Raw genomic sequence first — 56,658 nt, forward strand, 5'->3', positions numbered from 1 at the left:
AGTGGTTGATCCCTTCGGCCTCGTGCGCCTGGCACCACGCCTCGGCCGCCGCGAAGTCCGGGGTGGCCAGGAATTCCAGCATCAGGTCCAGGTCGTTCTCCCAGCCCATGCCCGCGACCGAGGAGATGAAGCAGATGGCCGAGCCGTTGGGCAGTTGGTCCTTTTCCAGCAGGCGGTCGATCAGGTGGCGGTGGCCGATGAAGTTGATCTTCATCAGGTCGATCGTTCCGTCGGCGACGCCGGCGGCGGAGAACACCGCGTGGATGGGGCCGTCGACCTGCTCGAGGGCGGAATCGATGGACGCGGGGTCGCGCAGGTCTACCTGGACGGACTGGGCGACCTTGTAGTCCACCGGCGCGTAGTCCATCACGATCACTTCGGCGCCCAGTTCGGCCGCTGACTTGGCCGCGGCGGCGCCCATGCCAGTCGCGCCGCCGACCACCAGAGCGCGCTTGCCGTCGTAGCGCAACCGATCGACAATGGTCATGGAAATCCCCTTCTCGGATAATGCCAACGCGGTTCTAACTGCTCAACTGTATGGGTAACAGTTATTTGGTTCAATACCGGGGCGGGTTATTGCGGTTTACTTGCCGCGCACGGCGACGCCGCGCAGCACGGTGTCGCGGGCGTGCACCAGTCCCGCGCGTTTGCCGACGTCTCGGAGGATGTTCTCCGGTATCCACTGCAGGCCGACCACGCAGCGTGCCAACATCGCGGTGGACGGCGCGTCGACGCCGATCTCCCCGGACCGGATCCCCTCGGAAAGCAGCGTTTTCATTTGCCGCAGCCGCGTGGCGTACAGCCAGCCCGGGTTGGGCGTGTCCGGGGGCGATTGACGCATCCAGGCGAGCTGGATCCTGAACTCGTCGGAAAACCGGTCGAGCGCGTTGACGTTGACCCAACTCAGCGCGTCCAGCTTTTCGATCGGGGTGGCATCCGAGCGCAGGACGTTCACCCAGCCCGCCTCCACCTTCTTGCCGAAGGACTCCATGATCGAGGCGAGCAGCTCGTCCTTGGATCCGATCACCCGGTACACGGTCCCGGTGCCAAGCCCGGCGGCCGACGCGATGTCCCTGATGGTGGTGACCTCATAACCCCTGCGTCCGAATTCCGTTCGCGCCACCGCACGCACGAGTGCCGCCTTGTCGCTGGGGTCGGCGTCGCTGTCGTCGGACCAGGTGGCGATGACGTCGTCGGCGGCGGCGAAGGCCTTCGAGCGGTCCAGCGCGGCGTCGGCCGGGGAGCGAGTTGCCAACCCCTGCAGGATAATTCGGCACAGCAGGCCGGCCACCTGATCCCCGGGAGATTTGTGGCGCATGACGTCGAGGCCGACCTGCAACATGGTTTGGCAGATGCGGTCGGCCAGCGTGGGCAGGTCGATGTCGGGTTTGATGTAGCCGCTCCAGCGGCCGGCGCGCAGCGTTTGCAGCATCGCCTCCTGAATCGCGACGGGCCGCTGCTGCGTCAGCTTGATCAGCTCAGGATCCGTGCTCGGCCCCTCGTAGAAGGACATCTGCAGGGCGGCGCGGTGTTCGACGGCGCAGTTGGCGATCGCCGCTCCGAGCTCGATGATCTGTTCGGCGACCGGACGGGAGTCCGGTTCGTCCAGCTTCGCCTGCGCGGACCGGCCGATCCGTTCCAGATCGTCTTGATAGCGCCGGATCAGCTCGACGAGGATCGACTCTTTGGACTCGAAGTGGTGATACAGGCTGCCGGGAAGAATGCCTGCGGCATCGGCGATTTCCTGTAGCGAGGTCCGCAAACCGGAGGACGCGATCAGTGATGCCGCCGTGGCAAGGATCTCGGCGCGGCGCGTCGGGGAATCGGTGGTTCCGCCGGACCGCAGTGACTCGGCTTTCGCCATGATCAGCGGTGTGGGAGCCGGGACGAGTGCGGAGTGGCGAGCATGCGCATTCGTCCTCTCGTGCCGAACCAAATCTTTGTTAGAGGCTATCAGACGGGCCCCGATGAATGCGCTGCACAAGCGGCGAAAACCCCATTCTAGAGCGCCGGGCCATCCCAGCGGTCGCGCGCGACCACGTCCTCGACCGGGCGCCGCGGGGCCGGGCGGAAGGTGCGGCCCGCGCGCAGGCGGCCCACCGGCAGCAGGCAGCCCTGAACGTAGGTTTGCGGAATCCCGAGCAACTTTCGGACTTCTTCCTCGTGGTGCAGGTGCAGGGTCGTGATGCAGGTGCCGTATCCGCGGGTGTGCAGGGCCAGCTGAAAATTCCACACCGGCGGGAAGATCGAACCGTACAGCGTTGCCAGGTGGAACGATTCGTCACCGTCGATGCGCGGCACGTAGGCCTCATAGCAGGGGATCACCAGCAGCGGCACGCGCGCCATGTTCTCCACGAGCCACTCCGTGGACGACATGACCCGGCTCTCGGGTGTTCCCGCCGACATGAGATCGGCAAGCAGCTGCCCGCCGACCCGCCGCAGGTAGGCCTCGCGATACAGCTCGGCGATCTTGGCGCGCAGCGCCGGGTCGGCGATCACCAGCCAGCGCCATGACTGCGCGTTGGACCCGTTCGCGGCCTGCAGGCCGATCCGGAGGCACTCGCGGATGTCGCCGAGATCGACGTCGGCGTCCAGGTCGAGCGACTTCCGCGCCGACGGGGTTGCGGTGAGCAGATAGTCGATCTCCATCAGTGATGGCCTCTCTTCGCAAGGCGCGCACCGATTTCGGTGAGGTACCGGTCGGGCCCGCCGAGAAACGCGCTCCAGCCCAGCAAGCGCTTGAGATAGAGGTGAGCGTCGTGTTCCCAGGTGTAGCCGATCCCGCCGAACACCTGGATGGCGGTGTCGGCCACGGTCGCCAGCCGCCCGGCGAACGCCTTGGCCCGCAGCGCGGCAAGATGCCGCTCGCCGTCGTCGGCGCCGGGGTGCGCGTCGCTGGCCCACAGGGCGTGGATCACCCCGCTGCGGGCCAGCTCGACGGTCTCGTACATGTCGACGCACAGGTGCTGGATCGCCTGGAACGAGCCGATCGGTTGACCGAATTGCGTTCGGGCTTTTGCGTATCCGACGGCGAGGTCCATGACTGCGCGCGCGGCGCCGAGGGCGTCGGCGGCGGACGCGATCAGCACGTCGTCGATCACCGCGGCGATCTGGTGCGCAGACACCGGGGCCAGGCGCCGGGCGGGGGCGGCGTCGAACGAGACGCGAAACTGCTTGCGGGTCGGGTCGATGCCGGGCTGAGCCGCAATTGACACCCCGGGCGAGCCGTTTCGCACCGCGAAAAGCCCGGTGTCGCCGGCAGCGTCGGCGAGCACGAGCAGCTCGTCGGCGGCGGCGGCATCGGGTACGCCGGTGGCCTCGCCGCGGAGGGCCACACCGTCGTCGCGGCGGCTGGCGGTGACGGACGCGTTGCCGAGGTCCAGGAAGCAGACGGCGGTGATCGTGGTGCCGTCCGCGATACCGCGCAGCAGTTCTGCGGCGGTGTCGTTGGCGCCCAACAGGTTCAGCGCCCGTGGGGCGGCCACCGCGGTCGACAACCACGGTCCCGGATGCAGTGCGGCCCCCAGCTCTTCGGCGACGATGCCGGCCTCGACCATCGTCATGCCGGAGCCGCCGCAGTCCTCCGGCACCAGCAGACCGGTGACGCCGAGACCGGCCAGGCCGCGCCACACCGACTCATCGGTGCCGGTCGGGTCGTCGAGTAGCGGGCGCACGTGGTCGGAGACGGAGGCCTTTTCGGCGAGGAAGTGCCGCGTGGTGTCGCGCAGCGCTGCCTGCTCGTCGCTGAGTTCGAGGTTCATTTTCGCGGCAGCCCCAGTACCCGTTGGGCGGTGATGTTCTTGTTGATCTGGCTGGTGCCGCCCGCGATGGTCAGCGCGCGCGACGTCAGGCGGTAGTCCGCCCACGGGGCACCGGCGTCGCGGCTGCCCAGTGCGTCATAGGCCAGGGCGGCCAGGTCCTGTCCGATCTCGCCCCACACGGTCTTGGCGAGGCTGGCGGACCCCAATGCTGTTTTTTCCGAACCGCCGTGCATCGTGGCCGAGATCGATCGTTGACACAGGACTTCGAGATACTTGATGCGGACGGCGATTTCGCCGAGGCGCCGCAGGGTGACAGGGTCGTCCAGCGCGCCGGTGTCCGCCGCGGCGAGATCGTCCACCAGCTCTTCGAGCCGCACCTGCATCTCGGCGTACAACCGGGCGGCCCCGGCACGCTCGTGGCTGAGCGTGGTGGTGGCCACCTGCCAGCCGGCATTGAGTGGCCCGAGCAAGGCGTCCGCCGGCACCCGCACGTCGTGAAAGAACACCTCGGCGAAGTCGGCGTCGCCGTTGAGCGTGACCAGCGGGCGTGCCTCGATGCCGGGCAGGGTCATGTCGACGATCAGGCAGGAGATCCCCTTGTGCTTGGGAGCGTCGGGATCGGTGCGCACGTAGAGCTGGCACCAGTCGGCCCGATGTCCCAGCGACGTCCAGATCTTCTGGCCGTTGACGATGAAGTCGTCGCCGTCACGCACGGCGCGGGTGCGCAACGCCGCGAGGTCCGAGCCCGCCTCGGGTTCCGACATGCCCTGACACCAGATGTCGTCGGCGCGCATCATGCGCGGGAGCAGGGTGCGCTTCTGGGACTCGGTGCCGTATTGCATGATCGCCGGCGCGATGTTGTTCAGCCCAATGACGTTGAGCGGCACGGGCGCTCGGGCGCGGGTGGTTTCCTCGGTGTAGACCAGTTGCTCGAGCACCGTCGCGCCGCGCCCGCCGTACTCACGCGGCCACGACACCGCGGCCCATCCCGCGTCGGCCATCGTCGCGTTCCACACGCGCAGCTTCTCGAACGCGGCGTCGTCGCGCCCGGTGGGCCGGCGCGCGGCCACCAGCTCGTCGGTCAGGTTTTCCGCCAGCCAGCCACGCAGCTCGAGGCGGAACCGTTCCACATCCGCCGGGTATGAAAAGTCCACGTTGCCTTTTTCTTTGGCCTCTTATGCGTCCCTTGCGACCAAGCCGGACTCTACGGTTGAGCCGATGCTTGGTCAATGACGACGTCCGGCGCGCGCGACGCGGCCAGCGGGCGATCGTAGGAGGCATCGCTCGCGTCGTGGCGGGGCGTGCGCGCACCCGGGACCATCGCGATGGCTGCGTCGGTGAGCAGCGACTGCGATTCGTCGATGAACTCCACCAGACAGACCCGATCGACGATGGCCCACCGCCCGTCGCGCCGCTGCAGCCGGTCGACATAACGACCGCCGGAGACCGTCATGTGGTTTGCCGGTTCGCGGTCGGTCCCGACGAACAGGTAGTAGGTCTCGGCGTGGGCTTCGTCGCCGTCGATGTCGGCGGTGTGGTTGAGCAGATAGTGCTGGTACCGCGTCTGGCTACCGTGATAGGCCAGCGCCCAGTCGATGAAATCGTCCACCTCGCCCACGAATCCGACGTGGTCGTCGACGGCGCCGTCGTGGTAGGCCGACCGCAGCAGCCCACGATCCTGCCGGTCGATCCCGCGGGCGTAGCGCTGCATGCAGTCGTAGATCGCCGCGCGGTCGGCCAGCCACCGGACCTGTTGGCGCAATTCGTCCTCCACGATCAGCTCCCGTGCTGTTGGGGTGCGGGGAATTCGATGTCGGTCCCGCCCGGCATCGGGCTGACGCCGCGCCGCTCGCACACTTCGAGCACCTCGTCGACGATCGAGGCGGGCACGCTGAACTTCTCCGTCGACGAGATCTGCGCGAGATGTTGCTCGATGTCCTCGGCGGTGGGGCGGCCGCCGGCGTCGGCGAGCCATCCCTCGGCAAGGCCGACGAACACCCGCGCGTAGCGGCCGGCGGAGGCCGAGTAGTTGCGGTGGGTGAAGGTGCAGGCGGTGCTGGCGAGAAACGTCACCAGGGGCACGACGAGTTCGGGCCTGATGGCCTGCATGAAGCCGGATTCGGCGAGGAATTTCTCGTCGCCGACGGTTTCGGTGACCATGCGCGAGAAGCCGGTCGGCAGCACGGAATTGGCGAGGATCCCGTGCGCCTCGCCTTCGATCGCGATGACGTTCGTCAACCCCACCAGCCCGGCCTTGGCCGCGGCGTAGTGCGCCTCCATCGGCTGCCCGAAGAGCCCGGCGGACGACGAGATGAACACGAAGCGGCCGCCCCTGTTCTTCTTCATCACGCGATACGCGGGCTGGGACAGATGAAAGCCGCCGTCGAGATGCACGCGCAGCATGCGCGTCCAGTCGTCGTGCGACAGATCCTCAAAGGGCACGCTGCCGAAGATGCCGGCGTTGCTGATCACCGCGTCCAGGCGCCCGAAGGCATCCACGGCCGCGTCGACGATCGCCTGGCCGCCGGCGGGGGTGTCCACGGAATCGTACGAGGCGATCGCCCGGCCCCCCGCTGTCGTGATCTCGTCGACCACCTCGTCGGCCACGCTCGAGTCTGCGGCTTCGTGTGCAAGGCCGCGCATTCCGCCGCCCAGGTCGTTGACCACCACCGCGGCGCCGCGGCGGGCCAGGTCGAGCGCGTACAGCCGACCGAGCCCGCGGCCGGCGCCGGTGACCACCGCTACCTGGCCGGTGAAGTCAATCATGATGTGCTCCCGACTAACTCGTGTCCGCGCGCGTGACGCGATTGACTGCGCCCACGGCGGACTTTACGGTGGAACAGATATTTGGTCAACGATCGGTTCGGAGGTCGGGCGTGGCGGACGACGGGCGTGGCGACCGGGTGCACGGGCTCGGCATGCTCGCCTCGGCGCTGGCGGGGCGGGCGGTGGCCGTCGCCGAATTGCAGCCGGGTGAATCGCCGTGGACGGACGGCCAGACGATCTACGTCGACCCGGTCGCGCCAGACCGCGCGCGGCTCGCATCGGTTGCGGTGCAGGCCTCGATGATCGCGGCCGGCAGTCTGGATCCCGACGTGGTGCGGCCCCTGGTACGCCACCCGCGACTGGCCAGACGCTATCTGGCGGTGGAGGGTCATCGCGCACTGATGAGTAACGCCGACGTGCTGCCGGGCGTCCTGGCGTCGGTAGGTGATCGCGGCGTCGCCGGCCGCAGTGACTCGCCCGCCGCGTCGCTGCGCATCGCCTCCGCGCGGGGAGCCATTCAGGACCCGGCACCGGAATTCGGCGTGATCCGTGCGGGGAAGGTGGTGGCGGCCTCAAGGGTGGCCACGCAACAGAATCAGGCTGAGCCCCAACACGTTCCGCGAAGTTCGCGCAGCCAGAAGCCGGAACTCGAGGAGCTCGACGACGGTGAGGTCGACGATTCCGACGACCCGGACTTGTTCACCAGCCCGGTGGGCGGGGGCGGCTTCATCGGCAAATGGCTGAAAAAGATGCTCTCCTCGGCGCGCAAGACCGGGAGCGGCGGGGGTCCGCCCGGCGCGGACAGCCCGACGCATCGCACCAACTCCACCAAGCGCGGCGCCTACGCCGTGGCGTCGCTGGCCTCGGCCCCCGGCGACGAGGGGAACGAGCAGGACCCCGTCGCGGACGGCGTGCGGTATCCGGAATGGGATGTGGCGCGCAAGAGCTACCGGCACGCGTGGTGCACCGTGCGTGAGGTCGAGCCGACGATCAAAGCGTCCGCGACACAGGCCATCGACGACGCAATCGGTGTGCGCCGGCCACTTTCGCGGCTCGGCATGGGGTTGCACCGCCGGCACCGGCAGTCGCAAGGCGACGACATCGACATCGATGCCGCCGTCGAAGCCCGGGTCGAAGTGCGGGCCGGCGCGGTGCCCGACGAGGCGGTGTACCTGGACAGCCTGCGGCGCCGGCGTGACCTGTCGGTGCTGCTGCTGCTCGACGTGTCGGGGTCGGCGGGCGAACCGGGAACGGTCGGGCGGACGGTCCACGAGCAACAGCGCGCCGCGGTCGCCAACCTCACCGTGGCCCTGCACGACCTGGGCGACCGCGTCTCGCTCTACGCCTACTACTCGCAGGGCCGGCGGGCGGTGAGCATGGTGCCCGTGAAGCGGTTCGACGACCAGCTGAACGCCCTGGTTCTCCGGCGGCTCAACGGCCTGGAACCCGGCGCGTACTCGCGGCTCGGCGCGGCGATCCGGCACGGTTCGGCGGTCCTGGAGGGTCGCGGGGGGACGTCGCGCCGGCTGCTGGTGGTGGTGTCCGACGGCCTCGCCTACGACCACGGATACGAGCGCGCCTACGGCGCCGCGGACGCGCGCCGTGCGCTGACCGAGGCGCGCCGGCGGGGGACCGGCTGCGTGTGCCTGACCGTCGGCGCGGGGACCGACGTGCCATCGCTGCGCCGGGTGTTCGGCAGCGCTGCGCACGCGACGATCGCGCGCCCCGATCAGCTGGCCGGTGTCGTCGGACCGTTGTTCCGGTCCGCGCTGCGCTCGGCCGAGGTGCGTCGCCGGGTGTCGGTGATGTCAAGTCCCAGAACACAGTTGGTGCGACAGCGCACCGGCGCCGCTAGCCACGACACTTGAAAACAAACATCTGTTCCGGTTAGGCTGCAATCGCCGGACGATCTGAAGGGAAGCTATGGCCAACGAGTCCGGGCTTGCGTACTTCAACCGCGGTCCGTCCGAGGGGGACGAAAAGGGAGAAGTGCGGCCCTATTACCAGGCGGTCGGCAGCGAAGAGGCCGTCTTCAAGGCGGCGTACCGCCAGGGCCTCTCGCTGGTCCTCAAGGGGCCGACGGGCTGCGGAAAGACGCGATTCGTCGAGGCGATGGCCTATGACCTGGGCCGGCCGCTGATCACCGTGGCCTGTCACGACGACCTGACGACCGCGGACCTGGTCGGCCGGTATCTGCTGCGCGGTGACGAGACCGTCTGGGTGGACGGCCCGCTGACCCGGGCCGTGCGTGAGGGTGCGATCTGCTACCTCGACGAGGTGGTGGAGGCCCGGCAGGACACCACCGTGGTGCTGCACCCGCTCGCCGACCATCGGCGACAGCTGCCCATCGAGCGACTCGGCGTCACACTGGACGCCGCCCCCGGATTCGGCCTGGTGGTGTCGTACAACCCCGGGTATCAGAGCGTACTCAAGGACCTCAAGGATTCGACACGCCAGCGCATGGTCGCGATCGAATTCGACTTCCCCGCAGCCGATGTCGAACAGGGGATCGTCGCGCACGAGGCCGGCGTGGACGCCGCCACCGCGGCCGAACTGGTCCGGTTCGGTCAGGCGATTCGCCGGCTGGAGACGGGCGGGCTGCGTGAGGTCGCGTCGACGCGCGTGCTGATCGCCGCGGGCCGGTTGGTGGCGGAGGGGCTGAGCATGAAAGAGGCGGCCCGGGCCGCCATCGCGGGGCCGCTCACCGACGACGTCGCGGTGGGCAAGGCCCTGGGCGAGATGATCGACATCTACCTCTGCGCGCCCGACGGACCCGATGATTGACGCTACCTACCGCCCCCGCTAGGGTCTGAACAAATATTAGGTTTTCGGTGTTGGGGCGCGCGCGAGTTCGTCACCCGGGAGGTCAGATGTCCTACGAAAGCAGCGCTGAGCCGATCAAGGTCGGCTACCTGATGGATTTCACGCTGCCACCGGGGTTTCCCGAGGATCTGTTCGCGTCGTTCACCCAGACCTTCGACCTCATCTTCGAGGAGGCCGTCGCCCAGGGCCTGATGGACCGTCCGGTGCAGATGATCTATCGCGAGGTCGAGGGCCTGCCCAAGGGTTCGGTCAAGGCGGTGATCGATGCCTACGGGGAACTGGTCGACGAGGGCTGCCTGGTGGTCTTCGGCCCCAACATCACCGACAACTGTGTGCCGTTGCGCGAAGCGATCGAGGAGCGGTTCAAGGTGCCCGCGATCAGCGTGACCGGCACCGACGACTGGCTAGGCGAGTGGACCTTCGCGTTCCCCCAGGGATCGATGACCGACGAACCCATCTTCCTGGCCGACCTGATCGCCAAACGCGGTCTCGCCGAGGTCGGCGTGCTGGTCGAGCAGAGCCTCATCGGGGAGAGCTACCTGAAGAACCTGCGAAGTGCCTGTCGGCGCAAGGGGATTCGGATCGTGGCGGAAGTCGCGATCGCCCAGACGGCCCAGGACATCAACGCTGCGGTGCAGACGCTGCACGAGGCGAAGGCCGAGGCGATCGTGCACCTGGGATTCGGATTCGGCATCGTCTTCATCAACCCGGCGCTCGAGGCCCTTAACTGGGACCCACCCCGTTTCACCACCACCGCGTGGCAGAACGCCTGGGTGAACCCGATCATGTGGAACGCGTTCATGGGCTGGATCGGTGTCGACCAATACGACGAGGCGAACCGGATCGGCCAGGAGTTCCTCGACAGCTACGCGAGGAAGTACAACGGCAGCCGCCCGGAGTTCTGCGTGACCGTGGTGAATCGCGACGTCGCCGCGACCCTGGTGCGCGCGTTCACCGACGCGCACCCGCTCAGCCCGCGCGGGGTCAAGGAGGCGCTGGAGCGGGTGAAGATGATGCCCGCCGCCTCCGGGGCGCCGGGAACCCGGGTCTCCTTCGGCAAGTGGACGCGGCGGGCGTGGATGGGCGCCGGGTATCTGGTGGCCCGGACGCTCGACGCCGACGGCGTCAACTCGCATCTGGTTGATCGCTTCGGCGAGGAAGGCTGACGACGATGTCGACCGAGCAGACCACACCGCCTGCCGCCCAGCAGGAACCGGCCTCCCCGCCGCGAACCGGCAAGCGCGGCTGGGGCGGGTGGATCTCCGGCGCCGCGCTGGCCGCCTTCGTGCTGGTGTTCATCGCGAACTGCCGCGTGGCGCTCGACCCGCGGGTCGCTAACCCCAACGTGCAGGGGCGGCCGCGCCCGGTGAAGTTCATCTTCGGGCTGGACTACATCGCGTTCCTGCAGATCTCCACCGTGATCATGCTGATCGTGCTGCTGGTGGTGTTCATCCGGGGGTGGCGCCGCAATCCGGGCAGCCCCGCGATGCTGATGTTCTTGTGCACCACGCTGATCGTCTGGCAGGACCCGATCATGAACTGGGCGCCGTTCGCGGTGTACAACCCCGACCTCATCCATTGGCCGGAGTCGTGGCCCCTGGTGTCGTTGTCGCCGACCGTCGAGCCGTTCGTCGTATTCGGTTACGTTACTTTCTATTTCGGCCCCTACTTCCCAGCGGTCTGGATCCTGCGCAAGCTGCAGGCCAAGTACGGTCCCCAGTCGTTCGTCTCCCGGCACCCGTTGGTCAGCCTGGGCGCGTTGACCTGTGTGATCGGCTTCATCTTCGACGCGTGGCTGGAGATCCAGCTGGTCCACACCGGCATGTACATCTACTCGCAGGTGATCCCGTGGGGATCGGTGTTCACCGGCACGACATTCCAGTTCCCGCTGATCTGGGAGTCGTTCTCGGTGACCTTCGTGATGGTGCCCGCGGCGATCCTCTGCTATCGCGACGACACCGGAAAATCGGTGGCGGAGAAGCTGTCCGCGAAGGCCAGGCTGTTTCCCACGCGCCCAGTGCTCGGCACCTTCCTGGTGATGTTCGTCATCATCAACATTTCCTACTTCGCCTACGGGGGGTGGTTCGCCGTCATCAAGGCCTCCAAGGCGGCCACCGCCGTCGCCTGCCCATGGCCGTATCCGGAAGCCAAAGTGTATGACCCGCAAGGCTTCTACGAGAAGGCGGGCGCGCGCGGACCGTACTCCGTCGGCATCTGGTCGACCTGGATGAGCGGTCAACCCCACGGCCGGCCCGATGTGCAGCCCCCGCCACCGGGCGAAGGCCCGTGCGCGACACCGGCGCCGAGCAACCATGGCTGAGCGGCGCACGGTCGTCATCACCGGCGCGTCGCGCGGGTTGGGGTTCGCCTCGGCGGTGCGGTTGTATCGGGAGGGGTGGCGCGTCGTCGCGGCCATGCGCACACCCGATGAGGGAATGCCGCTGCTGCGTCGTGTCACCGGCGCCACCGAGGACGAGCGGTTGATCGGTGTGCAGCTCGACCTGACGGACAACGCGTCGATCGCCGCGGCGGCCAAGGCCATCGAAGAGGCTGTGGGTGCACCGTATGCGCTGGTGCACAACGCGGGCATCTCCGCCGCCGGAATGGTGGAGGAGACCGACATGGCGTTGTGGCAGCGCATGTTCGCCACCAGCGTCCTGGGGCCCGTCGCGCTCACCCAGGCCCTGCTGCCGAAGATGCGAGCGGCCGGTACGGGTCGAATTGTGTTGATTTCCAGCGCCGCTGGAGTGCGCGGCCAGCCCGCCACCGCACCGTACTCGGCGGCCAAGGGGGCGCTGGAGCGGTGGGGGGAATCGATGGCGTGCGAGATCGCGCCCTTCGGACTCGGGGTCACCGTGGTGGTCGCCGGCACGTATGACACCGAGATCATCACCGACGCCGGCACCACCGACGATCGCAACTTCGAAGGCCCGTACGCCCGGCTGCACAACACCATGAACAGTCGCGGTCGCTTCGCGATGAAAATGGCCCGGCCACCGGAGCGCTTCACCGACGGCCTGCTCAAGGCGCTCGAGGACCGCGCGCCGTTTCGCCGCCGCGGCATCGGCCCGGACGCGTCGATCCTGCTGGCGGCCAACAGGATCCTGCCCGCCTCGGGCATGCACCACATGTCGCGGACCGTGCTGGGCATACCGAGACAGGGGTCGATGCGGGGCGGGGCGTGGCCGCTGACGTGGGCCCAAAAGGCGATGGTGCTCGCCGCACGCGTTCTTCCGCAGCCCGTGCTGCAGCGCCTCGCGGCGCTGGCGGGGCGGCGTCAACAGGGGAGTGAGGGGAACTGATGGAGCAACTTTTCGACGACCTGGAAGACTTCGGCGCGTTCGACGACGCGGTGTCGGGCGACGTGCGTGACCCGTACACCGAATTGGCCCGGCTGCGCCGCGAGGAACCCATTCAACGCCTCGACGCGTCGGGCATGCCGCATGAGGAATCCAAGCCCGTCTTCATCGTCTACCGCCACGAGGAAGCCCAGCAGATGCTGCGCGACAACGAGACGTTCTCCTCGTCGGCCGTCATCGCCGCGTTCGGCCCCGTGCTGGGGGAGCGGGTCATGCTCGGCATGGACGAGCCGGTGCACGGCCGGCTGCGATCGCTGGTGTCAAAGGCCTTCTCGCAGAAGGCCTTGGCGCGGTGGGAAGACGAACTGGTCGGGCGCGTGGGCAACAGCCTGATCGACAAGTTCGCGGCCAACGGCAAGGCCGACCTGGTCAAGGAATTCACCTTCGACTATCCCAGTCAGATCATCGCCGGCCTGCTGGGCCTGCCGCAGGAGGACTACCCGCAGTTTCAGCGCTGGTCCATCTCGCTGCTGAGCTGGATCCTGAATCCGGAACGCGGACTCGCCGCATCGGCGGCGCTGTGCGACTACTTCGCGCCGATCCTCGCGTCCCGCCGCGCCGAGCCCAAGGACGATCTGATCAGCGGGCTGGCCCAGGCGGAGATCGACGGCGAGAAACTCGAGGACGAGGAGATCTATTCGTTCCTGCGCCTGCTGCTGCCCGCTGGCGTCGAGACGACCTACCGGTCGCTCGGCAGCCTGCTGTTGGCGCTGCTGTCCGACCCCGCGCAGCTCGATGCCATCCGCGCCGACCGGTCGCTGCTGCCGCAGGCCATCGAGGAAGGCGTGCGGTGGGAACCGCCCCTGCTGACCATCACCCGGGTGGCCACCCGCGACACCGAACTCGGCGGGGTGCCGATACCGGCCGGCTCGACGGTGATGCCGATGCTGGGCGCGGCCAATCGGCAGGAAGACCGCTACCCCGAACCGGACACGTTCGACATCTTCCGCTCACCGAAGAGCCACCTGGGCTGGGGGCACGGCGTGCACGTCTGCCTCGGCATGCACCTGGCCCGGCTGGAGATGCGCACCGCCATCAACCTTTTGCTCGACCGGCTGCCGAACCTTCGGCTGGACCCCGACGCGGACGACCCCCATATCCGTGGACAGGTCTTCCGGTCGCCGACGTCGGTGCCGGTGCTGTTCGACCCGCAATAAGCGGCCCCGCGACCGGTTGCACCTTGCCAATCGGCTAGTTTCCGGTAAGGCTCTCCGTAGCCCCTCAACGACCCAGAAGAGAGTGACAGATATGACTGAGGCTGTAAAGGTCCGCTTCGAGCCGAAGATGATGATCGACGGCAAGCTCGTCGACGGGCAGGCCGGCACCTTCACCAACATCAACCCGGCGACCGAGGAGTCGCTCGGCGAGGTCGCGGACGCTTCCAAGGAGGACATGCACCGGGCGATCGACGCCGCCCGCCGCGCCTTCGACGAGACCGACTGGTCGACCAACCGCGAACTGCGCAAGCGCTGCCTGTTGCAGCTGCACGAGGCGATCGAATCGGAGAAGGAAGAACTGCGCGAGGAGCTCATCCTCGAGGTCGGCTCGCCCCGGGCCATCACGTTCGGCCCCCAGCTGGACGCCCCGCTGGAAGACGGGCTGAAGTATCCCGCCCGGTTGATCGACGAGTATGCGTGGGAGACCGACCTGGGCGACAAGGTCATCAGCCTCACCGGCACGCTGACCACCCGCAAGGTCTGGCGGGAGCCGGTGGGTGTGGTCGGTGCGATCGTGCCGTGGAACTTCCCGTTCGAAGTCACCCTCAACAAGCTCGGCCAGGCGCTGGGCACCGGCAACACGGTGGTGCTCAAGCCGGCGCCGAACACGCCGTTCAACGCCACCCGGCTCGGCCGGTTGATCGCCGAGAAGACCGACATCCCCGCCGGTGTGGTCAACGTCGTCACCGCGTCCGACCACTTCGTGGGCGAGGAACTCACGCTGTCACCGAAGGTCGACCTGATCTCCTTCACCGGTTCGACGGTCGTCGGCAAGCGGATCATGGAAAAGGGTGCCGCCACCATGAAGCGGCTGTTCCTCGAGCTCGGCGGCAAGTCGGCCACCATCGTGCTGGAGGACGCCGACTTCGGGACGGCCTGCATGGTCGGCATCGCGCCGTGCATGCACGCCGGTCAGGGTTGCGCCAACCCGACCCGGCTGCTGCTGCCGCGGTCCCGCTACGACGAGGGCGTGGAGATCCTCAAGAACATCTACGAGAACGTCACCTGCGGCGATCCGCAGGACCCCGGAACCCTTTGCGGGCCCGTGATCTCGCAGCGGCAGCTCGACCGGGTGACGGGCTACATCAAGAAGGGTGTGGAAGAAGGTGCCACCGCGCTGGTCGGCGGTCCCGACGCCCCGACCGGATTCGACAAGGGATATTTCGTCCGCCCAACGCTTTTCACCAACGTCGACAACTCCATGACGATCGCGCAGGAGGAGATCTTCGGCCCGGTGCTCTCCGTCATCCCGTTCGACGACGAGGAGGACGCGATCCGCATCGCCAACGACAGCGTGTACGGGTTGGCCGGCAACGTGTTTGCGGGCTCCCTCGAGCGTGCGCTGTCGGTGACCCGCCGCATCAAGGCCGGCTTCATGGGCGTCAACGGCGGCGCCCCGTACGGCGCCGACACCCCGTTCGGTGGCTACAAGGAAAGCGGCGTGGGACGCCAGAACGGTGTCGCCGGGTTCGACCAGTACACCGAGATCAAGTCGGTCGCCTACCCCGCCGGCTGAGGGCGGCGCGACTCGGTCGCGCCAACCAAAGCGGCTGTGACAGCGTCCATTACGTGACTGCCGAATGCGCCGGCACCCGTGCTGGCGCATTCGGCCACGCAATCGGTCACCTCGGCTCGATACGCGTGAGAAGCACCCCGGCCCTCGCCCTCCCAACCCCTTGGTTGACAATCGAGGCAAGACTCACTCGTTTTTCGAAGTCCACGTGTCAAAGGAGACAAGACCATGGCTGAAGCCGTCATCGTCGAGGCAGTGCGTTCACCGATCGGGAAGCGCAACGGCGGATTGTCCGGGGTGCACCCGGCGGATCTGTCCGCGCAGGTGCTCAACGGCCTGGTGGACAAGGCCGGCGTCGACCCCGGCATCGTCGACGACGTCATCTGGGGCTGCGTCATGCAGGCCGGGGAGCAGGCCCTCGACATCGGCCGCACCGCGCTGCTGACCGCCGGTTGGCCCGAGACCGTCCCCGGCGTGACCGTCGACCGTCAGTGCGGCTCGAGCCAGCAGTCGATCCACTTCGCGGCCGCCGGGGTGATCGCCGGACACTACGACGTCGTCGTCGCCGGCGGCGTCGAGTCGATGTCGCGCACCCCGATGGGGGCGTCGCTGGCCAACGGCGGGCGGCCGTACTCGCAGGCCTTCCTGGACCGCTACCAGGGCCAGATCCCCAACCAGGGCATCGGGGCGGAAATGATCGCCGAGAAGTGGGGCTTCGACCGCACGGCGCTCGACGAATTCTCGTTGGCCTCGCACGAAAAGGCCGCGGCCGCACAGGATTCCGGTGCCTTCGATGACCAGATCGTGGGCATCAAGGATCAGGACGGCAATGTGGTCCTCAAGGACGAGGGCATCCGCCGCGGCACGCCGATGGAGAAGATGGCCTCGCTGAAGCCGGCGTTCAAGGAAGACGGCGTGATCCACGCCGGCAACTCGTCGCAGATCTCCGACGGTTCGGCGGCGCTGCTGTTCATGTCCGCCGAGAAGGCCAAGGAGCTGGGGCTCAAGCCGATCGCCAAGGTGCACACCGCGTCGCTCGCCGGGGCCGACCCGGTGATCATGCTGACCGCCCCCATCCCGGCGACGCAGAAGGTGCTGAAGAAATCCGGCCTGTCCATCGACGACATCGGCGCCTACGAGGTCAACGAGGCGTTCGCGCCCGTCCCGCTGGCGTGGCTCAAGGACATCGGCGCCGACGAGAAGAAGCTCAACCCCAACGGCGGCGCCATCGCGCTGGGTCACCCGCTCGGCGGATCCGGCGCCCGGATCATGACCACCCTGCTGTATCACATGCGGGACAAGGGAATTCGCTACGGTCTGCAGACCATGTGCGAGGGTGGCGGCCAGGCCAACGCCACCATCGTGGAACTGTTGTGACCCAGGAGCCGGGCGCCCTGGCCGAACGCCGGGGCAACGTGATGGTGATAACCATCAACCGGCCGGAGGCCCGCAACGCGGTCAACGCCGCGGTCAGCATCGGCGTCGGGGACGCACTGGAAGCGGCGCAACACGATCCCGAGGTGCGGGCGGTGGTGCTCACCGGCGCGGGCGACAAGTCGTTCTGCGCCGGTGCCGACCTCAAGGCGATCGCCCGCCGCGAAAACCTCTATCACCCCGATCATCCCGAGTGGGGCTTCGCCGGCTACGTCCATCACTTCATCGACAAGCCCACCATCGCGGCGGTGAACGGGACCGCCCTGGGTGGCGGCACCGAACTGGCGTTGGCCAGTGACCTGGTGGTGGCCGACGAGCGGGCCCAGTTCGGGCTCCCGGAGGTCAAGCGTGGGCTGATCGCCGCCGCCGGTGGCGTGTTCCGCATCGCGCAGCAGCTGCCGCGCAAGGTGGCGATGCAGCTGCTGCTGACCGGCGAGCCGCTGAGCGCGGCCGCCGCCTGCGAGTGGGGGCTGATCAACGAGGTCGCCGCGGCGGGCTCGGTGCTGGACGCCGCGCTGGCGCTGGCCGCGCGGGTCACCGTCAACGCGCCGCTGTCGGTGCAGGCCAGCAAGCGCGTCGCCTACGGCGTCGACGACGGGGTCGTCGTCGGCGACGAGCCGGGTTGGGACCGCACCGTGCGCGAGATGCGGGTTTTGCTCAAGTCCGAGGACGCCAAGGAGGGGCCGCTGGCGTTCGCCGAGAAGCGGGAGCCGGTCTGGAAGGCGCGCTAACGACTGGCGAGCAGACGCAAAAGCACGCGAAAAGCACCCGAAATCAGCCATTTTGGGTGCTTTTGCGTCTGCTCGCGCTCATACGCGCGCCCACGCGCGTTAGTGCGCGTTAGTGCGCCAGGACGTTCACCCCGCGGCGAAATACCCCCGGTAGCAGCGTGCACGCCGGCACGACGGCGCGGCGCACCGCGGGCGGCGTGCTGGCCAGCACCAGCCCGCGGGTGAGCAGCCGGTAGTCGCGGGTGATCCGGTGCCAGGCCTTCTCGTAGGACGCTGGCGCTTCGGCGGCGATGGCCTCGACGGCCGCGGCGGCTTGCTTGAGGGCGAGACTGATGCCCTCGCCGGTCAGGGCGTCCTCGTAACCGGCGGCGTCGCCCACCAGCAGGACGCGGCCCGCGACGCGCCGCGAGACCACCTGGCGCAGCGGGCCGCAACCGCGCGGCTGCCCGCGGCTCGCGCCCTCCAACTGCCGGGCCAGCCGCGGAAACCAGGCCAGGTCGGGCCGCCCACGGGACAGGATCGCCACGCCGACCAGGTCGGGCTCGACCGGCGTCACGTACGCCTCGCCCCAGCGCGACCAGTGCACCTCGACGAAGTCGGTCCACGCCGGCACCCGGTAGTGCCAACGCACGCCGTAGCGTCGCGGCGTTCCCGCCGTCGCCGCGATGCCGACGTCGCGCCGGACCTGTGAATGCAGGCCGTCGGCCGCCACCAACCATTTCGCGCGCACCCCGGCGGCCGAGACGCCGTGCGCGTCCTGCCGGACACCGGTCACCCGCGCTCGGATCCAGTCGGTGTCTTGCTCTTTGGCGCGCGCGGCCAGCGCCGCGTGCAGCGTGGTGCGTCGCACGCCGCGCCCCGGCCCGCCGCGAAACCGCGCCTGGGCCCGCCGTCGTTCGCTCACGTAGGCGATGCCGTGGAACGGCATGCCGGCCGGGTCGACGCCCAGCGCGGTGAGCTCGGCCAGGCCGCCGGGCATCAGCCCCTCGCCGCACGCCTTGTCGATGGGGGTCTCGCGCGGCTCGGCCACGATCACCGAAAGTCCAAGGCGTCGAGCGTGTAACGCCGTGGCCAGGCCGCCGGGGCCGCCGCCGACGATCAGCAGGTCCGCGTCGTAATCGCTCATGTGTAACCCAGAGCCGAGTTCTCCACCCGCAGCCGCACCCCGAGCAGCCCGGCGTTGGCCAGCGTGAAGATGGCCGCGGTCAGCCACGCCGTGTGCACCAGCGGCAACGCCAACCCCTCAGCCACCACTGCAACATAGTTCGGATGGTGCAGCCAGCGGTAGGGACCCCGTCGCACCAGCGGGGCCTGCGGCAGCACGATCACCCGGGTGTTCCACCGCCGCCCCAGCGTCGTGATGCACCACCAGCGCAGCGCCTGGCTTCCCGCCACCACGGCCAGCATCGGCCAGCCCAGCCACGGAATGAACGGCCGGTGCAGCGCCCACGGTTCGACGAGGCAACCGACCAGCAGCCCGGTGTGGATGACCACCATCACCGGATAGTGCGATCGGCCAAACTCTTTGGCGCCCTGGGTAAACGACCATCGCGCGTTGCGGGTGGACACCACCAGCTCGGCGACGCGCTCGACCCCGACGGCCAGCACCAGCAGGTAATACATGGCTACAGTCTTTACCAGCGCTACCAGGCCAGCAGCACCAGTTCGGAGCAGAACGCCGGCCCCATCGCGATCATCAGGCCGATCGAGCCCGGCGCCGGTGGATCGGCCATGTTGGCCGCGAGCACGTCGAGCACCGAGACCGATGACAGATTGCCGTTCTCGCGCAACGACTTTCGGGTGCGGTCCAGGGCGTCCGCGGGCAGGTCCAACACGTGCTCGACGGCTTCGATCACCCGGGGGCCGCCCGGGTGGCAGACCCAGGTCGTCACGTCGCGGGGGCGCAAACCGTGGTCGGCGAGGAAATCGCGGACGTCGTCGCCCAGGTATTTCTCGGCGATGGTGGCGATGTCGGCGGACAGCACGATGCGGAATCCGTCGCCGCCGATCTTCCAGCCCATGACGTCTTCGGTGTCGGGATAGATCCGGCTGCGGGTGGCCAGCACCCGGGGGCCGGTGTGTTCGGCGCCGGTGCGTTGGGCGCCCTCGCTGATCACCACGGCCGCGCCGTCGCCGAAGAGGCTGGTGGCGACCAGGTTGGCGACGGACGTGTCGTCGCGCTGGATGGTCAGCGAGCACAGTTCGACCGCGAGCAGCGCGGCCGTGTGGTCGGGGAAGGCGCGCAGATAGTCGTGCATGCGCGCCACCCCCGCCGCGCCGGCCACGCAGCCCAGCCCGAACAGCGGGACGCGTTTGACGTCGGGCCGCAGCCCGACCCGCGTCGCCAAGCGCGCCTCCAGCGTCGGCACGGCGAGCCCGGTGACCGTCGTGGAAAACACGATGTCGAGCTCCGACGGCTTGACCTTGGCCTCGTCCAGGGCCGCCACCAGCGCCTGCTCGCCGAGGTCGAGCGCGACGTCGAGGTAGGCGTCGTTGGCCTCGGTGAAGCCGCTCAGCTCGCGGTAGTGCGGCAGCCGCAAAGCGGTGTTGCGGAACTCGACCCCGCTGCTGCCGCCGAAACGGCGGAAATCGGGGCCGGCGATGTCGGTCAGCGCGCGGATGGCCTCGTGTTGGGTGTAGCGATTGGGCGGGAATCTGACCGCCACGCCGGCGATGGACGGATATTTCACCGCGGTATCCGCGGCGCCCCCAGTGAACTTCTTCATGCCCCCGGTCACGGTGCCGGTGCCGCACCGGTTCAAATTCGTCTTTGCGTCGCGCGGGCCACGGGCCAGCTCGTCGGGCTAGGGTCGGGGTATGCGGGTTCTGGTCACCGGTGCCACCGGCTATGTGGGATCACGGCTGGTCACGGCGCTGCTGGAAAACCAGCACCAGGTGGTGGCCGCGTCGCGAAACCCGGTGCGGCTCAAGCGTTTCGGCTGGTTCGACGACATCGCCCCGGTCACCCTCGACGCCGCCGACCCGGAGTCGCTGCGAGCGGCCTTCGCCGGGTGCGACCCCATCGACGTGGTGTATTACCTGGTGCACGCCATCGGTCAGCCCGGATTTCGCGACGCGGACAAATCCGCGGCCGGCAACCTCGCGACCGCGGCCCGCGACGCGGGGGTGCGCCGCATCGTCTACCTGGGCGGCTTCGTGCCCGCCGACGAGGCGTTATCCGAGCACCTGACCAGCCGGGCCGAGGTGGCCGAGGCGCTCACCGTCGCGGGTGGCCCGGAGCTGGTGTGGCTGGGCGCGGCGATGATCATCGGCGCCGGATCGACGTCGTTCGAGATGATGCGCTACGTGGGGGACCGTTTTCCGGTCATCCCGATCCCGAGCTGGATGGACAACCCGATCGACCCGATCTCCATCCGCGACGTCCTGCACTATCTCGTCGCCGCGGCCGATCGTGACCGGGTGCCCGCGGGGGCCTACGACATCTCGGGGCCCGAGACCACCTCCTACCGGCGGCTGCTGAAGACCTACGCCCGCATCTCGGGGCGCTGGCACACCGGCTTGCCGGTCGGCAGGGTCGACACCGGGCTGGCCTCGCTGATCACCGGCGTCGCCCTGCCGGTGCCCCCGGGCCTGGCCGGGGACCTGGTCGAGTCGCTGGACCACCCGATGGTGGCGTCGGTCAGCGACCTGCGCGACCGGGTACCCGATCCGCCCGGCGGCCTGCTCGGGATCGACGACGCCATCGCGCTGGCGCTGCGCGGCCTCTCCAATCAGCGGCCGCGCCCGGTCAACGCCCTGGCCGACCCGCACGACCTCGCCAACACCGACGCCGCCTGGGCCGGTGGCGACGCGCGGCGCCTCCGCCAACTCGCCCAGCGCGTCACACCGTCCATCGCGCGGCCGACCCTGGGGCTGGTGAACAGGGTCCCCGGTCCGGTTGCCGGAGCGCTTCGCACCGGCCTCGACATTTTGATCGCCCTGACCCCGAAGGTGCGTCCCGCATGAGCCAGTCAACGGCCCCCTACCACAGCAGCGTCTTCGCCGAGTTGCGGCGCGCGATCACCAATGTTGCTGTGCCCCATCATGAATCGCCGTCCGTCGTGCGGCGGCGCCGCGTCGTCGTCGCGATCACGCTGGTGGTCGGCGCGGCGGTGCTGGGGTACTCGTTGCGGCGCCATCCGGGGGAGGCCAGCTTCTACTGGCTGACGCTGGCGCTCGCGGCGGTGTGGACCGCGGGCGCGTTGGTCTCCGGCCCGCTGCACCTGGGCGGCATCTGCTGGCGGGGCCGCAACCAGCGGCCGGTCATCACCGGGACGACCGTCGGCCTGCTCGTCGGTGGCGCGTTCGTGGTGGGTGGGCTGATCGCCCGAGAGATCCCCGCCGTCTCCGACCTGATCACCCGGGTGCTGCTCTTCGCCCATCAGGGGTCCTTCCTGCTGGTCGTGCTGATCACCGTCATCAACGGCGTCGCCGAGGAGCTGTTCTTCCGCGGCGCGCTCTACACCGCGCTGGGCCGCTATCACCCGGTGCTGATCTCCACGCTGCTCTACACCGCCGCCACCATGGCCAGCGGCAACCCCATGCTGGGATTCGCCGCGATCATCCTGGGCACGGTGTGCGCGCTGGAGCGCCGGGCCAGCGGCGGCGTGCTGGCGCCGGTGCTGACCCACGTCGGCTGGGGGCTGATCATGGTGCTGGTCCTGCCGCCGATGTTCGGGGTCTGAGTCACCCCGGCGTGACGACGTCGCGCGCCAGGCCCCGCAGCGCCGCGACGCGCAACGGCCACACCGTGAGCCGGTACATCCGGCCGAGGACGCCGCGCGGCACGAAGATCAGCCGTTGCGTGTACCGGCTGCCACGGTCGTCGTGCGGCCGCGTCGTGATCTCCAGCCAGGCCCGGCCCACTCGACTCGGCGTGGAGTGCAGCCGCAGGCCGACGCCGGGATCGCTTTCCTCGACCGTCCAGCCGTTAAGCGGTAGGCGTCGGTGCCACCGGGGGGCGGTTGCCGCGGCGCGGGCCGCCGACCATGCGTCGCCGGGGGCAGCGTCGGCGGTCGCGGTCCGCACGTCGGTGTAGACGATCTCGCCGGCCCAGTCGGGGTCGCTGGGCAACGGCTCGGCCGGCTCGGACCGCAGCGAGGACCAGCTGGCGTCGGGGAGGCCGCGGGCGGCCCGTCGCAGCGCCAACTCGACCGCGCGGCGGTATCCGGTGAGCCCGTCCGGTGGCGGGGCGATGATGTCGTCGATATCGGAATCACGGGTCACCGCATCGCATTCCAGCGACTCGACCAGCGGCCGGGCCAGGCCGGACGGGATCGGGGTCACCAGACCCACCCACAGGCTGGCGATCGCCGGGGTCAGAAACGGCAGCACGAACAGGTAGCGGTTGCCCAGCCCGGCGACCTCGGCGTAGACGCGCATCATGTCGCCGTACTCCAACACGTCGGGGCCACCGATGTCCCAGGTCCGCGACTTCGGGACCGGGGTGGTCGCCGCGGCGGCCAGGTAGTGCAGCACGTCGCGCACCGCGATCGGCTGGGTCCGGTTGTGCACCCACTTCGGTGTGGTCATCACCGGCAACCGGTCGGTGAGGTGCCGGATCATCTCGAACGACGCCGACCCCGACCCGATGACCACCCCGGCCTGCAGCACCACGGTCTCGACGCCGGAGTCGATGAGGGCCTCGCCGACGGCCTTGCGCGACGCGAGATGCGGTGAGAGATCAGCGTTTTCGGGATGCAAGCCACTGAGGTAGACGATCCGGCGCACCCCGGTGCGCCGCGCGGCCGTCACGACATTGCGGGCGGCGCGGGTCTCCTCGGCGGCGAAGTCCTTCGACGTTCCCATCGAGTGGACCAGGTAGTACACCACGTCGATCCCGTCGCAGGCGGCGATCAGCGAATCGACGTCACCGAGGTCGCCGCGCGCGACCTCCGCCCCTTGCCGCCACGGCACCTCGCTCAGCTTGTCCGGGTTGCGCGCCAAGGCCCGAACGTGATGTCCCCCGTCCAGCAGCCGGGGCACCAGGCGCCCGCCGATGTAGCCGGTCGCTCCGGTCACCAGGCACCGCACCTGTTCGGGCATCGATTCTCCGCTCGTCAGCCGTCGTTCTCCTGACGAGGGGGATTACCGCATCGGCGCGGGCTCAAGCGTCGCGCCGGGTGGGCGCGACGGCCGTCAGCGGTCGGTGAAGTTGGGCGTGCGGCGCTGTTGGAAGGCCGTGGCGCCCTCGACGAAGTCGGGGGACTTCAGCAGCACCGACTGCCCGTCGAACTCCCGCTGCAGCGCCGGATCCAGTTCGGTGAGCGTGGCCGCGTTGATCGCCAGCTTGGTCTTGGCGAAGGCGACGGCCGGCCCGCCCAACAACCGCGCGATCACCTTGTCCACCTCGGCCTCGAAGTCGTCGGCCGGATAGACCGCGCTGACCAGCCCCCAGGACAGCGCGTCGGCGGCGGTCAACCGTTCGGGCAGCAAGGCCATCTGCATGGCCCGGATCCGCCCGATCGCGGCCGCGATCAACGCCGACGCGCCGCCGTCGGGCATCAATCCGATCTTGGTGAAGGCGAGCATGAAAAACGCGCTCTCCGAAGCCAATACGACGTCACAGGCCAGGGCGATGGAAACGCCCACCCCGGCGGCGGGGCCCTGGACGACCGCGACCACCGGGTGGGGCAGCGCGGCGATCGCGCGCACCAGCCGGTTGATCTCGAGGATGATCTCGTCCGGCGGGACGCCGCCCCCGTCGGACACGTCGTCGGCGCTGATGCCCGCACCGGAGCTGAAGCCGCGTCCGGCGCCGCCGAGCCGCACCACCTTGACCTCGGGGTCGGTCGCCGCATACTCCATCGCGTCGGCGATCCCGGTGATCACCGGAATGGTCAGGGAATTCAGGCTGTCGGGCCGGTTGATGGTCACCGAGAACACGCCGCCGGACAGCGTGACGTCGAGGCCGGCGACGGGGGCGAGGGTGGCGATCGCGGATGAAGGCATGGGCTCACCATAAGTGACCGGGCTGCGCGGGCCACGGGCACGGCTGCGAAGATGTCGAACGACCGGTTGTTTGAGCACGAACGGTCGGAGTCGTCAGAGCGGACGAAAGGTCGGTGGATCATGGCTGGACCGTTGAAAGGGTTGCGAGTCGTCGAGTTGGCCGGCATCGGGCCGGGCCCACACGCCGCGATGATCCTGGGGGATCTGGGTGCCGACGTGGTGCGCATCGATCGTCCCTCCTCGGGCCCCGGGGGTGTCGCCAAGGACGCCATGATGCGCAACCGCCGCGTGGTGACCGCCGATCTGAAGTCCGACGAAGGCCGCGGTCACGTCCTCAAACTGATCGCCAAGGCCGACGTCCTGATCGAGGGCTACCGCCCGGGCGTCACCGAACGGCTCGGCCTGGGCCCCGAAGACTGCGCGAAGGTCAACGACCGCCTGGTCTACGCCCGGATGACCGGCTGGGGACAGACCGGCCCGCGTAGCCAGCAGGCCGGCCACGACATCAACTACATCTCGCTCAACGGCATCCTGCACTCCATCGGCCGGGTGAACGAACGGCCCGTCCCGCCGCTGAACCTCGTCGGTGACTTCGGCGGCGGCTCGATGTTCCTGCTGCTGGGCATCCTGTCGGCGCTGTGGGAGCGGCAGAGCTCCGGCAAGGGTCAGGTCGTCGACGCGGCGATGGTGGACGGCTCGAGCGTGCTGGTCCAGATGATGTGGCAGATGCGCTCGTCGGGCATGTGGACCGACGCGCGCGGCACCAACCTGCTCGACGGCGGCGCCCCCTACTACGACACCTACGAATGCGCCGACGGCCGCTACGTCGCGGTCGGCGCCATCGAGCCGCAGTTCTACGCCGCGATGCTCGCCGGGCTGGGGCTGGACGGCGCGGACCTGCCCGGGCAGAACGACGTCGGCCGCTGGCCGGAACTGCGGGCGGTGCTGACCGAGAAATTCGCCAGCCAGGACCGCGACCACTGGGCCAAGGTGTTCGCCGACTCCGACGCGTGCGTGACGCCGGTGCTGGCCTTCGGCGAGGTGCAGACCGAGCCGCACATCACCGAGCGGGACACCTTCTACGAGGTCGACGGCGGCCTGCAGCCGCGGCCGGCGCCAAGGTTCTCCCGCACGGCGCCCGAGACACCGCGCCCCGCGACGCCGGTGGCCGACGCCGAAGCGGTACTCAACGACTGGGTATAGTCCCAACCAACCAGTTGGCTGGAATCCAGGAAATCAGGGAAGGACTCGCATGGAGATCAAAGACGCCGTCGCCGTCGTCACCGGGGGCGCCTCAGGGCTGGGCCTGGCCACCACCAAGCGGCTGCTCGACCGCGGCGCCCAGGTGGTGGTGATCGACCTGCGTGGCGAGGACGCCGTCCGCGAGCTGGGCGAGCGCGCCCGCTTCGTCGAGGCCGACGTCACCGACGAGGCCGCCGTCGGCAAGGCCTTGGACGCCGCGGAGTCGATGGGCGCGCTGCGCATCAACGTCAACTGCGCCGGCATCGGCAACGCCATCAAGACGCTGTCCAAGGACGGCCCGTTCCCGCTGGACGGGTTCAAGAAGGTCATCGGCGTCAACCTGATCGGCACCTTCAACGTGCTGCGACTGGCCGCCGAGCGCATCGCCAAGACCGAACCCATTGGGCCCGAAACGAGCCCAGAGCGCGGCGTCATCATCAACACCGCCTCCGTCGCGGCGTTCGAGGGCCAGATCGGCCAGGCCGCCTACTCGGCATCCAAGGGCGGCGTGGTCGGCATGACGCTGCCGATCGCCCGCGACCTCTCGCGCGAGCTCATCCGCGTGGTGACCATCGCGCCCGGGCTCTTCAAGACCCCGCTTTTGGGTTCGCTGCCCGAGGAGGCGCAGAAATCGCTGGGCAAGCAGGTGCCGCACCCGGCCCGGCTGGGCGACCCCGACGAGTACGGCGCGCTGGCCGTGCACATCGTCGAGAACCCGATGCTCAACGGCGAGGTCATCCGCCTGGATGGCGCCATTCGCATGGCGCCCCGCTAGGGACGTAAGGACAAAACGAAAGCCCCCCGCGTCGGCGGGGGGCTTTCGTGATGACCACGATCGATGGTTACTTGCGGAACCACCGACTGACGGAGGGTTCGGCCATTAACAGCCGTGCGAGCATGCTCATGGTCTGCCTCAGCTCGCCGCTTGCAGTTCGTCGAACTGCTCCGAGGTCTCGCCTTCCACCAGCACGTCGCCGTGGTAGAGGGCCTCGAAGTCGACCTTGATGACGTCGGCACTTGTGTCGTCGATCCACATGACACTGAGCGTATGGGCCACCCTTAAGGAAACTTTGAGTCACGATTCGGAAAATGGTGGCAATTTACCCGCGGGTAGGGTGGCCGCCATTTCCGCAGGGATTTGCGCCCTGAGCTGCTTATTTGCGACACATTTTTCTGGCCGGACTCTTACCGTTCTACCGGTTTAAAAAATGCGGCATTGAACGGTCCACCCGCCCGCCTGCGTGCTTAAGGACAACACTGTTCGACGCGTGGACATTAGCGTTTGTTACGTTGTCGCGGACTAGCCAGCCGCCAGCGCAACGGGGCACCGGCAGCGGAAGGGCTCACAATGCTGCAGAAAATCGCCCGAGTCGCTATCGCGGCGCCGCGCCGGATCATCGCGATCGGGGTGCTGGTTTTCATCGCCGCGGCCGTCTTCGGCGTTCCCGTCGCCAAGAGCTTGTCTCCCGGCGGCTTCCAGGATCCGGACTCGGAGTCCGCCCGCGCCATCGCCGTGTTGACCGACAAGTTCGGGCAGAGCGGTCAGCAGATGCTGATCCTGGTGACGGCCCCCGGCGGCACCAACAGCGAACAGGCCCGCACGGTTGGCACCGACCTCGTCCACGAACTCCAAGGGTCCCCGCTGGTCTACAACGTGTCCTCGCCGTGGACCGGCGCGGCCCCAGCCGATCTCGTGAGCCGCGACGGCAAGTCGGGCCTCATCGTGGTCAACCTCAAAGGCGGCGAAAACTTCGTCCAGAACAACGCGCAGACCCTGTCGGACCAGTTCGTCCACGACCGCGACGGGGTGACCGTCCGCGCCGGCGGCGCGGCCATGCAGTACGCCCAGATCAACAAGCAGAACCAGGACGACCTGCTGGTGATGGAGATGATCGCGCTGCCGCTGAGCTTCGTGGTGCTGATCTGGGTGTTCGGTGGGCTGCTGGCCGCCGCGTTGCCGATGGCGTTGGGTGCGCTGGCCGTCGTCGGCTCGATGTCGGTGTTGCGCCTGATCACCTTCACCACCGAGGTGTCGATCTTCGCCCTCAACCTCAGCACCGCCCTGGGCCTGGCGCTGGCCATCGACTACACGCTGCTCATCGTCAGCCGCTACCGCGACGAACTGGCCGAGGGCCACGACCGCGACCAGGCGCTGATCCGAACGATGGCCACCTCCGGCCGCACGGTGCTGTTCTCCGCGGTCACCGTGGCGCTGTCGATGTCGGCGACGGTGGCCTTCCCGATGTACTTCCTCAAGTCGTTCGCCTACGCCGGGGTGGCCACGGTCGCCTTCGTCGCCACCGCCTCGATCGTGATCACGCCCGCCGCGATGGTGCTGTTGGGCGACCGGCTGGACGCGTTCAATGTGCGCCGGTTCTTGCGGCGGATGCTGCGGCGACCCGAGCCGGCGCCAAAGCCCGTCGAGCAACTGTTCTGGTATCGGTCGAGCAAGTTCGTGATGCGCCGCTGGGCGCCGGTCGGCCTGGCCGTCGTCGGCCTGCTCCTGCTGCTCGGGCTGCCGTTCTTCTCGGTGAAGTGGGGGTTCCCCGACGACCGGGTGCTGCCGCGCTCGGCGTCGGCGCACCAGGTCGGCGACCGGTTGCGCAACGACTTCGCCGACGATTCCGCGACGTCGGTGCCCGTCGTCGTCCCCGATGCCTCCGGCCTGAATCCCGGGGATTTCGACAGCTACGCCGCCGCGCTCTCGCGCGTGCCCGACGTGGCGGCCGTGTCCGCGCCCGGGGGCACCTTCACGGGCGGAAACCGGGTGGGGCCACCCGCCGGGGCGACCGGGCTGGCCCAGGGCAGCGCCTTCCTGACCGTCAGCAGCACGGCGCCGCTGTTCTCCGCGGCGAACGACGCCCAGCTCGCACGGTTGCACGACGTCCCCGGACCGGCCGGGCGGGCCGTCGAGATGGGCGGGGTGGCGCAGGTCAACCGCGACAGCGTCGACGCCGTGACCGAACGGCTTCCGCTCGTCCTCGGGCTGATGGCCGCGATCACATTCGTGCTGCTGTTCCTGCTCACCGGCAGCGTGCTGCTGCCGATCAAGGCGCTCGCGTGCAACTTCCTGTCGTTGACCGCGGCGTTCGGCGCGCTGGTGTGGATCTTCCAGGACGGCCATCTCGGTGCGCTCGGCACCACGCCGAGCGGGACGCTGGTCGCCAACATGCCGGTGCTGCTGTTCTGCATCGCCTTCGGGCTGTCGATGGATTACGAGGTCTTCCTGCTCTCCCGGATCCGCGAATACTGGCTGGCGTCCGGCGCCGCCCGGCCCGCCCGGCCCACCCCGAAGCAGGCCCACGCCGCCAACGACGAGAGCGTGGCCCTCGGCGTCGCCCGTACCGGTCGGGTCATCACCGCGGCCGCGTTGGTGATGTCGATGTCGTTCGCCGCGCTGATCGCCGCGCACGTCTCGTTCATGCGGATGTTCGGCCTGGGCCTGGTGCTGGCCGTCTTCGCCGACGCCACCCTGGTGCGGATGGTGGTCGTCCCGGCCTTCATGCACGTGATGGGCCGCTGGAACTGGTGGGCGCCCCGGCCCCTGGCGTGGCTGCACGATCGGTTCGGGATCAGCGAAGGCGTCGACCTCGCGCCCCGCCCGCCCACGCCCGAGCCCGTCGCCGGGGCGGCGCTCGCGGAGCCGGTGCCCAATATCGGTTAACGTCCGGCCTGTCCCGGCGCCGAACCCTATTCTGGGCGTCATCCGAGTCGGAAGGTTCACACACGTATGACAACGGCGGTCGACAATCCCTTCTTCGCGCGCGTCTGGCCTTTCGTCGCCAACCATGAAGCCGAGGCGATCCGGGTCCTGCGGCGGGAGAACCTGGCCGGGTTGTCCGGCCGGGTGTTGGAAGTCGGCGCGGGGATCGGGACGAACTTTCCGCACTATCCGGCGTCGGTCGACGAGGTCATCGCGGTGGAGCCCGAACCGCGGCTGGCGGCGCGGGCCCGCGCCGCCGCCGACGCGGCGCCCGCCCGGGTGATCGTTTCCGGCGAGACGGCCGAAAGCCTCAGCGCCGGTGAGCCGTTCGACGCGGTGGTGTGCTCGCTGGTGTTGTGCTCGGTGCGTGACCCGGGCGCCGTGCTGCGGCGCCTGTACTCGTTGCTGCGACCCGGTGGGGAACTGCGCTACCTCGAGCACATCGCCAGTGCCGGCGCGCGGGGCCGCTTTCAGCGTTTCGTCGATGCGACGTTGTGGCCCCGGCTGTTTGGCAACTGCCACACCCATCGCGACACCGAACGCTCGATCCTCGACGCGGGATTCGAAGTCGACACCTCGCGGCGGGAGTGGACCCTGCCGGCCTGGGCGCCGATGCCGGTGTCCGAACTCCTGCTGGGCCGCGCGCGCCGGCCCGCCTAGTTCAGCAGGGCGGGCAGCCGCTGCAGCAGTCCCGGCAACGCCTGGCTCGCCGACTCGCGGATGCTGAGGGTGGCGTTGGCCGACAGCGGCGTGACTTCGGGATTGACCTCGATGACGGCGGCGCCGCGCGCCAGCGCCAGCTCCGCGAGCCCGGCCGCCGGATAGACGATCGCCGACGTCCCGACCACCACCATCACGTCGGCGGACTCGGTCGCCTCGACGGCGCGCTGCCACGGCTCGTCGGGCAACTGTTCACCGAACCACACGATGTCGGGCCGGATCAGGCCGCCGCACTGACACACCGGGGGCTCCACCTCGAGCGCCGGTTCGGGCATGTGCGGGAGCGCGCCGCTGTATGGCTCAGCGCAACGCGCACAACGGAATTCGAACAGGCTCCCGTGCAGGTGGTGGACGGAACCGCTGCCGGCGCGCTCGTGCAGGTCGTCGACGTTCTGGGTGATGACGGTGACCCGGGCGTCGTCCTGCCAGGCGGCGATGGCGCGATGGCCCGCATTGGGTTGCACGTCGGCGACCAGGTAATGCCGCCACAGGTACCAGCCCCAGACGCGCTGGGGGTTGTCGCGCCACCCTTGCGTGCTGGACAGCTCGTAGGGATCGAAGCGGGCCCACAACCCGTTCTTGTCGTCGCGGAACGTCGGCACACCGCTTTCCGCGGAGATCCCCGCGCCGCTGAGCACCGCTACGCGCATCCCACCAAGATAGCCGGAGGTGGGGGATACTGAACGGGTGGAGCTGGGTGACTGGTTGCGGGTCGACGTGAAGGCGGGCAAGCCGTTGTTCGACCAGCTCAGGACGCAGGTGATCGACGGGGTCCGCGAGGGCGCGCTGCCGCCGGGCACGCGCCTGCCCACCGTGCGGGACCTGGCCGGCCAGCTCGGGGTCGCGGTCAACACCGTGGCTCGCGCCTACCGCGAGCTGGAGACCGCCGCCATCATCGAAACCCGCGGCCGCTTCGGCACATTCGTCGCCCGCTACGACCCGACCGACGCCGCTATGGCCGCCGCCGCACGCGAGTACGTCCGGGTAGCCCGCGGACTCGGGTTGGACAAAGCCGATGCCCTGCGCTACATCGAATCGGTGCCCGACGAGTAAGCGGTAAAGCTTCGAAAAGCGTTGGCGCGCAGCCCATGCGGTAGTACCGCTCAGCGCAGCACCTTGACGAGCGTGCGCAGGTTGCGCGTCGTGGTCGACGACTTGTAGCGCGCCTTGCCCATCGTCTTGCCGATGGTGCTGTCCAGGGTGCCGCCCTTGGGGACCTGCCAGTAGAGGACGCCGTCACCGCGGCTGATCCGCTCGGCCGGGCCGGCCTCCTGACCCAGCGCGGCGAGCTCGTCGAGCACCGCCTTATCGGCGACGAACGTGACGTAGGACTGGTAGCCGTCGGCGTCGCGCTCGAACGGATAGGCGTCGACCACCTCGCGCACGGTGCCGATGTCATAGGCGAGCACCCAGGCGTCGTAGCCGAACCGTTCGCGCAACGCCGCCTCGGCCTTCCTGCGCACCGCTGCCACGCCGGCCGACGACTCCAGCACGACGTTGCCGCTGGCCAACACGGTTCGCACCTCGGTGAAGCCCGCGTCGGTGAGCGCGGCCGCCACCTCGGCCATCTTCAGATTGACGCCCCCGACGTTCACGCCACGCAGAAACGCCGCGTACTTGGTCATGCCCCGATTCCACCAGCCCGGCCGGGGGACGACCATCCCGGGCCGCCCGGGCGGCGCGCGACGTAGGCTTTCGTCATGGGACGCCAAGTCTTCGACGACAAGCTGCTGGCCTTGATAAGCGGACATTCCCTCGGGGTGCTGGCCACCATCAAGCGCGACGGGCGACCGCAGCTGTCGAACGTGAGCTACCACTTCGACCCGCGCAGCATGGCGATCCAGGTGTCGATCACCGAGCCGCGCGCCAAAACGCGCAACCTGCGCCGGGACCCGCGGGCGTCGATCCTGGTCGACGCCGACGACGGCTGGTCGTACGCCGTCGCCGAGGGCACCGCCGAACTGACCCCCCCGGCGGCCGCGCCCGGCGACAGCACCGTGGAGGCGTTGATTGCCTTGTACCGCAACATCGCCGGCGAACATCCGGATTGGGACGAATACCGGCAGGCGATGGTCACCGATCGGCGGGTGCTGCTGACGTTGCCGATCTCGCACCTGTACGGCATGCCGCCCGGCATGCGGTAGCCGCGCCGCCTGCGCGCCCGCCCGTCAAACCGGGGCTAAGCTGCCCGTATGGCCGCATCGAATGCTCGGCAGGGTTCACAGTCGTCCAAGTCTTCGGGGGCTTCTGAATCGCCCGGGTCGGACGAGGACACCAAGCGCAAGTTCCGCGAAGCGCTCGACCGCAAGATGGCGAAATCCTCGACCGGATCCGACCACAAGGACGGCGCCGGCAAGCAGTCCCGGGCGCACGGCGCGGCGGGTAACCGGCGCGAGTTCCGCCGCAAGAGCGGCTGATCCCCGAGACTCGTTGGGAGACGGCCCGATTCGCCTAGCCGCTGGGCGGGCAGAACAGGCCGATCGAGGGGTCGTCTCGCCCCGGTTTGCCGCGCAGGCTTCCTCGGGTGCTGGGATGTCCGAAGTCCAGTCGGGACGGGTCGTTCTGGTAGGCCCAGTCCGCCACGATGGTGCGGCGGCTGAACTTCCAACGGCCGTCGTGCCTGGTGTACTCGTCCAGGTACCGGCCGCCGATGATGACGTCGACGTCGTGGTCGGGACCGGCGAAGGTGTGAAACACCAGGCAGTAGACCTCACCGTGGGCCTTTTCACCCGCGACCACGAAGTTCGTCGTGGTGATGTTGTGTTGGGAGACACGCACATACGGCTGCGCGGCCTGCAACTGCGCGATGAACTGTTCGACGCCCCCGGTCGAGAACTCCCCGTGCGAGTCGGTCGCGTCGGGGTGATACATCTCCCGCAGGCCTTCGTAGTCGGCGCGGTCGACGGCGCGGCAGTAGGACGTGACGAGCGCGTGCAGTTCGTCGCGGGCCAGCATCAGCTCCAATCGGGCCTCATCCACCACCACGTCACGATAACTCGACGGTTAGGGTGCTGATCGTAGGCGCGGTTTCGGTGGTTGCTGTCGCACCAACCGGTCTCGGTCGTAGGGTGTTCACCGAAAGGAAGGTCGTTGACGGTGAAACTTTGGCTGGCTCAAGATCCCGAGGCCGACGCGCTGCTGGACGAGGATCCGTTGGCCCTGCTCATCGGGATGGTCCTCGATCAGCAGGTGCCGTTCGAGACCGCCTTTTCGGGACCGAAGAAGATCGCGGACCGCATGGGCAGTTTCGGCGCTCACGAGATCGCCGAGTACGACCCGGACAAGTTCGCCGCGCTGTGCTCGGAACGACCTGCGATACACCGTTTTCCGGGATCGATGGCCAAACGTATCCAGACCCTGGCCCAGATCATCGTGGACCGCTACGACGGTGACGCCGCGGGCTTGTGGACCTCGGGTGACCCCGACGGCGAGGAGCTGCTGCGGCGCATCAAGGGGCTGCCCGGTTTCGGTGCGGCCAAGGCGCAGATCTTTCTGGCGCTGCTGGGCAAGCAGTACGGCGTGACGCCGAAGGGCTGGCGCGCGGCCGCCGGCGAGTTCGGCAAGGCGGGCACGCACATCTCCGTCGCCGATATCGTCGACGCCGAGTCGATGGGCGCGGTGCGTGCCTACAAGAAGCAGATGAAGGCGGCAGCCAAAGCGGCGAAGTAGTCGGTGCACAGAAGGGAAGGGCAGCAACGTGAAGACACACATAACGTGTCCGTGCGGCGAGGCCATTGTCGGCAAGGACGAGGACGAGCTGGTCGAACTGACCCAGGCTCATCTCGCCAGCGTTCATCCCGGCCTCGAGTACGACCGCGACGCGATCCTGTTCATGGCGTACTAAAGCGAACGCGCGTGACCCCGGTGCGGGGACACGCGCGTTCGCAGGTGGCGAAACGGTGACGGCGCTGGTGTGTTACGGCACCACCGTCGAGCCGATCGTCGGCATGAACTGGCACTGCTTTTCCTTGGTCGTGACCTGACCGAAGATCGTCGACATGATGCTGCCCGAGCCCGTGTCGGCGATCGCGCTCAGCGTCGTCGGCCCGTCCGGGTTGATGTCCGGTCGCGGCGTGAGGGCGACGGTGCCGGACTTGCCGGTGGTCAGGTTCACCCAGGTGACGTTCAACGGCAGCTTCTGCACCTCGGCGGGTCCGGGCGTGCCGACCGCGGTGAACACGTAGGCGGTCTGGCCGGGCCCCGGGCCGGGAAGCGGAATCTTGGCCGGTCCCGCGACCGACAGCGCGGTGGCGATGGCGCTGCTGCCATCGGCCAGGCAGTTGGTGCCGATCGACGGATACATGAAGTCCTGCGTGGGCGGCGTGTCGGCGCCGAATCCCGGGGCGGCCGCGGTCGGGGCGGCGTCCGGCGCGGGTGCAGGCGCCGGGGCGGCCTCCGGTGCCGGGGGCGCGGCGGCGGGCGCGGGTGGCGCCGGAATCGGCGCCGCGACGGGCACATTCGCGGGCTGAGCGGGCGCGGGCGCCGGCGCGGCGGCGGGTGCGGGCCCGGCCGCGTGCGCCGGGTCGACGCCGGCCGGCAGGTGCGCCTCGGGTGCCGGCTGGGGCGCGGGACCCGCCGCGTGCACCGGGTTGATCCCCGCCGGCAGGTGCGCCTGCACACCGGGTTCCACCCCGGTCGCCGGAACGTGTTGCACCGGGGCGGTGGGCTCTTGGACGAACTGATTCACCGCCGCCGCCACGTTTTTGGACTCGCTGGGAGCGGTCGGGCTGTGGGCGAAGGCTTGCGCCGCGGCCATGAGCAGCTGTGTAGCCTGCTGCGGGTCGCCGGCCGCCTGCTGGATGAGCGGGCTGAGCTGCGACAGGGCAGGCAGCCCCGGCAGCTGTTGGGCCGCGCTGGATTGTGGTGTCGGCTGCGGCGCCGCCGGGTCGGCTGCCGCGCTCGGGCAAAGCCCGAGCGCGGCAACCGATGCCGTGACGACAGCGGCCAAACCTTTGGACAGATTCCAAGTGGTTGCCACGGTGTCCTCCGGTTCTCAGTGGTGGGTTAGGCCGATGACGACGCTGCTCAAGGCAGGGCGGCGAGCAGCGGCGCTGCCGGTCCGGCCGGGCTGGCGGCCGGCGCGGGTGCGGCCGGAGCGGCTGGTGCCGCCGGGGTCTGGCCCGAGGCCAGCGCCGGCAGATCCTGCGGAAGCCGCACCTGCGGGGGGACGTTGACCGGAAGGCCCGCGGGCATCGCCGGCATGTTGACCTGCGCCTGCGGGATTTGCGGTGCGGGCGGCGTGGCCGGCGCGCTCGGCGCCGACAGCCCCGGGATCGCGGGCAGGCCCGGGATCGACGAGGAGGCCGGCGCGGCCGGACTCGCGGCCGCCGGCTGCGCGCCGGTCAAGCCCTGAATCATCCCCGGAATGCCGCTCGCCGCAGAGGGCGACGCCGGCGCGGCGGGCGTCGCCGACTGCGCCAGCCCCGGAATGGACGGCACCGCCGCCGGAGATGACGCGGGAGCGGCGGGGGCCGCCGGCGTCAGGCCGGGGATCGACGGGATGCCCGCCGTGGTCGCCGATGCCGGCGAGGCGGCCGCGGGAACACCCGGGAAGCTGATGCCCGGTGTGGCGGGCGCCGCGGGCGGCGTGGCGCCGAGTGCGGTCGCGAGGTTCTGCAGGATTTGCGGTGCGTTGGCCGCCGAGCTGATCAGCTGCTGCGGAATGTTCGGCACCGCCGGAGCCGGCACGGGGTCGGCGTGGGCGATACCGCCCGTCAATAGTGCTGCGGACGAACCGGCCAGGACGGCGGCTGCACGCAAGTAAGTCCAGATGGTTGGCATGACTCTCCCTGATTGATCGATTACAGGTCCCGGCGCTGAAGCTACTTTGATGCAGATGGGACTCAAGTGACACGTGTGGCATTTATTTATTCGTTACGGATACGAGTGGGAGCGGTGACCGAACGCGCGAAATGGCGCGCACTGCATAGATGTGCATGGATCTCGGGGACCGAGGGGGCAGCGCCGCATGGTCCGATCGCTAGAGTCGGGCGGATAGACACCATCTCGGCCGCCCGGGCGGCGCCCATCACCCAGCGGTTGGCGAATCGCCTTGTCGTGGCCGCGCCGATCCTGCTCATCGCGAGCGTCGCGGCGCGGCTGGCCTGGACGTACCTGGCCCCCAACGGCGCGAACTTCGTCGACCTGCACGTCTACCTCGGCGGAGCCGCCGCGATCGACCATCCCGGCACCCTGTACGGCTACGTCTACGCCGACCAGACACCGGACTTCCCGCTGCCGTTCACCTACCCACCCTTCGCGGCCGTCGTCTTCTATCCGCTGCACCTGCTGCCGTTCGGGCTCGTCGCATTCCTGTGGCAGATCGCGACCATGGCCGCCCTGTACGGCGCGATCCGGATCAGCCAGCGCCTGACGGCCACGCCAGCCGGTCCCCGCGGCCACCGACTGGCGATGGCGTGGACGGCGATCACGATCTGGATTGAGCCGCTGCGCAGCACATTCGACTACGGCCAGGTCAATGTTCTGCTCATGACCGCGGTGCTGTGGGCGGTCTACACCACGCGATGGTGGCTGTCGGGATTGTTGGTCGGAGCGGCCGCCGGAATCAAGTTGACCCCCGCCATCTCCGGGGTCTATCTGGCCGGCGCCCGGCGGTGGGGCGCGGCGGTGTTCTCGGCGGTCGTTTTCGTTGCCACCGTTGGGATTTCGGTCGTGGTCGTCGGCGACCAGACCCGCTACTACTTCACCGAACTACTGGGCGACGCTCACCGGGTGGGTCCCATCGCCACCTCGTTCAATCAATCGTGGCGCGGCGCCATCTCACGGATCCTGGGCCACGACGTCGGATTCGGGCCGCCGCTGGTGGTCGCGCTCGTCGTCACCGCGGTGCTGGCCGTCCTGGCCTGGCGCGCGCTGGACGCCGCCGATCAGCTGGGCAGGCTGATCGTGGTCGAACTGTTCGGGCTGCTGCTGTCGCCGATCTCCTGGACCCACCACTGGGTGTGGCTGGTGCCGTTGATGATCTGGGCGATCCACGGCGCGGGGCGCACGCTGCGCGGGGCGCGAATCGCCGGCTGGGGGTGGTTGGCGCTCACTCTGATCGGCGTGCCGTGGTTGCTGAGCTTCGCTCAACCGACCATCTGGCAGATCGGCCGCCCGTGGTATCTGGCCTGGGCCGGGCTGATCTACACCGTGGCGGCGGTGGCGACGCTGATCTGGATCGCGGCCACCGGCAACCGCGGCCGAGACGCCGCGCCCGGGGTACGGGCCGCCGGCTAGCTGTCGACGATCCCGTTGATGTCGCGGGCCATGTCGACATCGTTTTGGGTGATGCCACCCTCGGAGTGGGTGACGAGAGCGAAAGTCACTGTCCGCCAGCGAATATCGATGTCCGGGTGGTGGTCCTTGCTTTCCGCGTGCTCGGCGACGCGGCGCACCGCATCGATGCCGGCCAGGAAGCTTCCGAATTTGATCGAGCGGCGCAGGGCGCCGTCGGCACGCTCCCATCCGTCCAGATCGGGCAATGCGGCGTCTACTTGCTCATCCGTTAACACAGCCATGACTCGTCACCGTTCTGTTGTCCAAAATCCTTGCTACCGAGAATGTTACGGAGATCCGGGACGTCAGGGCCTAGACTCCCCGCCACTGGTCGGGCTTCTGTTTGTCGCTGAGATGGCGGACGCGGGCGACGAGGGGTGAATGGCCCTGCTGCTTCGCCCAGTCGATGGCCTCCTGCTGGGTTTGGCTCTGGTGGAGCTCGCTGTCGCCGTGGTCCTCGACGACGTAGTGCGTGATCGGGTCTCCGTCGCGGCCCTTTGGTCGCGGTTCGATGAACACGTTGGGCATGGCGCTTCTCCTCACTGAGTGCGATCGGCCGACCTAGTGCATACCCAGACAACGCCGGCCTTCACAGCGCGCCGCGAATGAGTGCGCCAACCTCGGTGCCCGCCGTGGTGGCCGCGCGATAACACAGCCAGGACGCGACGGTATACCGTCACTGGCCATGCCGACCCAGATCGTCGTCGCGGGCGCCCTCATCCGCGACGCGCGCGTCTTGGTGGCACAGCGGGTACGCCCGCCGGAGCTGGCCGGGCGCTGGGAGCTGCCCGGGGGCAAGGTCGCGCCCGGTGAGACCGAGCGCGACGCGCTGGCCCGCGAGCTGGCCGAGGAGCTCGGTTTGGCGGCGGGCGACGTCGCGGTGGGCGAGCGGCTCGGCGCGGACATCGCGGTGGACGGCGGGATCACGCTGCGCGCCTACCGGGTGCATTTGCTCGGCGGCCGCCCGGACGCGCGTGAGCACCGGGCCCTGCGCTGGATCACCGCCGCTGAGCTGCACGATCTCGACTGGGTGCCGGCCGACCGGGGCTGGCTTCCGGCCCTGGCCGGCGCCCTGTGAACGGCCCTGGCAACAAGTCCACAGACTTCCCGCAGCTGATGTACAGCCGCGTTGCAGGTCGCCACAGTGAACTGAAGGCAACAAAATGACTTGTAATAACGCCACACGAATCTGCCCTGGATGTGCGTGCCGATAACTAGCCAGATGGCTGTCCAGACCTTTGCCGTCCCGGCTCGGTGCCCGACCGGGAGCCTTCGCGTGCGCGAAAACCGATGCTCATGACCCTGTTTCTCGCAGACTCACCGCGCGCGGCGAAGGTGATCGCCCCGCGCACATCGACCTATGCTGGTGCGGTATCGCCGCCCAGCCCGCGGGCCCGAAATGCCGATGGCTGAGCCGATCCGAGCTGGTGCGGACGGGCGGCTCACGGGGCTGATCGCCGAACACAACTCAACTGGGGCCACGCACAGGGCCGGGCTACGGGGCGCGACGCTACCGACGAGGAGGAGTACTTCTTGACTGCCACACCGCACATTGGTGGAGTGCTCGAAGAGCTCTTGGAGCGCAGCGGGCGGTTCTTCACGCCGGGCGAGATCTCGGCCGACCTGCGCACCGTGACGCGGCGGGGTGGCCGCGAGGCCGACGTGTTCTACCGCGACCGGTGGAGCCACGACAAGGTGGTTCGCTCCACGCACGGCGTGAACTGCACCGGGTCCTGCTCCTGGAAGATCTACGTCAAAGACGGGATCATCACCTGGGAAACCCAGCAGACCGACTATCCGTCGGTGGGTCCGGACCGCCCCGAGTACGAGCCGCGCGGTTGCCCCCGCGGTGCGTCGTTCTCCTGGTACAGCTACTCGCCCACCCGGGTGCGCTATCCCTACGCCCGCGGCGTGCTGGTCGAGATGTACCGGGAGGCCAAGGCGCGCCTGGGTGATCCCGTGCTGGCGTGGGCCGACATCCAGGCCGACCCCGAACGCCGCCGGCGCTATCAGCGGGCGCGCGGAAAGGGCGGACTGGTCCGCGTCACCTGGGCCGAGGCCACCGAGCTGATCGCCGCCGCCCACGTGCACACCATCAAGACCTACGGCCCGGATCGGGTCGCCGGATTTTCCCCGATCCCGGCGATGTCGATGGTGTCGTATGCCGCCGGCTCGCGATTCTTCGAGCTGATCGGCGCTCCCATGACGTCGTTCTACGACTGGTACGCCGACCTCCCGGTGGCCTCACCGCAGGTGTTCGGCGACCAGACCGACGTCCCCGAATCCGGAGATTGGTGGGACGCAGCGTATTTGATGATGTGGGGCTCCAACGTGCCGATCACCCGGACCCCCGACGCGCACTGGATGGCCGAGGCCCGTTACCGCGGCACCAAGGTCGTCACCGTCAGCCCCGACTACGCCGACAACACCAAGTTCGCCGACGAGTGGATGCCGTGCGCGGCCGGCACCGACGGGGCGCTGGCCATGGCGATGGGGCACGTCATTCTCTCGGAATGCTATGTGCGAAAGCAGGTTCCATTCTTCGTCGACTATTCGCGTCGCTACACCGATCTGCCCTTCCTGATCAAGCTGGAAGAACGCGGCGACATGCTGGTGCCGGGCAAGAACCTGACGGCGGCGGACCTGGGCGAGGCGGTCGAGAACGCGGCGCTCAAGCCCGCGGTGCTGGACGAAACGACCAATTCCGTTGTGGTGCCACACGGTTCGCTGGGATTTCGGTACGGCGAATCCGGTGTCGGCAAGTGGAACCTGGACCTCGGTGACCTGGTGCCGGCGCTCAGCGTGCGCGACGCGCACGGCTCCAACGGGGAGGGCAGCACCGCGCTGGTGCACATGCCCAGCTTCGACACCGTCGACGGCGAGGGCACCACCGTGGCGCGCGGCGTCCCGGTGCGCCGCATCGGCAAGCACATGGTGTGCACCGTCTTCGACCTGATGCTCGCGCAGTATGGCGTCGCCCGCGCGGGATTGCCCGGCGAATGGCCCACCGGCTACGACGACGCGACGCAGCAGAACACCCCGGCATGGCAGGAAGCGATCACCGGTGTGTCGGCCGCCCAAGCCATCCGCGTCGCGCGGGAATTCGCCCACAGCGCCGAGGAATCCGGCGGCCGCTCCATGATCATCATGGGCGGGGGCATCTGCCACTGGTTCCACGCCGACGCCATCTACCGCGCGGTGCTGGCGCTGCTGATGCTGACCGGGTCGATGGGCCGCAACGGGGGCGGCTGGGCCCATTACGTGGGCCAGGAAAAAGTGCGCCCGCTCACCGGATTCCACACGATGGCGATGGCCACCGACTGGGTGCGCCCGCCGCGCCAGGTGCCCGGCGCCTCGTACTGGTACGCGCACACCGACCAATGGCGCTATGACGGTTACGGCGCGGACAAGCTGTCCAGCCCGGTGGGCCGGGGGCGCTTCGCGGGCAAGCACACCATGGACCTGCTGGCGTCGTCGGTGGCCATGGGATGGAGCCCGTACTACCCGCAGTTCGACCGGTCGAGTTTGGACGTCGCCGACGAGGCGCGCGCCGCGGGTCGCGACGTCGCCGACTACGTGGCCGAGCAGCTCGGCCAGCGCGAACTCAAACTCGCGGTGACCGATCCCGACAACCCGGTCAACTGGCCCCGGGTGCTCACCGTGTGGCGCGCGAACCTGATCGGGTCGTCGGGCAAGGGGGGCGAATACTTCCTGCGCCACCTGCTGGGAACCGACTCCAACGCATCGGCGCTGCCGCCCGAGGACGGGGTGCGGCCCGTCGACGTGACGTGCGAGGGGGACATCCCCGAGGGCAAGCTCGACCTGATGATGTCGATCGACTTCCGGATGACGTCGACGACCCTGGTTTCGGACGTCGTGCTGCCGGCGGCGACCTGGTACGAAAAGTCCGACATCTCCAGCACCGACATGCACCCCTACGTGCACGCGTTCAGCGCCGCCACCGACCCGCCCTGGGAAACTCGTTCGGACTTCGACGCTTTCGGCGCCATCGCCCGCGCCTTCAGCGCCATGGCCAAGGAGCATCTGGGCACCCGCACCGACGTGGTGCTCAGCGCGCTGCAGCACGACACGCCCGACGCGATGGCCTATCCCGATGGCACCGAATCCGATTGGCTGCGCACCGGTGCGACGCCGGTGCCGGGCCGCACCATGGGCAAGCTCACCGTGGTGGAACGTGACTACGGCGCCATCTACGACAAGTGGCTGACGCTGGGGCCGCTGGTCGACAAGTTCGGGCTGACCACCAAGGGCATCACCGTGCACCCGTTCCGGGAGGTCGAGGAGCTCGCCGCCAAGTTCGGCGTGCTCAAATCCGGTGTGGCAGCGGGCCGCCCGGCCGTGACCACCGCCGCCCGGATGGCCGACGTACTGCTGCTGCTGTCGGGGACGACCAACGGGCGCCTGGCGGTCGAGGGTTTCCACGAGCTGGAAAAGCGCACGGGACAGCGGCTGGTGCACCTGGCCGAGGGCAGCGAGGACAAGCGCATCAGTTACGCCGACACCCAGGCGCGGCCCGTGCCCGTGGTCACCAGCCCGGAATGGTCGGGCAGCGAAACGGGCGGTCGCCGCTACGCACCATTCACCATCAACATCGAAAACCTCAAGCCGTTCCACACCCTGACCGGGCGGATGCATTTCTATCTCGCCCACGACTGGGTCGAGGAACTCGGCGAGCACCTGCCGGTCTTCCGCCCGCCGCTGGACATGGCGCGCTTGTTCGGCGCACCGACACTCGGGCCGACCGAGGACGGAATCGGGCTCACGGTGCGATACCTGACGCCGCACTCGAAGTGGTCCTTCCACTCCACCTACCAGGACAACCTCTACATGCTCTCGTTGTCCCGCGGCGGCCCGACGATGTGGATGAGCCCCGGCGACGCAGCGAAAATCCAAGTGCGCGACAACGATTGGGTCGAGGCGGTGAACGTCAACGGCATCTACGTGTGCCGGGCGATCGTCTCGCACCGGATGCCCGACGGGGTGGTGTACGTCTACCACGTCCAGGAGCGCACCGTCGACACCCCGCGCACCGAAACCAACAACAAGCGGGGCGGCAACCACAACGCGCTCACCCGGGTGCGGATCAAGCCCAGCCACCTGGCCGGCGGCTACGGCCAGCACGCCTTCGCGTTCAACTACCTGGGACCGACCGGTAACCAGCGCGACGAGGTGACCGTCGTGCGGCGCCGCAGCCAGGAGGTGGCGTATTGATAGCCCGAGCGAAGCGAGACATCTGATGAAGGTCATGGCGCAGTTGGCGATGGTGATGAACCTCGACAAGTGCATTGGTTGCCACACCTGCTCGGTGACCTGCAAGCAGGCGTGGACCAACCGGTCCGGCACCGAATACGTGTGGTTCAACAACGTCGAAACCCGTCCCGGCCAAGGCTATCCGCGCACCTACGAGGACCAGGAGCGCTGGCGGGGCGGCTGGATTCGCGACAAGAAGGGCCGGCTGCGGCTGCGCGACGGCGGCCGCATCCAGAAGCTGCTGCGCATCTTCGCCAACCCGAAGCTGCCCGTCCTCGGCGACTACTACGAACCGTGGACCTACGACTACGAGAACCTGACCACGGCACCCGCGGGTGACACGTTCCCGACCGCCGCGCCCCGAAGCGCGATCAGCGGTGAGCCGATGAAGGTTTCGTGGGGGCCGAACTGGGATGACAACCTGGCCGGCTCGTCGGAGATCCTGGCCGGGGACCCGATCCTGAAGAAGGTCAACGAGGAGATCAAGCTCAAGCTCGAAGAGACCTTCATGTTCTACCTGCCCCGGATCTGTGAGCACTGCCTCAACCCCTCCTGCGTGGCGTCGTGCCCGTCGGGCGCGATGTACAAGCGCAGCGAGGACGGCATCGTGCTGGTGGACCAGGACCGCTGCCGCGGCTGGCGGATGTGCGTGTCCGGATGTCCTTACAAGAAGGTCTATTTCAACCACAAGACGGGCAAAGCCGAGAAGTGCACGCTGTGCTATCCGCGCATGGAGGTCGGGCTGCCGACCATCTGCTCGGAGACCTGCGTGGGCCGGCTGCGCTACCTCGGCGTGGTGCTCTACGACGCCGACCGGGTGCTGGAAGCGGCGTCGGTGGAAAAAGACACCGATCTGTATCGGGCGCAGTGCGAGATCCTACTGGACCCTAACGATCCGAACGTCATCGCCGGTGCCCGGGCCGAGGGCATCCCCGACGAGTGGATCGAGGCCGCGCAGCGTTCCCCGATCTACGCGCTGATCCACACCTACCAGGTGGCGTTGCCGCTGCACCCGGAATACCGCACCATGCCGATGGTTTGGTACATCCCGCCGCTGTCGCCGGTGGTCGACGCGGTCAGCCGCGACGGGCACGACGGGGAGGACATCGGCAACCTGTTCGGCGCGCTGGACGCGCTGCGCATCCCGATGCAATATCTCGCCGAACTGTTCACCGCCGGCGATACCGCCGTGGTGGAAGGGGTGCTGCGGCGGCTGGCGGCGATGCGCTCCTACATGCGCGACATCAACCTCGGCCGCGACACCCAGCCACACATCCCGCATTCGGTCGGCATGACCGAAGAGCAGATCTACGAGATGTACCGGCTGCTCGCCATCGCGAAATACGAAGAGCGCTACGTGATTCCGACGGCGTTCGCCCCGCAGGCCCGCGAGCTCGAGGAGATGGGCTGTTCGTTGACGGGCGAGGGCGGCCCGGGCATGTACGAATCCGAACCGATACCGGTTTCGGTGGAAACCTTCCACGCGCTCCAGCGCGGCGGCTCCGCGGAAGCAGAACCCGCTCACGCCCGGCCGCGGGTGAACCTGCTCAATTGGGACGGCGGCCAGGTGCCCGCGGGAATGTTCCCCGAGGAGCAGAAGCGGTGAGGCTGCTGTCCGCGCTCCGGGACCGTTCCACCGGCCGGGCGATGCAGGACCGCCTGGTGTGGCAGGCGGCGTCGCTGCTGCTGGCCTACCCGGACGACGGGTTCACCGAACGCCTGGACGCCGTCGACGAAATCCTCGGCCACATCAGCGGTCCCGCGGCGACGCTCCTCGGGCAGACGGTCGCGGCGCTGCGTGCCCGTGAGCCGATGGCCGCGGCGATGGACTACGTCGCGACGTTCGATATGCGCCGGCGCGCCACCATGTATCTGACGTACTGGACCGCGGGGGACACCCGCAACCGCGGACGGGAGATGCTGGCGTTCGCCACCGCCTACCGCGAGGCGGGTGCGCAGCCACCGAGCGGCGAGGCCCCCGATCATCTGGCCGTGGTGCTCGAATTCGCCGCCACCGTCGACCCGGAGGCCGGACGGCGGCTGCTGACCCAGCACCGTGTGCCGATCGACGTGCTGCGCGGCGCCCTGGCCGAGGCCGAGTCACCGTACGAGCCGGTCGTGGCCGCGATCTGCGAGACCCTGCCGGCGGCCACCGATCAGGAGGTGCGCCGCGCCGAGCGACTGGCGCAGGCCGGGCCGCCCGCCGAAGCCGTTGGGCTGCAACCGTTTACCTTGACCGTGCCACCCCGCAAAGGAACGCCAGGTGTTTAGCAACGTCCTGTTCTGGGATATCGCCCCATACGTCACGCTGTCGGTCCTGATCGTCGGGACCTGGTGGCGCTACCGCTACGACAAGTTCGGCTGGACCTCACGGTCCTCGCAGATCTACGAGTCGCGACTGCTAAGCATCGCCAGCCCCATCTTCCATTTCGGCATCCTGGCGGTCTTCGCCGGACACGTGGTGGGGCTGTTCATCCCGCCGAAGGTCACGCAGCTGATGAAGATGAGCGACCACGTCTACCACATGCAGGCGGTCATCGCCGGCTCGATCGCCGGCGTCGCCACGCTCGTCGGGATCGGGCTGCTCGTCTACCGGCGGTTCACCCGTCCCGCCGTGTCCATGGCCACCACCCGCAGCGACAAGGTGATGTATCTGGTGCTGGTGCTGGCGATCGTGGTGGGCCTGTACTGCGACCTGATCGGCACCGGCCCACACGGCGGCGAATTCCACTACCGCTACACCGTCGGTTTGTGGTTCCGCCGGATCTGGATACTGCAGCCGCACGGCGAGGTGATGATCAACGCGCCGCTGGACTACCAGCTGCACGCGTTGATCGGCATGGTGCTGTTCACGCTGTGGCCGTTCACCCGGCTGGTGCACGTGTTCAGCGCCCCGGTCGTCTACCTGTTCCGGCCCTACATCGTCTATCGCAGCCGCGAGGCGACGGGCAAGGGCCAACAACTGGTGGGCACGGCGCCGCGCCGCCGGGGCTGGTAGCCGACGGCCAAGGCGCGAAGGCCCCGCTTCGCCGTTCGGTGTGCAACGTGGGCGTTGATTGTGAAGCCGCGCCGGCGACACGCCGATCCGCCGCGCCCCAGGCGCACACTCAACGCCGCTGATGCACACTCAAACGCCGCCCCCGGCGACCTGCCAGTTCGCTATCCAGTTCGCTTTGAAAGGCCCCCGCTGCCACAATCTCCGACGTGTCATTTCGCAACGTCGCCATCGTCGCCCACGTCGACCACGGCAAGACCACCCTGGTTGACGCGATGCTGAGGCAGTCCGGCGCGCTGCACCACCGCGGTGACGACACCCAGGAACGCATCATGGACAGCGGTGACCTCGAGAAGGAAAAGGGCATCACCATCCTGGCCAAGAACACCGCGGTGCACCGTCATCACCCGGACGGCAGCGTCACGGTGATCAACGTGATCGACACCCCCGGCCACGCCGACTTCGGCGGGGAGGTCGAGCGCGGGCTGTCCATGGTGGACGGGGTGTTGCTGCTCGTCGACGCGTCCGAGGGCCCGTTGCCGCAGACGCGATTCGTGCTGCGCAAGGCGTTGGCCGCCCACCTGCCGGTGATCCTGGTCGTCAACAAGACCGACCGGCCCGACGCGCGCATCGCCGAGGTCGTCGAGGCCAGCCACGACCTGCTGCTCGACGTCGCGTCGGACCTGGACGACGAGGCCGCCGCGGCGGCCGAGCACGCGCTGGGCCTGCCGACGCTGTACGCGTCGGGGCGCGCGGGCATCGCCAGCACCGAGCAACCCGCCGACGGCGAGGTGCCCCCCGGCGAGAACCTCGACCCGCTCTTCGACGTGCTGATGGAACACATCCCGGCGCCGTCGGGCGACCCCGAGGCCCCGCTGCAGGCGCTGGTCACCAACCTCGACGCGTCGGCGTTCCTCGGCCGGCTCGCCCTGATCCGCATCTACAACGGCAAGCTGCGCAAGGGCCAGCAGGTCGCCTGGATGCGCGAGGTCGACGGGCTGCCCGTCATCACCAGCGCCAAGATCACCGAGCTGCTGGCGACCGAAGGCGTCGAGCGCAGCGCCACCGACGAGGCCGTCGCCGGCGACATCGTTGCGGTGGCAGGGATTCCCGAGATCATGATCGGCGACACCCTGGCCGATCCCGACCACGCCCATGCGCTGCCGCGCATCACCGTCGACGAGCCCGCGATCTCGGTGACGATCGGCACCAACACCTCGCCGCTGGCGGGCAAGGTCGCCGGGCACAAGCTGACCGCGCGCATGGTCCGCGGCCGGCTGGACGCCGAGCTGGTCGGCAACGTGTCGATCCGCGTCGTCGACATCGACCGGCCCGACGCCTGGGAGGTGCAGGGCCGCGGCGAACTCGCCCTGGCCGTGCTGGTCGAGCAGATGCGCCGGGAGGGCTTCGAACTCACGGTCGGCAAGCCGCAGGTGGTGACGCGCACGATCGACGGCAAGCTGCACGAGCCCTTCGAGGCGATGACGATCGACTGCCCCGACGAGTTCGTCGGCGCCATCACCCAGCTGATGGCCGCCCGCAAGGGCCGCATGGAGGAGATGACCAACCACGCGGCGGGCTGGGTCCGGATGGACTTCATCGTGCCCAGCCGCGGGCTGATCGGCTTCCGCACCGACTTCCTCACGCTGACCCGCGGCACCGGCATCGCCAACGCCGTGTTCGACGGGTACCGCCCCTGGGCGGGGGAGATCCGGGCCCGCCACACCGGGTCGCTGGTCTCCGACCGCGCGGGCACCATCACGCCGTTCGCGATGATCCAGCTCGCCGACCGGGGCCAGTTCTTCGTCGAGCCCGGCCAGGACACCTACGAGGGCATGGTCGTCGGAATCAATCCGCGCGCAGAGGATCTCGACATCAACGTCACCCGCGAGAAGAAGCTGACCAACATGCGGTCGTCCACCGCCGATGTCATCGAGACGTTGGCCAAGCCCCTCGAGCTCGACCTCGAGCAGGCCATGGAATTCTGCGCGCAAGACGAATGCGTCGAGGTGACCCCGGAGATCGTGCGGGTGCGCAAGGTCGAGCTGGACGCCACCGCCCGGGCGCGCAGCCGGTCGCGCGCCAAGGCCCGGAGCTGACCTTCGGTGGTCGGCCGGGCCGCCGCGCGGCTGCTCGCTACCCTGATCAGCGTGCCGAGACGCGTCCGCCGCTTGTTCATGGTGCTCGGCGGCCTCGTCTCGTTGGTCGGGCTGGTGGTTTCGGCGTGCACGGTCAACCCGCCGCCGGCGCCGCAGAGCACCGACACGCCGCACAACTCGGTGCCTCCGCCGCCCCGGGTCAGCGAGATCATCATGGGCATCGACTCGATCGGCGCGGGCTTCAATCCGCACCTGTTGTCCGACCTGTCCCCGGTGAACGCGGCGATCAGCGCGTTGGTGTTGCCCAGCGCCTTTCGGCCGGTTCCGGACACCGCCGCGCCGACGGGCTCGCGCTGGGAGATGGACCCGACGCTGTTGGTGTCCGCCGACGTGACCAGCCAGAACCCGTTCACGGTGACCTACAAGATCCGGCCGGAGGCGCAGTGGACCGACAACGCCCCCATCGCCGCCGACGACTTCTGGTACCTGTGGCGCCAGATGGTCAGCCAGCCCGGGGTCGTCGACCCGGCCGGGTATGACCTCATCACCGGCGTGCAGTCGCTGGAGGGCGGCAAGCAGGCGGTGGTGACCTTCGCCCAGCCGTATCCGGCGTGGAAGGAGTTGTTCAGCAACATCCTTCCGGCGCACATCGTCAAGGACGTGCCCGGCGGATTCGCGGCCGGGCTGGCCCGGGCCCTTCCGGTCACGGGCGGGCAGTTCCGGGTGGAGAGCATCGACCCGCAGCGCGACGAGATCCTGGTCGCCCGCAACGACCGCTACTGGGGGCCGCCGGCCAAACCCGCGCTCATCCTCTTCCGGCGCGCCGGGGCGCCCGCCGCCCTGGCCGACTCCGTGCGCAACGGCGACACCCAGGTGGCGCAGGTCCACGGCGGTTCGGCGGCCTTCGCGCAGTTGTCCGCCATTCCCGACGTCCGCACCGCCCGGATCGTGACGCCGCGGGTCATGCAGCTCACGCTGCGGGCCAACGAACCCAAACTGTCTGATACCCAAGTCCGTAAGGCGATCCTGGGGTTGCTCGACGTCGACCTGCTGGCCGCCGTCGGCGCGGGCAGCGACAACACGGTCACGCTGGATCAGGCCCAGATCCGCGCGCCGAGCGACCCCGGCTACGAGCCGACCGCGCCGCCGGCGATGACGACCGCGGCCGCGCTGACCCTGCTGCAGGGGGCCGGGTACCGGGTCGAACCCAACTCGTCCGCTTCCCCCGCGCCGACCCCGGCGAACACCGGGCCGCCCGAGGTCATCCGCGGCCGGATCAGCAAGGACGGCCAACAGCTGTCGCTGGCGATCGGGGTGGCGGCCAACGACCCGACCTCGGTGGCCGTCGCCAACACCGCCGCCGACCAGTTGCGCAACGTCGGCATCGCCGCGACCGTGCTGGCGCTGGACCCGGTCACCCTCTACCGCGACGCGCTGAACGACGGCCGCGTGGACGCGATCGTCGGCTGGCATCAGGCCGGCGGCAACCTGGCCACCCGGCTCGCCTCCCGCTACGGCTGTCCCGCGCTGCAATCGACCCAGGTCCCGTCCACCGGCGAGACGACGCCGGTCTCGTCCGCTCCCGCCGGGCCCCCACCGTCGACCGGGCCGGGCACCACGACCGCGACACCGACGTCGGCGCCCCCACCCAGCCGCCCCGCGGATCCCAACGCCCTGGTGCAGGCGCCGTCGAACCTCACCGGCATCTGCGATCGCAGCGTCCAGTCGAACATCGACGCCGCCCTCAACGGCACCAAGAGCATCAACGACGTCATCACCGCCGTCGAACCGCGGCTGTGGAACATGTCCACGGTGCTGCCGATCCTGCAGGACACCACGATCGTCGCGGCCGGACCGAGCGTGCAGAACGTCAGCCTGTCCGGAGCGGTTCCGGTCGGCATCGTCGGCGACGCCGGCCAGTGGATCAAGACCGGGCCGTAACCGCCCTCAGTCGGCGGGCGGGCGCGACGCCCGCGGCGGGATCACGGTGTCGACGATGAGGGCCAGCTCGCGCCGGTTCGGCGGCGACCCGTTCAGCAGGAAGTGCTGGTTGATCAGCGCCGAGCCGATCCGGGCGGTCAGCGGCGTGATGGCCGTCGGATCGAGGTCGCCGTCGTCCACGGCGGCCTGCAGGATCGATTCGACGATTTGCAGGCGCGGGCGCACCACGGCATCGGCGAAGATGGCCCGCATCTCGGGTTCGTGCAGGAGCTGATGGATGACGTCCAAACTGGGGAAGGCGGTCTTTCCGGCCAGCAGGTCACGCTGGGCGGTGAACATCGCCAGCAGGTTCTCCCGGGCCGAGCGGCCGGACCGCAGCTCGGGCACCGGTGGCAGCGCGAAAACCAAAGCGGCGTGCACCAGCTCGCACTTGGTGTCCCAGCGCCGGTAGAGCGCGGCCTTGCCGGTGTGGGCGCGCGCCGCGATCCCCTCCATGGTCAGGCTCCCGTACCCGACTTCGGTCAGTTCGGCCAGGGTGGCCTCGTAGAGGGCGCGTTCGAGGACCTCGCCTCGCCGGCGGCTCCGGCTGCCGGTCCGGTCTGCGTCCGTGAGCTGAGGCATTTCTTGATAGTAGCCGTGCGCGTTCCTATCTGCTGCTTGTCGGTAGGGTGCCGACCATGCCTGAGACGCCGCGGCTGCTGTTCGTCCACGCACATCCCGACGACGAAAGCCTCGGCACCGGCGCCACCATCGCCCACTACGCCGCCCGCGGCGCCGACGTCCGCGTGGTCACCTGCACGCTCGGCGAGGAGGGCGAGGTGATCGGCGATCGGTGGGCCGAACTCGCCGTCGATCGCGCCGACCAGCTCGGCGGCTACCGGATCGGCGAATTGACCGCCGCGTTGCGGGCGCTCGGGGTCGGTGGACCCCGCTATCTCGGCGGCGCGGGCCGGTGGCGCGATTCGGGCATGCGCGGCACCCCCACGCGGCACCGGCAACGATTCATCGACGCCGACGAGCGCGAGACCGTCGGCGCGCTGGTGGCCCTGATCCGCGAGCAGCGCCCCCACGTCGTCGTCACCTACGACCCGGCCGGCGGCTATGGCCATCCCGATCACGTGCACGCGCACACGGTGACGACGGCGGCCGTAGCGGCGGCCGGCTCGTCGGGCGGCGCTGCCACGTTTCCCGGCGAGCCGTGGGCCGTGCCGAAGTTCTACTGGTCGGTCTTTTCCACCCGGGCGTTCGAGGCCGGCCTGGCCGCGCTGACGCCCGAGGATCTGCGGCCGGAGTGGTCGCTCCCGTCCGAAGAGGAGTTCACGTTCGGATACGACGACGGCGACATCGACGCCGTCGTCGAGACCGATGAGGATGCGCTGGCCGCCAAGCGGGCGGCGCTCGCGGCGCACGCCACCCAAGTGGTGGTCGGGCCCACCGGTCGCGCCTGCGCCCTGTCCAACAACGTGGCCCTGCCGATCGTGGGGGAGGAGCACTACGTCCTGGCCGCCGGCGACGCGGGGGAGCGCGACGGGCGTGGCTGGGAGACGGATCTGCTCGCAGGGCTCGATCTGACCGCGACCCGTACGCGGTAGGCTGCCAAACAGGCAGCCACGGAAGGAATTCGCATGGACCCCGACCTGGACCCTAATCAGCAGCACTGGCAGGACCGGCTCGACAGCCTGCAGTGGGTTATCGGCTCGATACTCTCCAACATCGACAGCGTTCCGACCTGACCGACACCCAGCCTCGCGTCGCGTCCGTCGAGGACGGCGGCGCCACAGACCCCGCGATCCGTTTCGTTGTCCTGTCCCTCCTGGCGGTCGATGGGGTTCTGTCCGCACTAGCCGGGGCCCTGCTGCTGCCTTTCTATATCGGGACGGTTCCGTTTCCCCTCAGCGGATTGATTTCCGGGCTGGTCAACGCGGCCCTGGTGTGGGCCGCGGGGCGGTGGACCCGGTCACCCCGGTTGGCGGCGCTGCCGCTGTGGACGTGGTTGCTGACGGTGGCGGTGATCAGCATGGGCGGACCGGCCGACGACGTCATCCTGGGTGGTCGCGGCCTGATGGCCTACGGGGCCCTGCTGCTGTTGGTGCTCGGCGTCGTGCCGCCGGTCTGGGTGCTGTGGCGGCGCGGCCGCAGCGGTTGATCTCGGCCTGTGCCGAGTGGAATTTCGGCCGGGATGTCGCCCGCTTGCGCCTACGGGCGTGGGTCTACTGTTGACTGTTGCCCATACGGGACCCGCCATGGGTGTCACGAATTCACATGTTGGGACGCACGGATGAAATTCGATCGTGGGGAAGTTACACCAAGGTGCTGTTGACTCCGGGCGAGGAGCCTACCGCTTTGCCTGATCCACAGATTCCGGCGAAGGCCAGTGCGTCGAGGGCCGACGCGTCGGCGCTGCGACGGGTATTGCGGCGGGCCCGAGATGGCGTTGCACTGAACATCGACGAGGCGGCGCTCGCGATGACCGCGCGCGGTGCGGATCTGGCCGACCTGTGCGCGAGCGCGGCACGGGTACGCGACGCGGGCCTGGAGTCGGCCGGACGGCGCGGCCCCGGCGGCGGGCTGCCGATCACGTACTCCCGCAAGGTCTTTATCCCGGTCACCCATCTGTGCCGCGACACCTGTCATTACTGCACCTTCGTCACCGTGCCCGGCAAGCTGCGCGCCCAGGGCGCCGGCATGTACCTCGAACCCGACGAGATCCTCGACATCGCCCGCCGCGGCGGCGAACTCGGTTGCAAGGAAGCGCTATTCACGCTGGGGGATCGGCCGGAGGATCGGTGGCCGGAGGCGCGTGAGTGGCTCGGTCAACGGGGCTACGATTCGACGCTGTCCTACGTGCGGGCGATGGCGATCCGGGTGCTCGAGGAAACCGGGTTGTTGCCACACTTGAACCCCGGCGTGATGAGTTGGTCGGAAATGGCCCGCCTCAAGCCGGTGGCGCCGTCGATGGGCATGATGCTCGAGACGACCTCGCGGCGGCTGTTCGAGACGAAAGGGCTTGCGCACTACGGCAGCCCGGACAAAGATCCGGCGGTCCGGTTGCGCGCCTTGACCGATGCCGGCCGGCTGTCGATTCCGTTCACCACCGGCCTGCTGGTCGGCATCGGCGAGACACTCGCCGAACGCGCCGACACCTTGCACGCGATCCGCAAGTCGCACAAGGAGTTCGGCCATGTGCAAGAGGTGATCGTGCAGAACTTCCGGGCCAAGGAACACACCGCCATGGCCGCGGTCCCCGACGCCGGCATCGACGATTACCTGGCGACGGTGGCGGTGGCGCGGCTGGTGCTCGGCCCGGGGATGCGTATCCAGGCGCCGCCGAACCTGGTCTCCCGCGAGGAGTGCCTGGCGCTGGTCGGCGCCGGAGTCGACGACTGGGGCGGGGTCTCGCCGCTCACGCCCGACCACGTCAACCCGGAGCGGCCGTGGCCGGCCCTGGACGAATTGGCCGCCGTCACCGCCGAAGCCGGTTACGAGCTGGTCCAGCGGCTCACCGCGCAACCCAAATACGTGCAGGGCGGCGCGGCCTGGATCGACCCGCGGGTGTCCGGACACGTGGCGGCGCTGGCCGACCCGGCGACCGGCCTGGCCCGTGACGTCAACCCGGTCGGGTTGCCGTGGCAGGAGCCCGACGACGTCGGTTCGGTGGGCCGGGTCGACCTCAACGCGGCGATCGACAGCGAGGGCCGCAACACCGAAACCCGCAGCGATATCGACAGCGCGTTCGGCGACTGGGAATCGATCCGGGCGCACGTCCACGAGCTGGCCGCGCAGGGCGCCACAGCGCCAGAACGCCTGGACACCGACGTGCTTGCCGCGCTGCGCTCCGCGGAACGCGACCCCGCCGGGTGCAGCGACAACGAATACCTGTCACTGGCCACCGCCGACGGTCCCGCGCTGGAAGCGGTTGCCGCACTGGCGGATTCGTTACGCCGCGACACCGTCGGTGACGACGTGACGTTCGTGGTCAACCGCAACATCAACTTCACCAACATCTGCTACACCGGCTGCCGGTTCTGCGCGTTCGCGCAGCGCAAGGGCGACGCCGACGCGTATTCGCTGTCCACCGACGAGGTCGCCGACCGCGCCTGGGAGGCGCACGTCGAGGGCGCCACCGAGGTGTGCATGCAGGGCGGCATCGACCCCGAGCTGCCGGTCACCGGCTACGCCGACCTGGTCCGGGCCGTCAAGGCGCGGGTGCCGTCGATGCACGTGCACGCGTTCTCTCCGATGGAGATCGCCAACGGTGTGACCAAGAGCGGGTTGAGCGTTCGCGACTGGCTGACCAGCCTGCGCGAGGCGGGCCTGGACACCATCCCGGGCACCGCCGCCGAAATCCTGGACGACGAGGTGCGCTGGGTGCTGACCAAGGGCAAGTTGCCGACGTCGATGTGGATCGAGATCGTCACCACCGCGCACGAGGTCGGGCTGCGGTCGTCATCGACGATGATGTACGGCCACGTCGACAGCCCGCGCCACTGGGTGGGCCATCTCAACGTGCTGCGCGACATCCAGGACCGCACCGGCGGTTTCACCGAGTTCGTGCCGCTACCGTTCGTGCACCAGAGTTCGCCGCTGTATCTGGCCGGCGCGGCCCGGCCCGGACCCACCCATCGCGACAACCGAGCCGTACACGCGCTGGCGCGAATCATGTTGCACGGCCGCATCTCCCAGATCCAGACCAGCTGGGTCAAGCTCGGTGTCGAGCGCACGCAGGTGATGCTCAACGGCGGCGCCAACGACCTGGGCGGCACGCTGATGGAGGAAACCATCTCGCGCATGGCCGGTTCGGAACACGGGTCGGCCAAGACGGTCGCCGAGCTGACCGCGATCGCCGAGGGCATCGGGCGACCGGCGCGCCAGCGCACCACCGACTACACACCGTTGGCCGCCTGACCGCTTGCCGGGCGGGCGCGACGGGTATACCCGACACCGTGACGCGACGAGTTGACGACGACCGGTTCCCGGAGTGGCGGCCATTCGCGGATGCCGTGCAACGGCACGGCCCGGACGCCGGAACCTGGTGTGAGGCCTGGACGGTGCGCGACATCGTCGTCCATCAGGCCGGAAACGCCGAGGAACTCGCCCGGGTGCTCGGCGGCCACCTCGCCGGCCAGCCGGTGGCCACCCGCGGGTTCGAGGAGCGCGAGGGCCCGTTGCGCGCCTTGAACGACGCGGACCTGTGGGACGCGCTGCTGGACCGGATGGCCGCCCTCGGTGACGTCGCGGAGGCGGCCGAAGGGGTGCCCGCCGACACCGACGGTGCCGTGGTTCGCCGAGCACATGCGCGAAGAGCTCGTCCTGCACAGCTGGGACATCACCGGCGACGAGCCCGCGGCCCAGGCGAGGCTGGCCGAACCGTGGATGACGACGCACAGCGTGCTCGCCGTTGGCAAGCCGCTGCTGGCCAAAGGCGCCAGACAGCTGGAGGTCGGCGAGCGGATCGACGCCCGGCTGCGGGCCGAGGGCACCGACGACATCGTTCTGACGGCCGGCGCGGATCAGGTCACCATCGGGTTCGCCGAGCCGGACGGCCCGGCGACCCTGGATACCGATGCGGCCGCGCGGGTGCTGCTGCTGTGGGGGCGCAGGCCCGCCGACCCGTCACGCATTCGCAGCCGCGTCGGACCGGAAACATTGGGACGCGTGCGCCGCCTGCTCGGCGGCTACTGAACCGCTTCGTGCGAAGCGATCGGCTCAGTAGTTGTTACAGGTGACCGCGACCTGGTTGATCGTGTTGTAGTACTTCTGCGCCGCCGGCATGGCCTGGATCTGCTGGGCCATCTGCTCGCGCTTGGGCGGCGGCGCTGCCAGGAAGTTGCGGATGTAGGACTGCGCCACGGGCGACGAGTTCAACTGCTGGGCAGCTGCCGGGTCGGTCGCGTTGAGCGCCGCAATCACCTGTCCGTAGTTACAGGTGGTGTTGATGATCGCGTCCGTGGGGTCGGCGGAAGCGATCCCGGCCGCGGCGGTCAACGCCACTGCCGCGCTGCCAACCGCAACGCCCAATTTGCTCAACGACACCCTCATGTGTGGACACCTTCCCCAGTTAATGCACCGCTCTTACGGCGAGAAAATCTGCCCAGCGGTTGCCGTCCTTCCGATGAGATTACCAGGCCCCGCGAGCGTGCTTGCAACGCAACAGATACCGAAGCCTACCCCGGGGCCGAGACTCTGCGCAGGTCAGCGCGTTGGTCGTAGTGTTCGCCCTTGGCGAAACGGGGGCCGCGTGCGGGCCCCGAGACTGTCAGTCTTAAATCGGTATTCCGACAGGCGCGCCAAATGGTTGACCTGTATCTGCAACGTCTAGTATCAGTAACCGAAAGCTTCACCGGAAGAGGACGGACGCGCCGGTGCGAGCTGAACAGCAGCCCACATTGAGTAGTACATGGAGGAGACGTCTGTGACGTACACGATCGCCGAACCCTGTGTCGACATCAAGGACAAGGCCTGTATCGAGGAGTGCCCGGTCGACTGCATCTACGAAGGCGCCCGGATGCTCTACATCCACCCCGACGAATGCGTCGACTGCGGCGCGTGCGAGCCGGTCTGCCCCGTCGAAGCGATCTACTACGAAGACGACGTGCCGGACCAGTGGAGCCAGTACACGCAGATCAACGCCGACTTCTTCGCCGAGCTGGGATCGCCCGGCGGCGCCGCCAAGGTCGGCATGACCGAGAACGACCCGCAGGTGGTCAAGGACCTGCCACCGCAGGGCGAAGGCGACTGAGCGACCCGGTGCCACACCAGCTCAAAAAGCGGCGGCCCGCCGTGTCGGCGTCCCTGCCGGAATTCCCCTGGGACACGCTGGCCGACGCGAAAGCGCAGGCCAGCGCCCACCCCGA

The 56,658-nt window shown here is 68.9% G+C and carries 55 protein-coding genes and 1 pseudogene (2 of these 56 running past the window's edge); 34 read left to right on the forward strand and 22 right to left on the reverse strand.

The window, feature by feature from the left end; genetic code table 11:
- The 7 genes from K883_RS14760 to K883_RS14790 all read right to left on the reverse strand — a co-directional run.
- A protein-coding gene (locus K883_RS14760; RefSeq protein WP_008254428.1) for an SDR family oxidoreductase crosses the window boundary here: on the reverse strand, positions 1-487 show its 5' portion. It extends 356 nt beyond the left edge of the window; 487 of the gene's 843 nt are visible here — the first part of the coding sequence; it begins with the start codon at positions 485-487; its stop codon lies off the left edge, out of view.
- A 96-nt stretch (positions 488-583) separates the two neighbouring features.
- Positions 584-1,864: a TetR/AcrR family transcriptional regulator gene (locus tag K883_RS14765; RefSeq protein WP_020821873.1), complete on the reverse strand. Its 1,281-nt coding sequence runs from the start codon at positions 1,862-1,864 to the stop codon at positions 584-586.
- 137 nt (positions 1,865-2,001) lie between these two features.
- Complete coding sequence (locus K883_RS14770; protein WP_020821874.1) at positions 2,002-2,649, reverse strand: nitroreductase family protein; 648 nt, start codon at positions 2,647-2,649, stop codon at positions 2,002-2,004.
- A complete protein-coding gene (locus K883_RS14775) occupies positions 2,649-3,761 on the reverse strand; it encodes an acyl-CoA dehydrogenase family protein (RefSeq protein WP_020821875.1) in 1,113 nt (370 codons plus the stop codon). The genes K883_RS14770 and K883_RS14775 overlap by 1 nt, the downstream gene beginning before the upstream one ends.
- The gene (locus K883_RS14780; RefSeq protein WP_036454816.1) at positions 3,758-4,915 is read right to left on the reverse strand and encodes an acyl-CoA dehydrogenase family protein; all 1,158 of its coding nucleotides are present in this window, start codon (positions 4,913-4,915) and stop codon (positions 3,758-3,760) included. Before K883_RS14780 ends, K883_RS14775 begins: the two co-directional genes overlap by 4 nt.
- Positions 4,916-4,965: 50 nt before the next feature.
- A complete protein-coding gene (locus K883_RS14785; RefSeq protein WP_008254437.1) occupies positions 4,966-5,535 on the reverse strand; it encodes a nuclear transport factor 2 family protein in 570 nt (189 codons plus the stop codon).
- Between the two features lie 2 nt (positions 5,536-5,537).
- Entirely contained in the window at positions 5,538-6,527 is a 990-nt protein-coding gene (locus tag K883_RS14790; RefSeq protein WP_008254438.1) for an SDR family NAD(P)-dependent oxidoreductase, read from the reverse strand.
- Positions 6,528-6,679: 152 nt separating this feature from the next.
- Here K883_RS14790 and K883_RS14795 point away from each other — a divergent pair, with 152 nt between their 5' ends.
- The 9 genes from K883_RS14795 (at position 6,680) to K883_RS14835 (ending at position 17,604) form a co-directional block, all read left to right on the forward strand.
- On the forward strand, positions 6,680-8,395 hold the full coding sequence (locus tag K883_RS14795) for a nitric oxide reductase activation protein NorD (protein ID WP_231504877.1): 1,716 nt from the start codon (positions 6,680-6,682) through the stop codon (positions 8,393-8,395).
- Between the two features lie 55 nt (positions 8,396-8,450).
- Positions 8,451-9,311, forward strand: a complete 861-nt coding sequence (locus K883_RS14800; protein ID WP_008254440.1) for a CbbQ/NirQ/NorQ/GpvN family protein — start codon at positions 8,451-8,453, stop codon at positions 9,309-9,311.
- A gap of 86 nt (positions 9,312-9,397) precedes the next feature.
- Positions 9,398-10,516, forward strand: a complete 1,119-nt coding sequence (locus tag K883_RS14805) for an ABC transporter substrate-binding protein (RefSeq protein WP_008254441.1) — start codon at positions 9,398-9,400, stop codon at positions 10,514-10,516.
- A 5-nt stretch (positions 10,517-10,521) separates the two neighbouring features.
- Complete coding sequence (locus tag K883_RS14810; RefSeq protein WP_008254443.1) at positions 10,522-11,670, forward strand: spirocyclase AveC family protein; 1,149 nt, start codon at positions 10,522-10,524, stop codon at positions 11,668-11,670.
- Positions 11,663-12,652, forward strand: coding sequence for an SDR family oxidoreductase (locus tag K883_RS14815; protein WP_008254445.1), 990 nt, complete (start codon positions 11,663-11,665; stop codon positions 12,650-12,652). Before K883_RS14810 ends, K883_RS14815 begins: the two co-directional genes overlap by 8 nt.
- Complete coding sequence (locus K883_RS14820; RefSeq protein ID WP_008254447.1) at positions 12,652-13,866, forward strand: cytochrome P450; 1,215 nt, start codon at positions 12,652-12,654, stop codon at positions 13,864-13,866. The genes K883_RS14815 and K883_RS14820 overlap by 1 nt, the downstream gene beginning before the upstream one ends.
- 91 nt (positions 13,867-13,957) lie before the next feature.
- Positions 13,958-15,442 (forward strand): aldehyde dehydrogenase family protein, encoded by a 1,485-nt coding sequence (locus tag K883_RS14825; protein ID WP_008254448.1) that lies wholly within the window; start codon positions 13,958-13,960, stop codon positions 15,440-15,442.
- Between the two features lie 225 nt (positions 15,443-15,667).
- Positions 15,668-16,816: a thiolase family protein gene (locus tag K883_RS14830; protein WP_008254449.1), complete on the forward strand. Its 1,149-nt coding sequence runs from the start codon at positions 15,668-15,670 to the stop codon at positions 16,814-16,816.
- Positions 16,813-17,604, forward strand: coding sequence for a crotonase/enoyl-CoA hydratase family protein (locus K883_RS14835; RefSeq protein WP_008254450.1), 792 nt, complete (start codon positions 16,813-16,815; stop codon positions 17,602-17,604). The genes K883_RS14830 and K883_RS14835 overlap by 4 nt, the downstream gene beginning before the upstream one ends.
- A gap of 109 nt (positions 17,605-17,713) precedes the next feature.
- Here K883_RS14835 and K883_RS14840 read toward each other — a convergent pair whose 3' ends face one another.
- Genes K883_RS14840 through K883_RS14850 form a run of 3 tightly spaced genes read right to left on the reverse strand, consistent with a single transcriptional unit; the run spans position 17,714 to position 20,330 of the window.
- A complete protein-coding gene (locus K883_RS14840; RefSeq protein ID WP_008254451.1) occupies positions 17,714-18,730 on the reverse strand; it encodes an NAD(P)/FAD-dependent oxidoreductase in 1,017 nt (338 codons plus the stop codon).
- Positions 18,727-19,227, reverse strand: a complete 501-nt coding sequence (locus K883_RS14845) for an isoprenylcysteine carboxyl methyltransferase family protein (RefSeq protein WP_008254452.1) — start codon at positions 19,225-19,227, stop codon at positions 18,727-18,729. The genes K883_RS14840 and K883_RS14845 overlap by 4 nt, the downstream gene beginning before the upstream one ends.
- Before the next feature lie 20 nt (positions 19,228-19,247).
- Positions 19,248-20,330, reverse strand: coding sequence for a type III polyketide synthase (locus tag K883_RS14850; RefSeq protein ID WP_050989409.1), 1,083 nt, complete (start codon positions 20,328-20,330; stop codon positions 19,248-19,250).
- A 91-nt stretch (positions 20,331-20,421) separates the two neighbouring features.
- Between K883_RS14850 and K883_RS14855 the strand changes: the two genes are divergently transcribed.
- Together K883_RS14855 and K883_RS14860 are read left to right on the forward strand one after the other, a co-directional pair.
- Positions 20,422-21,570, forward strand: coding sequence for an NAD(P)H-binding protein (locus tag K883_RS14855; RefSeq protein ID WP_008254454.1), 1,149 nt, complete (start codon positions 20,422-20,424; stop codon positions 21,568-21,570).
- Positions 21,567-22,289, forward strand: coding sequence for a CPBP family intramembrane glutamic endopeptidase (locus tag K883_RS14860; RefSeq protein WP_008254455.1), 723 nt, complete (start codon positions 21,567-21,569; stop codon positions 22,287-22,289). Before K883_RS14855 ends, K883_RS14860 begins: the two co-directional genes overlap by 4 nt.
- A gap of 1 nt (position 22,290) precedes the next feature.
- Here the strand turns inward: K883_RS14860 and K883_RS14865 are convergent, their stop codons facing one another.
- Both K883_RS14865 and K883_RS14870 read right to left on the reverse strand, forming a co-directional pair.
- Positions 22,291-23,649, reverse strand: a complete 1,359-nt coding sequence (locus tag K883_RS14865) for a DUF2867 domain-containing protein (protein WP_008254456.1) — start codon at positions 23,647-23,649, stop codon at positions 22,291-22,293.
- Between the two features lie 93 nt (positions 23,650-23,742).
- A complete protein-coding gene (locus K883_RS14870) occupies positions 23,743-24,555 on the reverse strand; it encodes an enoyl-CoA hydratase (protein ID WP_008254457.1) in 813 nt (270 codons plus the stop codon).
- A gap of 120 nt (positions 24,556-24,675) precedes the next feature.
- Here K883_RS14870 and K883_RS14875 point away from each other — a divergent pair, with 120 nt between their 5' ends.
- Positions 24,676-25,758: a CaiB/BaiF CoA transferase family protein gene (locus tag K883_RS14875; protein ID WP_008254458.1), complete on the forward strand. Its 1,083-nt coding sequence runs from the start codon at positions 24,676-24,678 to the stop codon at positions 25,756-25,758.
- Positions 25,759-25,807: 49 nt separating this feature from the next.
- Positions 25,808-26,572 (forward strand): 3-hydroxyacyl-CoA dehydrogenase, encoded by a 765-nt coding sequence (locus K883_RS14880; protein WP_008254459.1) that lies wholly within the window; start codon positions 25,808-25,810, stop codon positions 26,570-26,572.
- A 138-nt stretch (positions 26,573-26,710) separates the two neighbouring features.
- Here K883_RS14880 and K883_RS28300 read toward each other — a convergent pair whose 3' ends face one another.
- On the reverse strand, positions 26,711-26,833 hold the full coding sequence (locus tag K883_RS28300) for a hypothetical protein (RefSeq protein WP_003878506.1): 123 nt from the start codon (positions 26,831-26,833) through the stop codon (positions 26,711-26,713).
- A 312-nt stretch (positions 26,834-27,145) separates the two neighbouring features.
- On the opposite strand from K883_RS28300, the gene K883_RS14885 reads away from it, so the two are divergent.
- A complete protein-coding gene (locus K883_RS14885; protein WP_008254461.1) occupies positions 27,146-29,461 on the forward strand; it encodes an MMPL family transporter in 2,316 nt (771 codons plus the stop codon).
- Between the two features lie 66 nt (positions 29,462-29,527).
- Positions 29,528-30,160, forward strand: coding sequence for a class I SAM-dependent methyltransferase (locus K883_RS14890; RefSeq protein WP_008254462.1), 633 nt, complete (start codon positions 29,528-29,530; stop codon positions 30,158-30,160).
- Here K883_RS14890 and K883_RS14895 read toward each other — a convergent pair.
- Positions 30,157-30,870, reverse strand: coding sequence for an NAD-dependent deacylase (locus tag K883_RS14895; RefSeq protein ID WP_008254463.1), 714 nt, complete (start codon positions 30,868-30,870; stop codon positions 30,157-30,159). The two genes, K883_RS14890 and K883_RS14895, sit on opposite strands and share 4 nt — an antisense overlap.
- A 37-nt stretch (positions 30,871-30,907) precedes the next feature.
- Here K883_RS14895 and K883_RS14900 point away from each other — a divergent pair, with 37 nt between their 5' ends.
- On the forward strand, positions 30,908-31,273 hold the full coding sequence (locus K883_RS14900) for a GntR family transcriptional regulator (RefSeq protein WP_008254464.1): 366 nt from the start codon (positions 30,908-30,910) through the stop codon (positions 31,271-31,273).
- A gap of 50 nt (positions 31,274-31,323) precedes the next feature.
- On the opposite strand, the gene K883_RS14905 is transcribed toward K883_RS14900, so the two are convergent.
- On the reverse strand, positions 31,324-31,845 hold the full coding sequence (locus tag K883_RS14905) for a DUF1697 domain-containing protein (RefSeq protein WP_008254465.1): 522 nt from the start codon (positions 31,843-31,845) through the stop codon (positions 31,324-31,326).
- A gap of 75 nt (positions 31,846-31,920) precedes the next feature.
- Between K883_RS14905 and K883_RS14910 the strand changes: the two genes are divergently transcribed.
- Together K883_RS14910 and K883_RS14915 are read left to right on the forward strand one after the other, a co-directional pair.
- Positions 31,921-32,364 (forward strand): PPOX class F420-dependent oxidoreductase, encoded by a 444-nt coding sequence (locus K883_RS14910; protein WP_008254475.1) that lies wholly within the window; start codon positions 31,921-31,923, stop codon positions 32,362-32,364.
- 48 nt (positions 32,365-32,412) lie between these two features.
- Entirely contained in the window at positions 32,413-32,637 is a 225-nt protein-coding gene (locus tag K883_RS14915) for a DUF5302 domain-containing protein (RefSeq protein WP_008254477.1), read from the forward strand.
- 34 nt (positions 32,638-32,671) lie between these two features.
- Here the strand turns inward: K883_RS14915 and K883_RS14920 are convergent, their stop codons facing one another.
- Positions 32,672-33,205, reverse strand: a complete 534-nt coding sequence (locus K883_RS14920; protein WP_008254478.1) for a nuclear transport factor 2 family protein — start codon at positions 33,203-33,205, stop codon at positions 32,672-32,674.
- Positions 33,206-33,316: 111 nt separating this feature from the next.
- Between K883_RS14920 and K883_RS14925 the strand changes: the two genes are divergently transcribed.
- Positions 33,317-33,889 carry an HhH-GPD-type base excision DNA repair protein gene (locus K883_RS14925; RefSeq protein WP_008254480.1) on the forward strand — a complete coding sequence of 191 codons (573 nt, stop codon included), beginning with the start codon at positions 33,317-33,319 and terminating at the stop codon, positions 33,887-33,889.
- A 28-nt stretch (positions 33,890-33,917) separates the two neighbouring features.
- A complete protein-coding gene (locus K883_RS26835) occupies positions 33,918-34,064 on the forward strand; it encodes a hypothetical protein (RefSeq protein ID WP_003875447.1) in 147 nt (48 codons plus the stop codon).
- Positions 34,065-34,136: 72 nt separating this feature from the next.
- Here K883_RS26835 and K883_RS14930 read toward each other — a convergent pair whose 3' ends face one another.
- Complete coding sequence (locus tag K883_RS14930) at positions 34,137-35,198, reverse strand: Rv1157c family protein (protein WP_008254486.1); 1,062 nt, start codon at positions 35,196-35,198, stop codon at positions 34,137-34,139.
- Between the two features lie 47 nt (positions 35,199-35,245).
- Positions 35,246-36,001 carry a hypothetical protein gene (locus K883_RS14935; protein ID WP_008254489.1) on the reverse strand — a complete coding sequence of 252 codons (756 nt, stop codon included), beginning with the start codon at positions 35,999-36,001 and terminating at the stop codon, positions 35,246-35,248.
- A gap of 159 nt (positions 36,002-36,160) precedes the next feature.
- Between K883_RS14935 and K883_RS14940 the strand changes: the two genes are divergently transcribed.
- On the forward strand, positions 36,161-37,459 hold the full coding sequence (locus K883_RS14940) for a mannosyltransferase (protein WP_036455543.1): 1,299 nt from the start codon (positions 36,161-36,163) through the stop codon (positions 37,457-37,459).
- Here the strand turns inward: K883_RS14940 and K883_RS14945 are convergent.
- Both K883_RS14945 and K883_RS14950 read right to left on the reverse strand, forming a co-directional pair.
- The gene (locus K883_RS14945) at positions 37,456-37,740 is read right to left on the reverse strand and encodes a 4a-hydroxytetrahydrobiopterin dehydratase (protein ID WP_008254493.1); all 285 of its coding nucleotides are present in this window, start codon (positions 37,738-37,740) and stop codon (positions 37,456-37,458) included. The two genes, K883_RS14940 and K883_RS14945, sit on opposite strands and share 4 nt — an antisense overlap.
- A 70-nt stretch (positions 37,741-37,810) precedes the next feature.
- Entirely contained in the window at positions 37,811-38,026 is a 216-nt protein-coding gene (locus K883_RS14950) for a hypothetical protein (protein ID WP_008254496.1), read from the reverse strand.
- Positions 38,027-38,183: 157 nt separating this feature from the next.
- On the opposite strand from K883_RS14950, the gene K883_RS14955 reads away from it, so the two are divergent.
- From K883_RS14955 to K883_RS14985, 7 genes are all read left to right on the forward strand, one after another.
- On the forward strand, positions 38,184-38,576 hold the full coding sequence (locus K883_RS14955; protein WP_008254498.1) for a (deoxy)nucleoside triphosphate pyrophosphohydrolase: 393 nt from the start codon (positions 38,184-38,186) through the stop codon (positions 38,574-38,576).
- Positions 38,577-39,031: 455 nt separating this feature from the next.
- Entirely contained in the window at positions 39,032-42,730 is a 3,699-nt protein-coding gene (locus K883_RS14960; protein WP_036454820.1) for a nitrate reductase subunit alpha, read from the forward strand.
- Between the two features lie 25 nt (positions 42,731-42,755).
- Entirely contained in the window at positions 42,756-44,375 is a 1,620-nt protein-coding gene (gene narH, locus K883_RS14965; protein WP_036454824.1) for a nitrate reductase subunit beta, read from the forward strand.
- Positions 44,372-45,040 (forward strand): nitrate reductase molybdenum cofactor assembly chaperone, encoded by a 669-nt coding sequence (gene narJ / locus K883_RS14970; protein ID WP_036454826.1) that lies wholly within the window; start codon positions 44,372-44,374, stop codon positions 45,038-45,040. Before narH ends, narJ begins: the two co-directional genes overlap by 4 nt.
- The gene (narI, locus tag K883_RS14975) at positions 45,033-45,767 is read left to right on the forward strand and encodes a respiratory nitrate reductase subunit gamma (RefSeq protein ID WP_008254506.1); all 735 of its coding nucleotides are present in this window, start codon (positions 45,033-45,035) and stop codon (positions 45,765-45,767) included. Before narJ ends, narI begins: the two co-directional genes overlap by 8 nt.
- 206 nt (positions 45,768-45,973) lie before the next feature.
- Positions 45,974-47,863, forward strand: coding sequence for a translational GTPase TypA (typA, locus tag K883_RS14980; RefSeq protein WP_036454829.1), 1,890 nt, complete (start codon positions 45,974-45,976; stop codon positions 47,861-47,863).
- A 45-nt stretch (positions 47,864-47,908) separates the two neighbouring features.
- Positions 47,909-49,804 (forward strand): ABC transporter family substrate-binding protein, encoded by a 1,896-nt coding sequence (locus tag K883_RS14985; RefSeq protein WP_162130207.1) that lies wholly within the window; start codon positions 47,909-47,911, stop codon positions 49,802-49,804.
- Positions 49,805-49,810: 6 nt separating this feature from the next.
- Here the strand turns inward: K883_RS14985 and K883_RS14990 are convergent, their stop codons facing one another.
- On the reverse strand, positions 49,811-50,425 hold the full coding sequence (locus tag K883_RS14990; RefSeq protein WP_008254512.1) for a TetR/AcrR family transcriptional regulator: 615 nt from the start codon (positions 50,423-50,425) through the stop codon (positions 49,811-49,813).
- A gap of 56 nt (positions 50,426-50,481) precedes the next feature.
- Here K883_RS14990 and mshB point away from each other — a divergent pair, with 56 nt between their 5' ends.
- The 4 genes and pseudogenes from mshB to K883_RS15010 all read left to right on the forward strand — a co-directional run bounded on the left by mshB (position 50,482) and on the right by K883_RS15010 (position 55,486).
- The gene (gene mshB / locus K883_RS14995) at positions 50,482-51,396 is read left to right on the forward strand and encodes an N-acetyl-1-D-myo-inositol-2-amino-2-deoxy-alpha-D-glucopyranoside deacetylase (RefSeq protein WP_008254515.1); all 915 of its coding nucleotides are present in this window, start codon (positions 50,482-50,484) and stop codon (positions 51,394-51,396) included.
- A 92-nt stretch (positions 51,397-51,488) separates the two neighbouring features.
- Positions 51,489-51,950, forward strand: a complete 462-nt coding sequence (locus tag K883_RS15000) for a hypothetical protein (protein ID WP_036454833.1) — start codon at positions 51,489-51,491, stop codon at positions 51,948-51,950.
- A gap of 116 nt (positions 51,951-52,066) precedes the next feature.
- Positions 52,067-54,709 carry a bifunctional FO biosynthesis protein CofGH gene (locus K883_RS15005; RefSeq protein ID WP_081914370.1) on the forward strand — a complete coding sequence of 881 codons (2,643 nt, stop codon included), beginning with the start codon at positions 52,067-52,069 and terminating at the stop codon, positions 54,707-54,709.
- 38 nt (positions 54,710-54,747) lie between these two features.
- Positions 54,748-55,486: pseudogene (locus K883_RS15010) on the forward strand (maleylpyruvate isomerase N-terminal domain-containing protein).
- Between the two features lie 24 nt (positions 55,487-55,510).
- Here the strand turns inward: K883_RS15010 and K883_RS15015 are convergent.
- Complete coding sequence (locus tag K883_RS15015) at positions 55,511-55,843, reverse strand: hemophore-related protein (RefSeq protein WP_008254522.1); 333 nt, start codon at positions 55,841-55,843, stop codon at positions 55,511-55,513.
- A gap of 373 nt (positions 55,844-56,216) precedes the next feature.
- Between K883_RS15015 and fdxA the strand changes: the two genes are divergently transcribed.
- Both fdxA and dapC read left to right on the forward strand, forming a co-directional pair.
- Positions 56,217-56,543 carry a ferredoxin gene (fdxA, locus tag K883_RS15020; RefSeq protein WP_007773662.1) on the forward strand — a complete coding sequence of 109 codons (327 nt, stop codon included), beginning with the start codon at positions 56,217-56,219 and terminating at the stop codon, positions 56,541-56,543.
- Positions 56,544-56,584: 41 nt separating this feature from the next.
- On the forward strand, positions 56,585-56,658 hold the start of the coding sequence (dapC, locus tag K883_RS15025) for a succinyldiaminopimelate transaminase (protein ID WP_085978365.1). The gene runs 1,012 nt beyond the window's last position; the window shows 74 of its 1,086 coding nt (coding positions 1-74); its start codon is at positions 56,585-56,587; its stop codon lies off the right edge, out of view.

The sequence above is a fragment of the Mycobacterium sp. TKK-01-0059 genome (genome assembly GCF_000709305.1).
Lineage (GTDB): Bacteria > Actinomycetota > Actinomycetes > Mycobacteriales > Mycobacteriaceae > Mycobacterium > Mycobacterium intracellulare.

Excerpts from the sequence above, each read along its gene's own strand:
- K883_RS14765 (WP_020821873.1), bottom strand. The coding sequence starts at position 1,864 with ATGGCGAAAGCCGAGTCACTGCGGTCCGGCGGAACCACCGATTCCCCG.
- K883_RS14770 (WP_020821874.1), bottom strand. The coding sequence starts at position 2,649 with ATGGAGATCGACTATCTGCTCACCGCAACCCCGTCGGCGCGGAAGTCG.
- K883_RS14775 (WP_020821875.1), bottom strand. The coding sequence starts at position 3,761 with ATGAACCTCGAACTCAGCGACGAGCAGGCAGCGCTGCGCGACACCACG.
- K883_RS14790 (WP_008254438.1), bottom strand. The coding sequence starts at position 6,527 with ATGATTGACTTCACCGGCCAGGTAGCGGTGGTCACCGGCGCCGGCCGC.
- K883_RS14795 (WP_231504877.1), top strand. The coding sequence starts at position 6,680 with ATGCTCGCCTCGGCGCTGGCGGGGCGGGCGGTGGCCGTCGCCGAATTG.
- K883_RS14800 (WP_008254440.1), top strand. The coding sequence starts at position 8,451 with ATGGCCAACGAGTCCGGGCTTGCGTACTTCAACCGCGGTCCGTCCGAG.
- K883_RS14805 (WP_008254441.1), top strand. The coding sequence starts at position 9,398 with ATGTCCTACGAAAGCAGCGCTGAGCCGATCAAGGTCGGCTACCTGATG.
- K883_RS14810 (WP_008254443.1), top strand. The coding sequence starts at position 10,522 with ATGTCGACCGAGCAGACCACACCGCCTGCCGCCCAGCAGGAACCGGCC.
- K883_RS14815 (WP_008254445.1), top strand. The coding sequence starts at position 11,663 with ATGGCTGAGCGGCGCACGGTCGTCATCACCGGCGCGTCGCGCGGGTTG.
- K883_RS14820 (WP_008254447.1), top strand. The coding sequence starts at position 12,652 with ATGGAGCAACTTTTCGACGACCTGGAAGACTTCGGCGCGTTCGACGAC.
- K883_RS14825 (WP_008254448.1), top strand. The coding sequence starts at position 13,958 with ATGACTGAGGCTGTAAAGGTCCGCTTCGAGCCGAAGATGATGATCGAC.
- K883_RS14830 (WP_008254449.1), top strand. The coding sequence starts at position 15,668 with ATGGCTGAAGCCGTCATCGTCGAGGCAGTGCGTTCACCGATCGGGAAG.
- K883_RS14840 (WP_008254451.1), bottom strand. The coding sequence starts at position 18,730 with ATGAGCGATTACGACGCGGACCTGCTGATCGTCGGCGGCGGCCCCGGC.
- K883_RS14845 (WP_008254452.1), bottom strand. The coding sequence starts at position 19,227 with ATGTATTACCTGCTGGTGCTGGCCGTCGGGGTCGAGCGCGTCGCCGAG.
- K883_RS14850 (WP_050989409.1), bottom strand. The coding sequence starts at position 20,330 with ATGAAGAAGTTCACTGGGGGCGCCGCGGATACCGCGGTGAAATATCCG.
- K883_RS14855 (WP_008254454.1), top strand. The coding sequence starts at position 20,422 with ATGCGGGTTCTGGTCACCGGTGCCACCGGCTATGTGGGATCACGGCTG.
- K883_RS14860 (WP_008254455.1), top strand. The coding sequence starts at position 21,567 with ATGAGCCAGTCAACGGCCCCCTACCACAGCAGCGTCTTCGCCGAGTTG.
- K883_RS14865 (WP_008254456.1), bottom strand. The coding sequence starts at position 23,649 with ATGCCCGAACAGGTGCGGTGCCTGGTGACCGGAGCGACCGGCTACATC.
- K883_RS14870 (WP_008254457.1), bottom strand. The coding sequence starts at position 24,555 with ATGCCTTCATCCGCGATCGCCACCCTCGCCCCCGTCGCCGGCCTCGAC.
- K883_RS14875 (WP_008254458.1), top strand. The coding sequence starts at position 24,676 with ATGGCTGGACCGTTGAAAGGGTTGCGAGTCGTCGAGTTGGCCGGCATC.
- K883_RS14880 (WP_008254459.1), top strand. The coding sequence starts at position 25,808 with ATGGAGATCAAAGACGCCGTCGCCGTCGTCACCGGGGGCGCCTCAGGG.
- K883_RS28300 (WP_003878506.1), bottom strand. The coding sequence starts at position 26,833 with ATGTGGATCGACGACACAAGTGCCGACGTCATCAAGGTCGACTTCGAG.
- K883_RS14885 (WP_008254461.1), top strand. The coding sequence starts at position 27,146 with ATGCTGCAGAAAATCGCCCGAGTCGCTATCGCGGCGCCGCGCCGGATC.
- K883_RS14890 (WP_008254462.1), top strand. The coding sequence starts at position 29,528 with ATGACAACGGCGGTCGACAATCCCTTCTTCGCGCGCGTCTGGCCTTTC.
- K883_RS14895 (WP_008254463.1), bottom strand. The coding sequence starts at position 30,870 with ATGCGCGTAGCGGTGCTCAGCGGCGCGGGGATCTCCGCGGAAAGCGGT.
- K883_RS14905 (WP_008254465.1), bottom strand. The coding sequence starts at position 31,845 with ATGACCAAGTACGCGGCGTTTCTGCGTGGCGTGAACGTCGGGGGCGTC.
- K883_RS14910 (WP_008254475.1), top strand. The coding sequence starts at position 31,921 with ATGGGACGCCAAGTCTTCGACGACAAGCTGCTGGCCTTGATAAGCGGA.
- K883_RS14915 (WP_008254477.1), top strand. The coding sequence starts at position 32,413 with ATGGCCGCATCGAATGCTCGGCAGGGTTCACAGTCGTCCAAGTCTTCG.
- K883_RS14935 (WP_008254489.1), bottom strand. The coding sequence starts at position 36,001 with ATGCCAACCATCTGGACTTACTTGCGTGCAGCCGCCGTCCTGGCCGGT.
- K883_RS14945 (WP_008254493.1), bottom strand. The coding sequence starts at position 37,740 with ATGGCTGTGTTAACGGATGAGCAAGTAGACGCCGCATTGCCCGATCTG.
- K883_RS14950 (WP_008254496.1), bottom strand. The coding sequence starts at position 38,026 with ATGCCCAACGTGTTCATCGAACCGCGACCAAAGGGCCGCGACGGAGAC.
- K883_RS14955 (WP_008254498.1), top strand. The coding sequence starts at position 38,184 with ATGCCGACCCAGATCGTCGTCGCGGGCGCCCTCATCCGCGACGCGCGC.
- narH (WP_036454824.1), top strand. The coding sequence starts at position 42,756 with ATGAAGGTCATGGCGCAGTTGGCGATGGTGATGAACCTCGACAAGTGC.
- K883_RS14990 (WP_008254512.1), bottom strand. The coding sequence starts at position 50,425 with ATGCCTCAGCTCACGGACGCAGACCGGACCGGCAGCCGGAGCCGCCGG.
- mshB (WP_008254515.1), top strand. The coding sequence starts at position 50,482 with ATGCCTGAGACGCCGCGGCTGCTGTTCGTCCACGCACATCCCGACGAC.
- K883_RS15005 (WP_081914370.1), top strand. The coding sequence starts at position 52,067 with ATGTTGGGACGCACGGATGAAATTCGATCGTGGGGAAGTTACACCAAG.
- K883_RS15015 (WP_008254522.1), bottom strand. The coding sequence starts at position 55,843 with ATGAGGGTGTCGTTGAGCAAATTGGGCGTTGCGGTTGGCAGCGCGGCA.